Below are 55,084 nucleotides of genomic sequence, written 5' to 3' on the forward strand. Positions count from 1 at the left end.
GGCCATGCCTCGCCGGTCTGCGGATGCCGGGGCACCAGGGCGATCTCGGTGCCGGCGGTGGGCAGGCCGGGGCCGGCGAGGGCAAGGTGTCGTTTCGGTGGCCCTGGTGGGAGCAGGCTGTCGATCGTCCGCCGGAACGCCTCCGCGACTGGCCCGTTCGGGACGGCCACGCGCTCACCGCCTGAGGCCATCAGCAGGTGTGCCAGTGCCACCGCGATCGCGGCCTCCCATGGGGCACTCCAGCAATCACGCGGGTCGGCGGATGGCGTGCTGGGCAGTTCGTCCCAGTCCATGACCTGCTGGACGGGGCCGGCGACGGCGACGGGGCGTACGGCGTCCGGTTCCAGCCACACCACCTGCCAGAATCCGCAGTCGTCGACGCGCGTCGCCACCGGACAGCCGCACTCCGCGCAGGCGAGGTTGGGGCCGTACTGGCCGTCCCAGCCGCAACAGCAGCCCCCGAGCCGTTCGGGGATGAAGACGGTTCCGCGGACGTCGCCCGGCGTGATGCCGATCCTGTTCGGGGGCCCCGTGATGCGGTACATCAGTTGTCGGACACCGTGTTCTTCCGGCTCTGGTTCCCATGGTTGCCAGGGTCGGCCGTCTCCGGGGTCCACGGCGTAGGTTCCTGGCTCCAGCAGATGGGGGAGTAGGCCATGGCCGTACGTCTGGCCGGAGTGGTCGGGGAGCGCCACCCTCGCTACCTTCGCGGTCAGCACGGCGCCGCATGCCGTACAGGCGAAAACGACCAAGCAGCCTCCTTTGTCGGTCGGTGTGATCATGGTGGCGCAAATCCTGCCTCGCGCGGAAGGGCGGGTTGTATGCGGGCGGGCGCGGCGGGGGAGGAGAGGCTGCGCGAACTTTCGTGGATGGGTGGCGTGTCGAGGGTGGGGAACTGGCCGGCATGGTGGCGGTAGCGCGGCGATGAACGGCACCTCCGGTGGGGGTTTGCGTACGTATTTGGCACGATTCCTCGTGGTGGTCGTCCAATATTTGGTGCGGCCGTAGTGGTTGCCGGAGGCCGGGATGGCGGGGATCTGGGGCCTGAGCTGTGGAAACGCTCGCAAGATCATCCCGTGCATATCCCCTGATCATGGTCGTCCGGCTGCATGCTGGCGCCGTCGGTTGCCTATCAAGGGCGCCAAATAAAAGACCTGCGGCTGAGAAGCCGCAGGTCAGGGGCCTGAAATGCCGATCTAGAGGAGTGCCCCCGGCAGGATTCGAACCTGCGGCACCCGCTTTAGGAGAGCGGTGCTCTATCCCCTGAGCTACGGAGGCGGACTCTCGTAAGCCTAGCGAAAGTTGGACAGTGCGTGGACCTCCGGGCCGGGGTGAGTTTGGTGAGGTTGGTTATGGGTGCTCTGAGCTGCGGTAAAGGCATGACAAGCGGTCAGATTCTTGCGCTTCGTGCATGGATAGCGTCTGCCTGTGACCAGGAGGCGATCCACTCAAGCTCGTAGGCGGCCCGTCGTGTTGTTCGGGGCGTTGCTGGCTCCTGCGATTCTGGCCGGCGGACTGCTGGCGGGGGAGATGCGGGGGTTCGAGGCGGTTGGGGCGCCGGTGGGGATGGAGGGGAGGAGGGCGGTGTGGCTGGCGTTCGAGCCGGTTCTGCTGCCTGCGCCCGCGCATCCTGATCGGCGGTACGAAGGGGTGGTTCCGGCGCGTGTGAGGACGGTCTCCAACACGTCGGAGGCTTCGGAGGTGCGGCCGGAGGTGCCCGAGCCTGAGCCTGATCCGGTTCCTGTGGCTGAGGATGAGCTGTACACGCCTGCGCAGCCTCCGCCGCCCTCGGCCGGGTGTGCGGGTGAGTGGGAGGACACCTGGTTGTGGGACCTGTGCCGGGAACGCGAGGAAGTGGTTCGGGAGACGGGCGATGGCTGGTTGCCCCGGTTGTGAGGCCGGTGGCGGCGGTGCGGGGCCGGCAGCGGCAGTGCCTCTCCTCTGTGGGGAGGGCTGGGCGGTGGGATGCGACTTGGCGTCCTTGTCGCGGGACAGCGGGATTCTCCGTGCTTCAGGCAGTTCCTCCGTCGAGGTCAGTAAGGCTCTGGCCGGCAGGCGAGATGGTCTGAATGGAGATGTAGGGCCCGTGCGGAGGTGCTTGGGGCGTTCTGGAACGGTAGAGATCGCCGTGGGGGCGAACGTGGGGTGCTGCAGGCGACGGTAGGTCCGGCCGGGAAGCGGAGACATGTCCCGACATCGGTGTCGTCTGGACGGTCGAGGACCAAATGACCGGGGCGCTGCCGATGGTGACCCTGAGCAAGCGTCAACGGTAGAGAGGCACCTCTGCCGTGGGAGATCCGGCCCGCGGCATCCGTGTACGGGCATAGATGGGGCCGCACCTGTGGGGGCGCAATGCCTCGTAAGAAAGGCAGCAGGATGCCGCACAAAGCGGTAGAGGGAAGCGCGTCGGGGCCGGCCGGATCGATGGAGCTTCAGGTCACCAGATCGGTTGAGAAGCCGGTGGGATGGCCGTTGGTGTGCCGACAGGGACGTGTACGTCGAAGCCGCCGGTGAAGGTTCGGACGGCGCCTCGATCCGCTCCGCCGCAGGTCCCACGGCCCTGCGGAACAGGCCCGAGGCGGGGCGGAGCTGCGAAGGTGCGGGGCCGTTCGGAGGCGGAGGGGAGAGGGACGTGGCTGGTGGTGAGGGGGGAGCCGTACATAGTGCGCTTTTTGTCTCATAGCAGCTCTTCGGAGTTCGGTCCGGACACTCTGGGGGCTGTAGTAACGTGCGTGCCTGACCCGGGTAACGAGTGTGCAAACGGAGGAGTCGAACGTGCCATCCCCTCGATCAGCGGGTCTGATCGCGGTCGTCATGGCGATGGCTTCCCTCTTCGTGCCATCAGCGGCGCAGGCGCACGCGGGAACTCAGCAGACGCGAACCCAGGTGGAACGGCGGGATCCGACGAACCTGTCGGAGCTGCGCAAGGAGGCCGAGCGATCGGCCAAGGAGCTTGAGGACGCCACCAAGGCCCTGGAGAAGCGGCGTGCCACGATCGCGGCCTCCGAGAAGGAACTCAAGGCCAAGCTGACCGGGCTGCAGGATCTGGAGCGGCGGCTCGCGGTGATCCGGCAGCCGGTCTCGGAGCTCGCCGAGCTGCTCTACGAGCAGCCCGTCGGGGCGGACGGCGTGGTGCCGTTCCTGTCGGGTGACGCGGGGGTCGGCACGCTGCGGGCGCTCAGCGACGCGACCCAGATGGTCGCGGTACGGCAGCAGGCCGTGCAGCAGACCAGCACCCTCTACAAGGAGGCCGAACGGCTGGCCGCCGAGTCGCAGGAGTTGCGGGCGGGCAACCTGCTGGCCGAGGCCCAGATGGCCGCCGAGATCGACACGCTCAGGCAGCGTTCGGACAAGATCGTCAAGTCGCTCACCGCGGCGCTGGTGAAGCTCGGCATCAAGATCGACAAGGTCGGACGGGCGGCGCTGGGCTGCAATCCGCTCCAAGCCGCCACGGCCAACAGCTACCCCAACGGGCTCATCCCCAAGAGCATGCTCTGCCCGCTCCAGCAGAAGGGGTTCAGTCTGCGGGCGGATGCCACGATCGCCTTCGTCAGCCTCAACGAGGCCTACCGGAAGCGGTTCGGCAAGGCGATGTGCGTGACGGACGCCTACCGGAGCCTGGCCGAGCAGCAGTCCGTCTACTACCGGCGGCCGGGGTTCGCGGCCGTGCCGGGGCGCAGCAACCACGGCCTCGGGCTCGCTGTCGACCTGTGCGGCGGGGTGGAGAGGTTCCGGTCCGCCGAGTTCGTGTGGATGGAGAACAACTCCAAGAGGTACGGCTGGTTCCATCCCGCCTGGGCCTACAGCAGCCCGTTCGAACCGTGGCACTGGGAGTACGACCCGAAGATCGACTCACTGCTCTAGGCCGGCACCACCTCGGCGCTGCAGAAGGCGCAGCGGGAGGCGGCCTTCGGGATCTCCGACAGGCATTCGGGGCAGTCGCGGGTCGTCGCCTCGACCTTGGCCGCGGCGCGGTCCTTGAAATGCGTGTACGGCTTGACGACCAGGAAGTACACCACCGCCGCGATCATCAGGAACGAGATCACCGCGTTGAGGAAGTTGCCGTACATGAAGTGGGACCTGCCTACGGTGACCTTCAGCGAGGAGAAGTCGGGCAGGCCGCCGAAGGCCGAGATCAGCGGGGTCAGGATGTCGGCGACGAACGACTGCACGATCGAGTTGAAGGCCGCCCCGATGACCACGGCCACGGCCAGGTCGAGGACGTTCCCCTGCATGAGGAACTTCTTGAATCCGTTCATGGCCGAGAATCGTAGCCGAATGATTACTCAGCGTTAAATCTTGAGGGTGATGGAGAGGCGGCCCGAGAGCTGGGCGCCCGCCAGCTGCGCCGCCTGGTCCGGGGTGGCCGCCAGGACCACCAGCGCGCCGCTCGTACGCGTGTCGTCGGCGGGCCGGGGGACGGTGAGCACCCGGATGTCGTCGGCGATGAGCCGGGCCGGCTGGCCGCCCTCCCAGGCCGCCAGGACGCCGATGGTGGCACCCGGGGAGATGAGGGTGACGGCGTCGGGGTCGGCGATGCGCACCGGGGCGGCGACCGTGCCCGGCGGCAGGGTCAACGAGTGGAGCAGGCGGGCGTCCGTCAGGGGTTCGCCGCGCCGCATAGGGCCGGCGAGGTAGCGGCCCGCCGCGTACGAGCGGACGGCCCCGTCGGGCGGATGGGCGAGCGGGACCGGGCGCAGGTCGCCCGGGCGCAGCGGGCCGGGGGTGAGGTCGCGGGCGGCCACGAGGACCTCAGGATCGGCCGCTGGACGGATGGCGACAAAAGCCGACAGGACGCCGAGCGCGGCCAGGGCCGCCGCGATCAGGCGGCGGCGCCGGGCCCGCGGGCGCAGCCAGGCGGGCTGCCTGTTCACGGCAGCTCGAAGGGCAGCTTGATGCCGTCGAGGGCCGAGCCGCAGGGGCACGTGGGATCGGCGGGCAGGGCCTTGACGGTCTCGGCGACCAGTGTGCGCATGCGGGTGACGTTGCGGGTGAAGAACTCCAGCACCTCGTCGTGGGTCACGCCCTGGCCGGCCTCGACCCCGGCGTCATGGTCGGTCACCAGGGAGAGCGAGGTGTAACACAGGGCCAGCTCGCGGGCCAGCACCGACTCGGGGTAGCCGGTCATGCCCACGATCGACCAGCCGTTGGCCGCGAACCACTGGGACTCGGCCCGGCTGGAGAAGCGGGGGCCCTCGATGACCACCAGGGTGCCGCCGTCGACCACGTCGTCCCAGCCGGTGGAGCGGGCCGTGGCCACGGCGGCGGCTCTGCCCGACGGGCAGTAGGGATCGGCGAAGGAGACGTGGACGGCCCCCGAGTCGTCGTAGTACGTCTGCGGCCGGCCCGAGGTGCGGTCGACGATCTGGTCGGGCACGACGATGGCACCCGGACCGTACTCCAGCTTGAGTGAACCCACGGCGCTCGGGGCGAGCACCTGGCGCACGCCGAGCGAGCGCAGCGCCCACAGGTTGGCGCGGTAGGGGATGCGGTGGGGCGGGAAGCGGTGGTCCCGGCCGTGGCGGGGGATGAACGCCACCGAACGCGAGCCGATGCGGCCGACGGTGACGACGTCGCTGGGGGGCCCGTAAGGGGTGGAGAGCTGGATCTCCTCCGCGTCGTCGAGGAGGGAGTAGAAGCCCGAACCGCCGAGGACGCCGATGTCTGCGCGAGTGACCATGGCGCCGAGATTAGCCGGGCGGCCGGAGGCCACGAGAACGCCGAACGCCGTTCTGTGGATAACTCCGAACGCGGAGCGTACGCACACCAGTACGAAGAGTAGGATCGCTGCATGCGGCAGAAAGGGCTCGGCCTCATCATCATCGCGCTGATGCTCGGTCTGCTGCTGGCCTCGCTCGACCAGACCATCGTCTCCACGGCCCTGCCGACGATCGTGAGCGACCTTGGCGGGCTGGAGCAGCTCTCATGGGTCGTGACCGGCTACATGCTCGCCTCGACCGTCTCCACGCCGCTGTGGGGCAAACTGGGCGACCAGTACGGCCGCAAAAGGCTCTTCATCGCCGCGATCATCATCTTCCTCCTCGGATCGGCCCTGTGCGGGCTGAGCCGGAACATGGGGGAGCTGATCGGCTTCCGGTCGCTCCAGGGGCTGGGCGGCGGCGGGCTGATGGTGCTCACCCAGGCGATCGTGGGCGACGTGGTCTCGGCCCGCGAACGTGGGCGCTACCAGGGCTTCTTCGGCGCCGTCTTCGCCGTCAGCAGCATCGTCGGGCCGCTGCTCGGCGGGCTGTTCGTCGACCATCTGTCCTGGCACTGGGTGTTCTACATCAACCTGCCCCTGGGCGCGATCGCGCTGGTCGTGATCGCGTCCGCGCTGCCGCGCGACGACACCGGCACCAGACATCGCATCGACTACGCGGGGGTGGTGCTGCTGGGCAGCGCGACCTCGTGCCTGGTGCTCATCGCGACCTGGGGCGGCACCACCTATCCCTGGGCGAGCCCGGTCATCGTCGGCCTGGCGCTGGCCGCGGCCGGGCTGGTCGTGGCGTGGATCGCGGTCGAGCGGCGGGCCGCCGAGCCGGTCCTGCCCCTGGAGCTGTTCGGGGTGCGGGCGTTCGCGATGTCGTCCGCGGTGGGGTTCGTGGTGGGGTTCGCGATGTTCGGGGCGCTCACGTACCTGCCGCTGTTCTTGCAGGTCGTGCACGGGGTGAGCTCGACGTTGTCCGGGGTGCATCTGCTGCCGATGATGGTCGGGATGCTCGCCATGTCGGTCAACAGCGGGCTGATCATCTCCAAGACCGGCAAGTACCGGTTCCTGCCCATCGTGGGCACGGCCGTGGCGACGGTCGGGCTGTTCCTGCTGTCCGGGCTCACCGAGCACAGCAGCCTGATCACCATGGGCGCGTGCCTGCTGGTGCTCGGCATCGGGCTGGGGATGACCATGCAGGTGCTGGTGGTCGTCGTGCAGAACGCCGTCGACTTCAAGGATCTGGGTGTGGCCACGTCCGGGGCGACGTTCTTCCGTTCGATCGGAGGGGCGTTCGGGGTCGCCACGCTGGGGTCGGTGTTCACCGGCACGCTCAACGACGACCTGCGCCAGGTGCTCGCCAGGGTCCGGCTGCCGCCGGGGTTCGACCCGGCCCAGGTCCAGCGGGACCCGACCGTCATCCGGCGGCTGCCGCCCGCGCTGACCGCTCAGTTCCTCCATGTGTACGCCGACGCGATCGCCACCGTCTTCCGGGTGTCGGCGCCGGTGATGCTGGGGGCGTTCGCGCTGAGCTGGTTCATCCCGCAGACGCGGCTCAGGGAGACCACCAAGGCATCCGACCTGGGCGAGGGGCTGGGCGCCACGGCCACCGAACGGTCGTCGCTGGCGGAGGTCGAGCGCGGGCTCATGCGGCTCGCCGACGCCGACCTGCGCAAGGGCTACTACGAACGGCTCGGCGCGCTGGCCGGGCTGAGCGGCATCCCGCCACAAGGCGTGTGGGTGCTCGCCAGGCTCAACGGCAAGGGCTGGGTCGGGGCCGGTGAGCTGGCCGAGCGCGCCAAGGTCAGCAGGGCACGCGGAAAGCCCCACGTCGACCGGCTGGTGGACGAGGGGCTGGTGGAGCGTTCTGAGGACGGCGAGCGGCTGCGGCTCACGCCAAAGGGGGACCGGGCGGCCCTGGGGCTGGTCCGCTGCTCACGCGAGGGGCTGAGCAGGCTGGTGGCCGACTGGGGTCCCGATCCACAGCTGAAACGGCTCGTCGATCGCGTCGCGCCGGAACTGCTCGGCGCGTACGCCGACCGGCCTCCGTGAAGCCCCCGCCCGTGCGGGCGGGGTGACGTGCCTAGTTGGAAGCCGCAGCGGGCGCCGGCGCCGGGGTGGACGACGACGAGGACTCACTCGACTTGCTCTCGCTCGACTTGCTCTCGGCCGGCTTCGACGGGGTGGTCGAAGAGGCGGAGGTCGAGGACGAACGGTTGTCCGTGCGGTAGAAGCCCGAACCCTTGAACACGATGCCGACGGCGGAGAACACCTTCCGCAGGTTGCCCTGGCAGTTGGGGCACACCGTCAGCGCATCGTCGGTGAACTTCTGCACGACTTCGAGCTGCTCACCGCAGTCGTTGCAGGCGTACTGGTAGGTCGGCACGCGCTCCTCCTTACACGTTCTGGCACTCGAGCGATGCGACTGCTAATGCTAACCGATTGGGCCAAACACCTATTCCAACCCCCGCTCGCCGTACCAGCCGGCCAGCTTGCCGCTGCGGCTCACGGCGCGCAGGCGGCGTTCGACCTGGTCACGGCAGGCAGCCGTGGTGACCAGCAGCAGCTGGTCGTCGGCGCGGACGCGGGTGCTGTTGTCCGGGACGAACGATCTGCCGTCGCGGACCACCAGCGTGACGGCCGCTCCGGCGGGCAGGCGGAGCTCGAAGATCTCCACGCCGTGCAGGAGCGACCCGACGGGCACCTTGACCTGCAACAGGTCCGCCTTGAGCTCCTCCAAGGGCGCGGACTCCACCTCCAGGTCGTGCGCCTCGCCTGGCGCGCCGACCCCGAGCACCCGGGCGGCGTACGGCAGCGTCGGCCCCTGCAGCAGCGTGAAGACGATCACGATCACGAAGACCTGGTTGAAGATCTCCTTCGACCCCTGCACGCCGGACGCCCACGGGATGGTCGCCAGCACGATGGGGATCGCGCCGCGAAGTCCGGCCCACGACAGGAACGCCTGATCCCGCCAGCTCACCCGGTCCAGCCGCAACACCCGGGCCACCGTGGAGCTGGCCAGCACCGACAGCGGGCGGGCCACCATCACCAGCACGGACCCGGCGATCACGCCCGGCACGATGGCCGACGGCAGCTCTTTGGGCGTGGCCAGGAGGCCCAGCATGACGAAGAGCCCGATCTGCGCCAGCCAGGCCGCGCCCTCCGCGAACCCCCTGGTCGCGGCCCGGTGCGGCAGGCGCGAGTTGCCGAGGATGAGGGCCGTGAGGTAGACGGCCAGGAATCCCGAGCCGTGGAGCAGCACCGCGCCGCCGTACGAGACGAAGGTGAGGGCGAGCACGGCGAACCGGTAGAGGCCCGAGGCGGGAAGCGCGACGCGGCGCAGCGCGTACGCGCCCGCCGGGCCGACCGCCAGGCCCACGGCCGCGCCGATGACCAGCTCGATCGCGGTTTCGAGCAGGAACGTTCCCACGGACGCCGGCCGTTGCGAGGCCCCGCTGAGCAGGACGACGGCGATGACCGTGGGCGCGTCGTTGAAACCGGACTCGGCCTCCAGTACGCCCGCCAACCGGGTCGGGAGCGGCAATCGTCGCAGTACGGAGAAGACGGCGGCCGCGTCCGTCGAGGCCAGTACGGCGCCCAGGACCAGTGCCGCGGTCGGATCCATGCCGAGCAGCCCCTGGACGGCCAGTGCCACGACCACGATGCTCACCGTCACGCCCACGGTGGCCAGGATCAGGGCGAGCGGCACCGACTTGCGGATGTGCGACCAGGTCGTGGTCAGACCGCCCTCGGCCAGGATCACCGGCAGCGCGGTCAGGCCGATCTGCTGGACGGCCTGCGGGCTTTCGAGCTTCGCGCCGAACCCCGAAGCGCCCAGAATCAGACCGAGCCCCAGGAAGAGGAGAAGACTGGGCAGACCGCTGCGATGCGCGACACGTACAGACGCGATGGCCGCGATGACGATCCCGGCACCGATCAGGAGCCAGACATCAAGCGTCATCCGGCTCCCTCCCGTCTCTTCGGTCACATAAGCCTAGTGAGTCCCTCGGGCGTCATCGCAAAACGGACCCGGAGGTCGTGCGGTTCGGCCGGCACACCGTCGATCAGCTCCCCGCCGTGCAGCAGGGCCACCGTGGGGACGTTCGGCCCCACCCTGGCCAGCGCGCGGTCGTACGAACCGCCGCCGCGTCCGAGGCGCACCCCCGAGGTCCGGTCGACCGCGAGGGCGGGCACGATCACCAGCGCGGCCGTGCGGACGGCGTCGACGCCGCGGCGGGTGTCGACGGGTTCCATGATGCCGAAGCGGCCAGGGGCGAGTGTGTCCGGGCCGTCATAGACCGCCCAATCCAGATCATTGTCCTCTTTGAGCACCGGAAGGATCACCGTCGCGCCATGTTTCCAGAGAGCGAACACGAGACCGTGCGTCTCCGGCTCCGACCCCGCCGACCAGTAGCAGGCCACCAGACCGGCCATCTGGACCCACGGCTGTTCGAGCAGCGTCTCGCGGACCTTGGTGGCGTTTGCCCGCAGTTGTTCGGGGGACAGAGCGGTACGCGCCGCGAGTAGTTGGCGACGCAGGTTCAGCTTGTCCACAGGTACCTCCACTAGGGTCTACTCATGGCTGACTTCGACCCTGTGACGAAAGCCGTCGTGCCCGCCGCGGGTCTGGGCACCCGGTTCCTCCCGGCGACCAAGGCGACACCCAAGGAGATGTTGCCCATCGTCGACAAGCCCGCGATCCAGTATGTCGTCGAGGAGGCGGCCTCCGCCGGGCTCCTCGACGTCCTCATGGTCACCGGCAAGAACAAGCGGTCCATCGAAGACCACTTCGACCGCGCGTTCGAGCTGGAAGAGGCCCTGGAGGCCAAGGGCGACGAGCAACGGTTGTCCCAGGTCCGCGAGCCCGCCTCGCTCGCCACGCTGCACTACGTGCGGCAGGGCGAGCCGAAGGGGCTGGGGCACGCGGTGCTGTGCGCCAAGCAGCACGTCGGCGACCACCCGTTCGCGTGCCTGCTCGGTGACGACCTGATCGACTATCGCGACGCCCTGCTCAAGCGCATGATCGAGGTCCGTGACACGTTCGGGGGCAGTGTGGTCGCGCTGATGGAGGTGCCCAGGGAGCAGGTCTCGCTCTACGGCGTCGCCACCATCGCCGGCACCGTCGAGGACGACGTCGTGCGCGTGACCGACCTGGTGGAGAAGCCGCCGGTGGACGAGGCGCCGTCCACATGGGCAGTCATCGGGCGATACGTGCTCGATCCCGCCGTTTTCGAGGTTCTGGAGAGCACGCCGCCGGGGCGCGGCAACGAGATCCAGCTCACCGACGCGCTGCGCACGCTGGCCGGCCGCGGTACCGAGGAGGGCGGGCCGGTCCACGGCGTGCTGTTCCGCGGGCGGCGGTACGACACCGGCGACAAGCTCGACTATCTGCGGACGGTCGTGAAGTTCGCCGCGGATCGTGAGGATCTCGCGCCGGAGTTCGTCCCATGGCTGCGGGAGTTCCTCGATGAGATCGGTTGACGCGCATCTGGCCGACATCCTGGCCACTGTGCGTCCGCTCGCGCCCCTGGAGCTGGAGCTTGAGCGGGCGCTCGGCACGACGCTGGCCGAGGACGTGTCCTCGCCGGTGCCGCTGCCGCCCTTCGACAACTCCGCGATGGACGGCTACGCGGTCAGGGCCGAGGACGTCCCGGGCACCCTGCCGGTGATCGACGACGTGGCCGCCGGCTCCGACGAGCTGCGGGCCGTGGGCCCGGGGCATGCCGTACGGATCATGACCGGGGCGCCCATGCCCGCCGGGGCGGACTCCGTCGTCCCGGTGGAGTGGACGGACGGGGGCACGGTCTCCGTCCAGATAAATCGTGACGTGCCAGTGGGTAACGCGATTCGCCGGGCGGGTGAAGACGTCCAGGCGGGCGAGGTGGTGCTCAAGGCCGGCACGGTGATCGGGCCGGCCCAGCTCGGGATCATCGCCGGTGTGGGGCGGCGCCGTGTCTGGGTGCGTCCGCAGCCGCGCGTCGTCGTCATCTCGACCGGCGCCGAGCTGGTCGAGCCTGGGGCGCCGCTGGCCCGCGGGCAGATCTGGGACTCCAACAGCTACACCCTGACGGCCGCGGTGCGCGAGGCCGGCGCCGAGGGGTTCCGCGCGGGGTCCGTCGGCGACGATCCCGCCGTACTGCTCGACCAGCTCGACACCCACCTGGTGCGCGCCGACGCGATCATCACCAGCGGCGGGGTCTCCATGGGGGCGTACGAGCCCGTCAAGGAGGCGCTGGCGCCGCTCGGCACGGTCAGGTTCGAGAAGGTCGCGATGCAGCCCGGCATGCCCCAGGGCTTCGGCGTGCTGGGTGACGACCGGGTGCCGATCTTCGCCCTGCCGGGCAACCCGGTGTCCTCCTTCGTGTCGTTCATGCTGTTCGTACGTCCCGCGCTCGACAAGATGCGCGGCCTGCCGACCGACACGTCGCGCACGGTGACCGCCTACGTCACCGGGTCGCTGCGCTCGCCCGCGGGCAGGCGCTCGTACCTGCGCGGCGTGCTGGCCTCCGACGGCACGGTCTCGCCGGTCCACGGACAGGGCTCCCACCAGCTCGCCGCCCTGGCCTCGGCGAACGCGCTGATCGTGGTGCCCGAGGACGTGACCGAGGTCCCCGGTGGGTCGAGCGTGGAGGTGATCCGGCTGTGAGCGAACTCACGCACATCGACGAGACCGGCGCGGCGCGCATGGTCGACGTCTCGGCCAAGGACGTCTCGGCCCGTACGGCGACGGCGACCGGACGGGTGTTGTTGTCGGCCGAGGTCGTGGCGCTGCTGCGGTCCGGCGAGGTGCCCAAGGGCGACGCGCTGGGGGTGGCGCGGATCGCCGGGATCATGGGGGCGAAGCGTACGCCCGACCTGGTCCCGCTCTGCCACCCGATCGCGTTGCACGGCGTGAAGGTCGTGCTCGACGTCGAGGACTGGGGGGTGGCGATCACCTGCCGGACGAAGACGGCCGACCGTACCGGGGTGGAGATGGAGGCGCTGACCGCCGTCTCCGTGGCCGCGCTGGCGCTGGTCGACATGGTGAAGGCGGTCGATCCGGCCGCTGTGATCACCGACATCCGGGTGGAGGAGAAGGTGGGCGGGAAGACCGGCCTGTGGACCCGGGAAGCCACGTGATCCGGGCACTTGTGGTGACCGTGTCGAACCGCGCCTCCGCTGGGATTTATGCCGATAAATCGGGGCCGTTGCTGGTGGAACTGCTGGCGTCCGACGCCGGCTGCGAGGTCTCGGGCCCCCTGGTGGTGCCCGACGGCGAGGCGGTCGAAGCGGCGTTGCGGGACGGCGTCGCCCAGGGTTACGACGTGATCGTCACCACCGGCGGCACCGGGCTCACACCCCTCGACCTGACGCCGGAGATGACCGCCCGCGTGATCACCAGGGAAATTCCTGGTATAGCGGAGGCCATTCGCCTGGCTGATCGCGACAAGGTGCCTACGTCGGTTCTGTCCCGAGGGCTGGCCGGTCAGGCGGGGGACACACTGATCGTGAATCTGCCCGGCTCGTCCGGTGGCGTCCGGGATGGGGTGGCCGTGCTCGCTCCCGTCCTGCGGCACGCGGTCGAGCAGATCAGGGGCGGCGATCACCCTCGCTGACCAGGGTTTCGTTCTGCCGATCGAGATCCGTGGCGACATCGAGCCCGATAGGGGGATGATGAGAGGTGTGGATCGACTTCGTGGCTGGCCGGCGACCCTGAACGAAGGCCCGGTAGGCCTCCGGCCGCTGCGGCTGAGCGACGTACGCGTTTGGCGCGAGACCAGGTTGCGCAACGCCGACTGGCTGCGTCCCTGGGAACCGAGCAACCCCGAGACCCCGCTGTTCAGAACGGGCCTCGGGCCGTACATCTCCATGGTCGGCACCCTGCGCCGCGAGGCGAGACAGGGGCTGGCGCTGCCGTGGGTGGTCACCTACGACGGCCGGTTCGCGGGGCAGCTGACCGTGGGGGCCATCGTGTGGGGGTCTGCCCGTTCTGCCCAGGTCGGTTACTGGGTGGACGGCGCGCTGGCCGGGCGGGCCATCATCCCCACCGCACTCGCCCTGGCCGTCGATCATTGCTTTTTCACCACCGGATTGCATCGGCTAGAAGCGAACATCCGTCCTGAGAACCAGGCCAGCCGTAGGGTGGTGGAGAAGCTCGGGTTCAGGGAAGAGGGCATTCGGCGTCGCCAACTCCACATCGACGGGGCCTGGCGTGACCACATCTGCTACGCGCTGACCGTCGAGGACGTCCCCGGCGGCCTGCTCGTACAGTGGCGGCGCGCCCGTGAGTCGGCCGCTCACGGCGGATCTCCAGTCGAAGAGGTTTGACGATCTCGCGACACACCGCACCGAATGCTCGTCAATCAGTGACACACGGTCTTACGGTGCGTGACGTGAGCACAATGAAGGCGCGACGAGCACGTACGCGCTTTCGTGCTGTCCGGAGGTGGTCGTGAGCAGCGCCTTCCTCTATGTCGCCATCGTCGTGATGTGGCTGTGCGTCCTGATTCCGATGTGGTTGCGGCGGGACAAGACGAACCTCCAGGAGCTGGCCGAGCTCGAAGAGCACTACACGGGCGAGCACGCGCTGCCCGACCTGGACAACCTCGACGCCGCCGACGGCGACGAGGACGCTTCCGAGGTCGAGAAGGTCGATGTCCGGCAATTCCGGCTGCGGCGCAGAGCGATCATCGTAGCGCGCCGCCGGAGGCTGTTGTTCTTCACCGCGTTGCTGGTGCTGGCCTCGGTGGTCACCGCGGCGGTCGAGATGATCCCGTGGTGGGGCGTAGCGCCCTCTGTGGTGGTCATGCTGGGGTACATGGCTTTTCTGCGGATCGCCGTACAGGTGGATCGGGAGCGCCGCCAGAGGGCCCTCCAGGCGCGCGCCGAGCGGCAACGCCGGGCCCGCGAGCCGCGCCGGGCGGCGGCGGAGGTGGAGGCCGAGGTCATCGACCTGGCCGCCATGCATGTCGACGTTCTCTTCGACCAGTACGCCGAACCGCCCAGGCGGGCGGTGGGGGACTGAAAGGGTGGCGCGAGGACCCCTGGGAGTTTGCTAATCTGGTCGAGTCCTTGGGGATGTAGCGCAGTCCGGTAGCGCACTTCGTTCGCATCGAAGGGGTCAGGGGTTCGAATCCCCTCATCTCCACCCAGAGCCGTTCTTGAAACGGCTGGACTGAAGTTGACGGGATCCCGTCTGATCTTGATGATCGGGCGGGATCTTGTCGTTTCAGGGGTGCCCGATTCGCATTCGCGTGGTTTCGGGGCCTGTGGAGCGAGCGTGGTGGAAGGCTCGGGTGCTGTCGCGCGGCTGTCGGGACGCGGTGGACTGGCCGGTGGGCATGGCGAAGCCCTCGGCTGGCGGGGTGCTGGGTCTTGATGAGGCGGATTGTGGCTTAAGTCCGAGGTGGGGATGTCCCGTTCGGTGTGGGTGGCTCGCTGGGACGTTGATCAGGGAGATCTGCGGTGATGTCCGGCGGCTGGATTGCGATGTGCTCGGGCTGGTGGGTGTGGCGCCACTGGTCGAGGAAGTCGTCGTTGGCGACCGTGACGATCAAGGCGGCCAGGATGGACTGGGCGACGCGTCCGTGGGCAAGTCGGTTCTTTGGCTCACCAAGATCCAGGGCGAAGCCCTTCAAACGGCCGTTCAAGCCCTCTGTCTGCGCCCTCGCAGATCCATATGTCCGTTTCCATGTCGGGCTGAGGTAGGGCAGGTCCTGGCGGAACTTGTCGAGGTGACCCAGGTCGGCCGGGTGCAGGGTGATGCTCTGCTGGCGGCAGATCTTCGGCTGCTGATCGGCGGGAAGGTCGGGGAAGGGTGTCAGGACGCGAGGTTTGGCCGAGGGGTGAGCGGCTCGTCGCCGGGCGTCGGACAGGTCGACAGCGGCTGGCCGTCCGGGTTCGCGCTGGTGGAGACGGTCGAATCGCGCGCAGCTGACCGATGGAGAGGTGCCGGCGGCCGGGCACTGGAGGCGGACGGCACCGCTGGCGTTCGGGCTCTGTTTGAGCTGCAGGAAGTACGGCTCGCGCGCGGCGATCGCCGTGGCCAACTCCTCGGACGGGGCGCGGATGGCGTCATCGTCCAGGCCGGTGGTGGCGTGGGCGAGGCGGTCAGGCATCAACGGGCAGGCCAGGGTGCCGTCGACGAGCAGGGTGCCGTGGACGCTGCCCTGCACTCCTCGGTTGAGGAGTTTGTAGTCCAGGGCGAGTTTGTAGCCGAGAGCGCGGACGGGGCGGGCGAAGTGGTCGGGCTGCTGATCGGTGTAGGCGCGGTCGACCACGGCGAAGCGTGCGGGCAGATCGAGTCGGGTCAACGGGTGCAGGGTGGCCAGAGCGGTCTGGCCGATGCGTTTGTGCGGGGTGTCGAGGACCAGGCCGAGCGCGAGCTGGGGGAACGTGGCGGTGACGGCGGCGGTCGCGACGGCGGTGGTGGTGCGGGCGGCGACGGTGAGCGTGGCGCTGTAGCCGAACTCCGGCTCGGTCTTTCCGGCCGAATGGTGCCAGCCTGCGGTGATCTCGGTGGAAGCCACCAATTCACCGGTAGAGCGGCGGACGCGTGGCGGTCGTGCGAAGACGGGCACTGCGGTGGTGTCGATCCCGACGTCGCCTTGGAAGCCGGCCAGGTAGCCGCGGCCTTTGGCCCACTTGACCGGGGTGAGCACGAGCGCGGTGACGATGTTTTGCAGCAGGTCCCGCAGCCGTGTGTGCTCGGGATCGGTGTCCTCCCAGGTGGTGGCCAGTTGGTCGGCATCTGGCTGGGGGAGGCGGGCGCGGCGGTCGTGCCGGGCTGGGTCGAGCAGGCTGGTGAGCCGGTCAAATGCTCGATAGAAGCGCCGGGAGCTGGCCAGACAGGCATGCGGGTCGTCGGCGTCGACCGGGTCGGCCTCAAGCTCGAGATGGTCACGCGCGGTCGCCGTCAGGGAGAAGGCAGCCAGTCGCCAGGCTTCGGACAGGGTGGCCTTGCCGGTGTAGTGGATGGAGACCAGCAGGCAGATCAGCACCGCGCGGATCGGCAGCCCGGCCGGGCCCGGTCGGCGCCCGAGCTCGGCGTTGATCAACGTCATGATGCCGGAGGCGTCCAGCAGGCGGGCGTAGTGGTCGACGACGGCGTCGGGGACCTGCAACGCCTGTTTGGCGGGTGGTCGGGGGCGGGCTGCTCGTGCTCGGGTGGTGCGCGGAGGCCAGGCGGGTGGCGCTGCCGTACTCAACCTGCCCGTTCATCGGTGCGGCCGCGCAGCAGGGCGACCGCGCTCTGCTCATCCAGAGCGGGGACGAAATGCTGGTAGCGGGCCAGCGCCGCCACGCTCATCCCGGCCGCGGCGGCCACCACGCCGGGGTCGATGCGGGCAGTGAGCAGTTCCACCAGCCAGGAGGCACGCAACCGGCGCGCCGACAGGGCGGGCAGTCCGCCGGTGGGCCGGTGTCGGGCGGACCAGCCGCTGAACAGATTCTTGAAGTGCGGCACGAGGCGGCGGGGCCGGAACAGGAAGCTGTCCCCGACGGCGGTCGCGGTCTCGGCGAGCACCTGTTCCCACGCGGCCCGGCAGACGATCAACCTGCTGGTGTCGGGGACAGCGATCACGACCGCGCCGGAGTCCAGGTGGCGCAGGTGGGTGCCGCGGACGGCGGCGAGCTGGCCGGGGGTCAGGCCGCAACCGAAGCCGAGCGCCATCAGGGCGAGGGCGTCGTGGCGGGCCTGACCACGCAGATGGTCCGCCCAGGCGCGCAGTTGCCCGAGTTGGGCGGCCGAGTACGGCTGACTGACGGCAGTGGGCGCTTTCATCGGCGGCGGCACCTGTTCGCCGCGTTCCAGCCAGGCCAGCGTGGCGCGCATGTGCCGCAGCCAGCTGCGGTAGGTCTGCGCCGAACCCGGCGCCAGATCGGTGCAGCCGGTCAGGACGAACGCGTCGATCGTTTCGTGCCGCAACCACACTTCCGGGTCATCCGGCAGGCCGGTGCGGTGGCACCACACGGCCAACCGGGTGGTCACTGTCAGCAGGCGCTGGACCCGGTAGGGGGAGGTGCGGGCGCTCGCGGCCACCAGCATCCGCACGGTGTCGGCGATCAGGTCCCACTCGGGTGGGGCGTGCTGGGGCCGGTAGGTGGTGATCGCTTGGGAGGTGTCCGGGTCAAGGGTCACACCCCACTCATATCGGCAGGACAACCTGCCGTTACGCAGCGCGATGACTTCGACCGATAGGAGAACATTGTCATGGTCGGCGGACGAGCCCGCTCCACCGCGCCCCGGGACCTGGCCGACAACCCGCAGGCCTGGCCCCACGCGGACCTGGCCGGGCACCCGGCTGCCGTCGTCGTTCAGGCGATCGCCGCCACCCTCACCGCTGAACTCGCCGCGCGCAAGCTGAGTCGGCGCGGCCTGGCCACTCTGTCCGGGGTCAACCGGCAATCCATCAATGACCTGCTCGCCGGGACCTCGTGGCCCGACGTGGCCACCATCGCCCTGCTGGAGAGCGCCCTCGGTCAGCCGCTGTGGCCCACCACCCGGTAAGGCAGCAGGTGGCGCGATTGGTGATCGACCATCGCTTTGGGGTCGGCTATCGACAGGTGTGACAGGCATCATCGTCCTCTTTCCGCTCTGCCGGACATCGGGCAGGGCAGGCGAAATAGGCTCGACGGCCCCCAAGCGACCGCATCGCGCGTTACGCTCAGAAGCGCGCGAGCCACCGTCAGTTAGACCTGCAGGGCGCTCACGCAACCCGGGTGCCGCCGAGCTGAACTCTCGGCGGCACCCTCTCATCGTCGACCCGGGCCACTCGGCTCAACCCCTCGCAGCCCAAGGGTGACGGCAAACTCATCAATGGTCAGCGGCGGCCCCGTTCAGCGCGACGCCGTCGAGGCCCTCAGCGATCGAGAACTGCCCGCGCTGGTGCTCGGCCAGCCACCCTTTGTCGATCAGACGCTTGAGACGAGTCCGGACGACTTCCACCCGCTTGTGAATATCCGGCTCGCCCAACGCCATCGCGACCTCTCTAGCGCGCATCGGACGACCTGCTGAGGCCAACATGATGACGACCTGCCGGTTGACACCGGTCAACGAGGGCCACGCGGCAGCAAGAGTGTCCGGAGCTCCCATGGACGGCACCGGTTGAAGGTGGCGAGACTCGGCGGGACTTTGACGGCCGGCCTCACCGGTGACCGGCTCGTGCGAGCCCGGGGCGTTCTGGTCGAGCACTTCAACGGGATCGCGACCGTCACTCGCCGCGTTCTTCGCCCGAAGATCCTCCACGGGGTTCCGGCTCGACACCTCGTCCTTGGCCTGCAACCTGGCCAAGGTGCGCCGAACCGCCGCCAGTTGCTCCAGTCGCTCCTCGGCCTCGGCGATTTTCTCGCGCCACGCCACGACCTCTTGCCGCGCCTGGGCTTCCTCGTCGTCCAGTCGCTCAACAAGCTGAGCGACACTCATCTGCTCAAACCGTGATGGCACCATCGCCCCCTCAGGCTTGATGACCCCAGCGCCTCACCGCACTCCGGCTTACTCACTCACCGAATAGTTGCAACTCCACACTGTAGGCACGAAAGCCACGCGAGTGCAGACACATCACAAGATCTTCCTTGCTTTCAAGCCGCAACTTCCGCAACGAAGCCAGAGTCGTTTCCGGGTTCACGCCCGAGCCGCCTTGCACCGGATCTCCACATTAACTACGCATCAGGCACATACCGGCCTGCTTTGATGGCGCCGTGATCAATCGAAGAAGCCGCTCGACGGAAGCTGGCGACATTCGCTGGGTCTTCGGCTGCGGATTCCCCGTGATCATCGCCCTGGCGTTCGCGACCGTCGGAACCTTCCTCGAGCTTCACCTGGTAGCTCGTGCGCACGTCTACTGCGCTGGCCACCTGAGTGCGGGAGAGAACTTCGCCGGGTCCATCTGGATGGTGAGCCGCCTTGTTCTCTTCCCGGTCGTCTCGGTGCTGTCGGCACTCATCTCGCTGGCCTTCCAGCTACTCGCCCGACTGCCACGCCTGGCCGGCCGCATGTGGCTGGAACTCCTCCTGCTGGCGCTCACCATCACCGTCTCGGCCGCCGGGCCGGTAGCCCTGACCCTGTACGACCTGGCCACCCAAGGCACGCCAGGCAACTGTGTCCTGCCCTGGTGGCCCTCCTGGCTGCCCTCCTAGAACGACGAACCTCCCTCCTCCCTCCAGGGAAACGATCACAAGGATCCTGGGAAGCGATCTTCCGAGCCTCCACTCAGTTCCAGGTCAGACCAACTCGTGAACCCCACCAGGGGCCGTTCTTGAAACGGCTGGACTGAAGTTGACGGGATCCCGTCTGATCACCGCGATCAGGCGGGATCTTGTTGTTTCAGGGGTTTCCGAATCGGGTTCGTCCTGGTTTGGGGTGTCGCGGAGCGGGTGTCTGGGAAGGCCCGGGTGGTGTCAGACCGCTGGTGGAGGACCGAGATCCGGCCGTTGGGCATGGCGAAGCCGACGGTGGGCTGGGCGCTGCGGTGGGGTGGCGGGTTTTGCGGCTTATGGGGCGGGTGGTGGTCTGCTCTGGCCTGCGGGTGGCGTGCCGTTGAAGGGCTCGGCTGGAGTCTGCGGGGTGTCGGCGGGTGTGATCGGCTCGTTTTGGAGCTGGTGGGTGTGGTGCCACTGGTCGAGGAAGTGGTCGTTGGCGACCGTGACGAGCAATGCGACCAGGATGGTCTGGGCGACGCGGCCGTGGGCGAGCCGGTTCTTGGGATCGCCGAGGTCGAGGTCGTGTCCCTTGAGCCGGCCGTTGATGCCTTCGGTGTTGGCGCGGACAGACTTGTAGGTCCCGATCCAGGCGGGACTCAGGTAGGCCAGGTCCTGGCGGAATTTGTCGAGGTGGCCGAGGTCGTCCTTGCGGACGGTGATGGTGTGCTGGTGGCAGATCTTCGGCAGTTCGCCGGTCTTCAGGTCGGGCTGCGGTGGCAGGACGCGGGGTTTGGCCGCTGGGTGGGCGGCTCGTTGCCGGGCGTCGGTCAGGTCGACTGCGGTGGGCCGGCTGAGTTCATGCTGGTGGAGGCGGTCGAAGCGGGGGCAGGTGACCGACGGGGAGGTGCCCGCTGCCGGGCACTGGAAGCGGACGGCGCCGTCTGCGTTCGCGCTCTGTTTGAGACGCAGCAAGTACGGCTCTCGCGCGGCGATCGGTCGTTGTTGGTCAGCCAGACGTACTCGCCGAGCACCTCCGCGGCGCACGCGGCACGAACGCCGAGGTCCGCATGCCGGTACTGCTGTTCGGTCAGGGCGCGGCGCGGGTCGGTCGTCCGGGTCAGCAGACGTGCGGTATCTGGCCAGCGTCCAGCCTTGTGAAGCGGGGGGAAGGACGCAGCGGAAGCCACCGACAACCGGAAGGTCTCGCCGCCCAGGCCGCGACCAAGCAGATGCACCTCGTCACTGAGCACAGGACCGTCTGGGCGGGCAGCCACCGTCACGCGCACCCAGTCGTCCATGAACGAATGCACGAACATCTTCCTGACTAACTCGGCGAGGAGTTCTCTGGCGGGTTCACCCAACTTTCCAGGAACGGCGTTCAGTTGGCTCGTCAGCAGCAAACCGGCCTCGTGGGCGACCTGTTCCGGCGGCCGGGCCGCCCTCCAGCCCCCTTCCCGCCAGCCCCGGTTCAGCGCGTGATTCAGCGACTGAACAGCCACCGGATGCCGGTGCCCGGCGTGCCCCGCGCCAGTGAACGTCTGCGGGAAACCCCCACATCGGGCGACTTCGGTCGGCTCCGGTGTGGTCATCCAGGGACGCACTTCAGGAGGTACCGCCGTCCCGCTGATCGCGGCGAACCGGAAGGCGGCCAGCCCGGTCTCGGCGTCCACAGGTCCCCACCGCTGGAGGAGATGCGCCGCAGCGGCCAGCCACCTGTGCTTCCAGTGCACCATCGACATACCTGCTATCACCAGCCCATGCCTCACCAGCCACGAAAGATCACGCACGGACCCTAACAAACCGGGAGAAACAAGCGAGGCCAGTGCCGCATTCACGTCACATAACCATCGTCACACCCACCGTATCGACACCAGCAGCCCCTCCAACCTGGGAAACGATCACGCCGCCCTCGGGAAGCGATCTTCAAGCCTCCCTCTACATCCCAGGTCAGACCCACTCGTGAACACCCTACCCAGGTCAAAGGCCCTTTCGGATGATCCGAAGGGGCCTTTGTGATCTTCTGAGTGACATGTTGCAGGGCTAGGCATCCCTGCCGTCGAAGATTCGGTCCATGGCCAGCGTGGGCCGCACAGCTTGGCGATCTCGTCGATGGAGAGACCATTCCAGGTCCTCACCGAACGCGAAGAGAAGAGCAGCGTCGCCATCGCCAGCAACGAGTCCTTCTCTCGCTGGACCCGCACCTTTACCGACCCGCGCCTCTGCGCCGCGATCGTCGAGCGGCTCACCGTCGCCGGCAACATCATCGAGACCGGCACCGACTCCTACCGCCTTGCCCAGACCCGAGCCAGAGCCGAACAAGCCGGCTGACCACACTTGTCGGCGTACACCTCCATGCGCAAAGGCGCGTACAGATAGACGCGCACAGCATGATGGTGTTGTGGTGCCTCTGCCAGGAACGGCGAGGTGAGCTCGACTGTGAGGCTTCTGATCTGCGAGGGATTCAGCGGCGAGGGATGGCGCTGGGGCTGGAAGCCCTCGTGAAGCTCATGTCCATCCAGTGCCGCCAGTTCGAGCCGTTGTCAGTGCGCTCCCATTCAGCCGTCATGGAGTCGCCGTCTTCGGCGATCACCAGCGTCGCCCGCTCCGTCTCACCGGCGAACGTCCAGACGCCCTCGTCGTCGACGCTTGCCCGCATGGTGACGAAGTTGCCGTGATTGTCGAAGGAGCGCATGGGGTAGGTCCGGCTCGCTGGATCGTAGGGCCCGATCATCTCGATGACCTCGACGTGCTCCTCATTCATGCGCACGTCCACACGGTGAATGAGGAAGTGCTCGCCCGCCAGCCACTCGTAGGTGTCCGACCCGGCGATGCGGATCGCCGGGTCGATCGCGGTGGCCGCTATACGCCCCTGCGAACGCCAACGGCCAACCAGCGCATTCAGGCGCTGGTTCTCCCGTCGCGGGGCATGGGTGCTGTCGTCTCCTGACATGGGGGATCCTCGCCATCGATAGAGTGTAAGATGTTGCTTAAACACTTACATGCTGTCCCGGCAGTGCGCAAACGAAGGCGGTGGCCCATGGACGACGCGCTTCGCGCTGTGGCGGACCCGACCCGCCGCGCCATCCTCGTCCTGGTGCGGGATCGCGAGGTATCGGCAGGCGAGATCGCCGAGCGCTTTCCCGAAATCAGTCGCCCTGCGGTATCCCAGCATCTGCGAACGCTGGCAGCAGCCCGTCTCGTCGACGTCCGCCGCGCAGGCAATCGCCGCTTCTATCGGCTACGTCCGGAGGGGCTGGCCGAGGCGGTGACGTTCCTGGAGACAATGTGGTCCACCTCGCTCAGCCGCCTCCAGCACGAAGCCGAGCGAGAAGAACGCGCGCACACTGGTGACCAGGACGTGAAGGGATCGTTGTGAGCAGGACGATTGAGCAGACGTTGCACATCCGTGCGCGTCCCGAGACGGTCTGGCGGTTCTTCACCGACCCGGCACGCCTGGCCCAATGGTGGGGAACGGCCGAGCTGGACGCCCGCCCCGGTGGCACCTTGCAGGTTGCGATGCACGAGGGCCCACGCCCGGTGATGCGCGGACGGTTCGTGGAGCTCGTGCCGTACGAACGTCTCGTCTTCACCTTCGGCTGGGAGGCCACACCGGGAGCGCCCGACATGGCACCAGAGGCATCCCGAGTCGAAGTCACCCTGACCCCGGACGGTGATGGCACCGAGCTCACCCTGCGCCACAGTGGTCTGCCGACCGTACTCGAAGAGGAGACCAACGATGGCTGGGCGCACCTGCTCCATCGTCTGGGCGAAACAGCAGAACGCCCGGAACTCCGCTGAACCTGGTCGAACATACGCGTACGTCGCACCCGTGCTGCCGCCTCACGAACCCTGGCCGCCGTCAAGGCCACATCACCGCCACCGGCCAACCGTCCTCGGGCTGTGCACGTTTACGCGTGCTTGCCTCCGCAGCGGGAGGTGTACGCCGACAACACACACAGCGTCACGAGAGCCATGTCCCAGACCCACGGGCATGGCTCTCATTTTCACTGACACTCCAAAGCAGTTGATCAGCAAGTGGCTCTCAAACCGACCGACACATGGCTCTCGGGTCCACCTTCATAGCCATGCGCATCCGGCGCATACCGGCCGGCGTCGATGACGCCGTGATCAAGCAGAGAAGGCACTCGACGGAAGCCGTCGTCATTCGCTGGGCCTTTGGTTGCGGATTGCCCGTGATCATCGCCCTGGGGTTCGTGACCGTCGAGCTTCACCTGGTAGCTCGTGCGGACGTCTATTGCGCCGGTGATTGCAGTCGCGTCGTCCGGTAGGCATCTTCTCGCCCTGGCAGCCTCGCCACCACCGCTGATGCCCGGCCATGCTCCTGAGCCGGTTACCGCATGGCACGATCACGCACTGTCATCGGACGTCGTCATAAACGGCCACTGTCAGCGTTCCGGGGCGCCGCAGGTATTCGGGGATGGACGTCTCCAGCCGGACCCTGATCGTTGTCGTCTTCTCACTGCGCGGCCGTTTGCCCAGGTAAAGGTACCCGCCTCCGGGTGGCGGGAGGGAGCAGTCGCCGAAGTCCTTCAGGCGCCCGTTCACCCACAGCTTCCGGCTGAGCCGCTCGGCGAGGCCGTCCCCGCAGGAGGTGACGATGGCCAGGCCGTGGCCCCTGTTCGGCACGGTGAGCGTCACCTCACGGGTGCCGGGCCAGGTGGCGCTGCCCTTGGCGACCAGGCTGAGGTCCTTCCCGATCTTCGCGAGCGGCTCGACCGGAGGCGAGGCGGTCCTCATCGTGGCCGGCGGCGTCCACTCGTACACGCCGAACCGCCATTTCCCCGGAAGCGTCATCCCAGGGTAGGTCGTGACGGAGAATCTCACCGTCCGAGTCCCGGCGGGGAAGAGCTGCGTGTCGACCGCTTTGCCCTGCTCGCACGAGTTCATCAGTGACAGCGTGAAGTCCTTGTTCAGGCCCGGCACCCGCACGCTGACGCGCGGTGGCCCCGCTTTGGGATGCGGGCAGTCAGGCAGGATGGCCACCGGCTTGCCGCTCACCTTCACCTGGAATGTCGTCGATTCCTCGCGTGATGGGTCGAAGGCCGCAGTGGCGAGCCTGCGGTAGACAGTGCCGTCGGACTCCTCGTACTGGATCGGGAACTTCTCGGTCACTGTCGCGGTGGTCGGATGATCGACTTGCTCCGGCCCGCGCAGGTTGACGATCGTTCCCACGGTGACGACCGCGACGGCGAAAGTGACAGCGACGGCCGACAACCGGCGCCGCCGCGCGCCGCGCGTCCTGGCCCGCAGTGAGTGCCACGGGATCGAGCGGTCGAGCGCAGGGCTGCTGCGCTCGACCAGCAGGTCGCGGAGTTCTCCCTGGTCGATATGCATGGCGCTACCCCCTCCTGTCGTACGCGAATGACTCGTCCACCCGAAGCTTGGCCAGCGCCCTGCTTGCCTGACTTTTGACCGTCCCGACGCTGCAGCCGAGCGTCGAAGCGGTCTGGACCTCGGTCAGGTCCTCGAAGAACCGAAGCACGACGACGGCCCGTTGCCGGGCAGGCAAGCGGCCGAGCGCCTGCCAGACCAGTTCGCGATCGTCGGCCTGTCCCATGTGGTCGGCCGCCTGCGCCTGGTCGGGCGGCGACTCGCTGGTCAGCTCGGCCCGTCTCCAGCGGCGCCGCCACCAGGAGACGTGCAGGTTCACAATGATCTTGCGGACGTACGCCTCACGCTCGTCGCCCAGGCGCGGCCAGGCCTGCCACGCCTTCAGCAGCGCCGTCTGCACCAGGTCCTCGGCCGCTCCCCAGTCACGGGCGAGCAGGTAGGCGGTGCGGAGCAGCCGGTGCCACGACGCCTCGACGAACGCGTCGTACTCCGATCTATCCGCCATGTACGGTCCTTCCTCAGGCGACAGTCACCCGTCCTTACGCCGCCGGAAGAACTGAAGGTTGCTCGGGCTCAAGAACCTGTCTTCTTTCACACTTCTGCAGTTGGTGATCGTTCTCAGCACCAACGGTTGTCCGCCGGCTGGAACAGGCACATCCATACATAACGGTCCGCATGCCCGACGCAGCACGCTGAACCCTGGAAGCTCCACCTGTGGGCGGCAATGGCATCGCCGGCCCCGAAGACTGCAAGAGCCCTTCAGGGCCTCGGCGTCGACGGTGATCAACCAGTGGCGGATGCCCGTGAACACTCGAGCCTCTTGTGACAAGACACAGATGACATTCGAAGGGGGTCCAGTGCCGAAAATAGATCATCTATGGTGACGCACACGTCACCGCTGGTGGTGGACTCCGAGATCATCACAAGTTCCCTCGATGATCCGGAGCAATTCGCCGCCCTGTTCGACCGCTACGCCGCGACGCTCTACAGGTACATCTCCTTCCGCCTCGGCCCAGTACTCGCCGAGGACCTCGTCGGAGAGACGTTCCTGATCGCTTTCCGCAGGCGCGACGCGTACGACATCTCCTATCGCGATGCCCGGCCCTGGCTGCTGGGCATCGCGACCAAGCTCATCACCGGCCACCGCCGGACCGAGGTCAGCCGCTACCGTGCGCTGAAGCGGCAGAGCCCGGCCCAGCCCGTCGAGGGACCGGAAGAGGCGATCACTCGTGATCTGACCGCCCAAGGGTCGCGGACCGTCCTGCTGAACGCGCTTGCAGTGCTGTCGCGAGGCGACCGGGACGTGCTGCTCCTGGTCGCCTGGAGCGACATGACGTACGAGGAAGCGGCGCGCGCGCTCGGCATCCCGGTCGGCACGGTCAAGTCGCGGCTCAATCGGGCCCGGCGCAAGGTCCGCCACACCCTGGGTGGAGTCAACCCGTTGGAGGCGCAAGATCATGGATGAATTGAAGACGCTCATCAAGGAACTGGAGTATGAGCCGCCCCACTCCCTGGCTCGGCAACGCCTCCGGCTCGCTCAGGAGACGACTGCGGCACCGCGCGATCGGCGTTGGAGGAGGCTGCTTCCGTTCGGTCGGCACACTCGGCTGGAACGGCCGCTCCTGAGCGGGCGGCGGCTCGCGATGGGCGCAGCTGTGGCGGCGGCCGTCGCGGTGGGCGTGGCCGTGCCTTCCTTGCTCGGTTCCGCCAAGCCGGCGTACGCGCTGACGAAGAACCAGGACGGGTCGATCAACCTCAAGATCTACGATTTCCGGGACCCCGAGCATCTCGAGAGGGAACTGGCAGATTGGGGTGTGTCGGCTGACATCATCTACCTGCCCCTCGGCAAGCGCTGCGGAAACAACCGGGCCCCCTTCCTCAAGGGCGACAACTTCGGCTTGACTGAGGAGGAGCTGTCGAGCAGTGATGCCGCCGCGCAGGCCAGGCTTCGGGAGAGACTGCAGAAGTCGATCTCTTACCAGGCAATTCGCCCGCAAGATGGCATCACCATCTACCCCCGCCACATCAAGCCGGGCCAGATCGCGATGATCGAGGTCATGGAGAATCCGGTCAAGCCCACGGTGGAGAGTCCCGGGGTTGCCTGGCAGTTCAGTGGACGGCTGACGACCGGGCCCATTGAGCCGTGCAAGGTCGTGGCGGACCCCTCGGCCAACGACATCGGCGACGCCACACCACCACCCGGCAGTTGATCCGCACCTCGCGCCGTGGGGCGGACGACCTGGCCAAACAGGAACTGCACTGACTCCGCCCCACTGGTCAGGCCTGGGTCGGGAAACGATCAGCGGCTGTCCGGGAAGCGATCCTACGGGCCCCGCTTCTACCGTGCCTACTCGTGAACGCCCCTCAGGTGGAAGGCCGCTTCTGAGTGATCGGGAGCGGCCTTCAGCGTTACTGAGTGACTATCCGGTTGAATGCGAAGATGATCAATCGGTCTGAGATCGAGTTCAGCTATGGGCCTCCCAAGAACGGATGGGCCGTCGTCACCGTAGGTCAGGGCGACAGACAAACCCGGATGGTCGTGTCCTACCTGACTGACGCCCTCGGAGACCTCTTACGCAGCCTGGTGGAGGTCACTCAGGGCCATGACAGTCGTTTTTCGTGGGACAGCGAGCCCACGGAATACCGATGGATCTTCACCCGTGAGGATGACGCACTAAAGGTGCGCATCCTGTCCTTCTACAACCGGATGAGGCCTGAGCCGTTGGAATCCTGGCTCAGAGATCACTGACCCAGGTCGAAGATACGATCCATTGCCTTCTGCCACCGTCCAGGGCGGAACGAGCGGCGGGCGTTGCGGGCGTCCCGTTCGGTGCCGACTCTGGAGGAGAACACGAGGTCGTTGTCCTGCCGGTGGTGTGCCGTCGAGGTTGACGTGTGGCCAGGTGAGCGCTCGCAGTTCCTCTGTGCGTACGCCGAGCAAGGGTGACGGGACGATGTACGTGCCCTTGGGGATCTCGCACAGGAGTGGCGTTCCTGGAGGGCCCGGAAGCCGCCCTTTGTAACCAGACGGTTTGTCTGTCTACATCGCCAGGAGTCGGCAGACTTGGGAGCATGGAGATACTTCCTGGGGCAGGTGTGCCCCTGGTCAAGATCGGAGATCGGCGAGCCGAGGTTGAGGGCCGGATCGGTGGCCCGGTGCATGACCGGAGCAGTAAGAACGTCTACGACACCGCCCCCATGCTGATCATCCACTACGCCCCGGACGACAGAGTCGAACTGGTGGAGATCGGCTACTCCGGCTCCGGCGGTGAGGAGGTGTTCTTCGACGGCGTGCAGCTGACCTACCGGTTCATGGATGAGGTGGTTTCCGATCTGGCCGCGAAGGGCTACACGAGCACACCTTCTGACATCGGATTCACCTTCCACGCGGGCTTCTCGGTGTGGTCGATGGGATCTCTGTGGGCTCGTGACCTGGACCCTGAAGCTGACGAGGCGGACGAACGCTCAATCGTCGAAGGGGTGTCGGTCGCCCCGTACTCGTATTGGGACGAGGGCTGAGCGGGCTGTAAGGGCAGGGGTTCGACCAGACGGCGGCAGGCAACTCCCTGCGCGCGGGCACGCACACGGGTGGTTACTCGACCAGCCGTCCCGTTGTCTTCTTTCCGTCCATGGGTACGGCCAGGCAGTACACGGTCCGGTAACGAGGCCAGTCCTCCAAGGCCGGCCCAAGCCACGCGATGCCGATCTCATCCCTTTTCGACTTTTTGATGCGCATTCTGGGAAGACATCCGTTCTCCGCAAGTCGCGTCATGTCCGCACTTGGATACGGCCCCTGGGGGAGGACGTATGTGGTGGCGAACTCGGCCGAGTGCGGCACGCGGCAGGGGACGACGGTCACCAGGGACGTCTGGGGAAGGGGTTCGATGCAGTCGCCGGGTCGTAACTCGGTGGCGTAAAACCGTTGCGTGCCGGGAACGGTGCTCTGCTGCAGTGGAGTCTGCGGGGCGGCGGCGGGTTCCGGCTGAGCGGACTCGGATGACGCCACCGGCACCGGGGTAGCTGCGCAGCCGGCGAGCGAGATGGCTAAGCAGCATGCGATCAGTGATGTGCGAACCATGGCATAAGGGTGGCAGCTTCGGATCACCTCGGATCCCGGACCGGTTAGGAGATGATGATCGGAACTGACGTCGTTCCATGACTCATCCAGCGGCCAGAATCGGCATGAGTTCTGGCACTCTGTCGATGACCCGCAGGAAGGCAAGCCTCACGGGCCGCCGGCATACGCGTGACAGCCGCCAATGAGCTGGTTGGCCACCACCCTCGCCATCGCCCCGTGGACGCCGAAGTCCCCATCCTCTGTCGCAGGAGTGAACTCCTTGTGAAAACCTCACCGGGAAGACGCAGGTGAGAAGGGGCTTCGGAGCAATCCAGAGGCCCTTTTCCCATGTCCGGAAGTCGGACCACCCGGCTCGCAGAAAAGGCGGGATCGAGATGTAAGAAAGCCGTCGTCCGGACCACATGTTCCATGAACGACGTGCGTCCCCGACCGAAGGAACCGGCTTGCCCAACCCCCACGAGCGCTTCACCGCGCTCTACAACACCTGCCAAGCGCGGGTGTACGGCTATGCGGTGACTCGAGCCGGACACCAGCTCGCGGAGGAAGTGGTCAGCGAGACCTTCCTCGTCGCCTGGCGACGACTTGACGACATCCCCGACCACGCGCAGTTGCAGTGGCTCTTCCGCGTCGCCCGGAACATCCTGCGTGACAACTTCCGGCAGGACGCCCGCCGTGCGTCTTTGGAGGCCGACCTGCGCACGTGGGTGGAGAAGGCCGTCGCCGACGTGGGTGAAGACGCCACCGAACGACTCACCGTTCTCCGCGCGCTCGCCACCCTGTCCGACGACGACAAGGAGATTCTGACTCTCACCACGTGGCACGGCCTGTCCGCCGCGCAAGCGGCCGAGGTGCTGGGCTGTACGAAGGCCACCTTCTTCGTCCGGCTGCATCGTGCACGCCGTCGGCTGCAATCGGCGATCGACACCGCGGGTACCAGCCCGTCCCCCAAGCCCGTGATCTTCCCTGGAGGGAAACTTCGATGAGCCGCAAGCCCGACGCGATGCGACTGCTCGCCATGGCCCGTCCGGACTCGTTGGATCGCGGATCCCGCCTTTCCGCCGACGACCTGCTGAGCAAGGCCGCCGACGACCTGCTGAGCGACGCCGGCGACGAGCCGCGAACCAGGCCGGCAGGCAGGCTGTCACGGCCGAGATCGAACATCATGACCGCCATTCGCATCGCCGCCGTCGCGACGGCCGCCACGGTCGTGACGGTCACGCTGACGCGGAGCACGGACACCGGGCCCACGACGTCTCAACCCGTATCCGCCCGTACGGTCCTGCTTGCCGCCGCGGATCGGATCGAGACCGCCGACGCGGCGACGGGCCGCTACTGGCACAGTTCCGGCCAGAGCATGGCAGTGGGAGCGGAAGAGCGCGCACCCACGGGCATGACACCCAAGATGGTCAGATATCAGGTGACCTGTACGCATGAGGTCTGGATGGCCAAGTCGGCGCGGGAGCCGAGCTGGGGCCTGGTCACCGCTCAGTCAGGCAAGCCGCTTTCCCCGGCCGATGAGGTGATCTGGCGAGAACAGGGGGCGTACCGGCTCGGCGCCTGTGAGGGACCAGGCGTTCCCAGCATCGGCGGCATGGCGCCGCGACCGCCGTTCGCCTTCCGGCTGGACGACCAGCAGAATCCCGAAGTCTCCTATCCTGCGGTCGGTCCCGTACACGTCACGATCGAACAGGTCATGGGCTTGCCGGCGGACCCGGTGCGGCTGAAGGAAGTTCTGCAAGGGCGGGCTTGGCGAGGTGGTTACCCGGCCACCGAGGAGCTTCTCTACAGCCAGGCCACCAGCCTGCTCTCCGAACTGCCGACGACTCCTCAGGTACGCGCCGCGCTCTACCGCATGCTCGCGGGTCTGACGAGCGTCAAGAACATCGGGACCACCACCGATCCCCTGGGCCGGGCGGGGAACGGCATCGAACTCGACGGGACCAGGCAGATCATCATCGAGGAGTCCTCAGGCCGGCTGCTGGCCGTACAGGAACGATCTCCCGACCGTACGGGAACGCTCACCTCGTGGACCGCTCTGACCGCATCCGGCTGGACGGACGCACGCCCGAAGCTGCCCACCAGGATCGTGCCTGTCAACTGATGTGCGCGGCGGCCGCCAGGTCGCCGCGCCCCGGAGGAGGACGGGGGTCAGGGGACGGGCTGCCCGTCGTCGCGGGGGAAGAAGGGCAGTTCGATGTGGACGCGGTCGGCGGCGGTGAGGATCTTCTCCGCGTCGTCGACCGGCGGGTGGATCGCCTGGTTGATCCGTATCTTGATCTCCTTGCCCTCAGGGCCCGTGGCCATCACCCTCCGGTCCCAGCCCCGGGTGAAGATCCCGCCGGCGTCGCCCAGGTCCAGGCAGGTGACGTACGGACCAGGGGTGAACTCGCGCAGCGGCACGCCGAGCAGGTCGGCCGCGGCGGTGTCCCCGGCGACGAACACCTCGGGAAGGGCGCGCAGCCACCGATCCACCGGTGTCCGGCCGAGGTGGTCGAGCTCGTCGCTGATCTGCCGGGTGAGCTCGCTGGCCCGCATCCCCACCGACCAGACCCACCGCGTCCGCCTCGACCTTGGTGCCGTCGGACAGGACGGCGTGCCCTTCGCCGACCTCGGTCACCGTCGTGCCGAGCCGGTGTTCGACGCCCAGCTCGTCCAGTGCGGCTTCGATCTCCGCACGCGGGCCCGGGCCGAGCTGGTTCGCGAGCACCCGCGACCGGTCCACCAGCAGCACCCGGCCCCGGGCAGGTCGTGGGGCCGGACGAGCCGGCTGCCGGCCGCCAGCACCAGGCGGTCGTAGCCGATCTCCTCGCCGTCGGCCACCACCGTGCGGCGGTCGGTGTCGATCGTGCTCACCGAGGCCCGCAGGTGCCTGACGCCGATCGGCCCGAGGATCCTGCGCAGCTCCACCTTGGCCAGGTCCGGTTCCGGCTCGTACAGGCGTGGGCGAAGTACCAGGTGGTCGTTCGGCGCGATGAGCGTGATGCGCAGGTCCGTGTCCCCGGCCGCCCGCTCGCGTGCCAGCGCCGCGCCCGCGGCGCTCCACACGCCCGCGAAACCGCCTCCGATGATCACAACGTGTGCCATTGGTTCGTCCTCTCAACCTCCCCTGGGATCAGGGGGCGGCAGGGAGACAAGACAGCGGGCTCAGGTGTGACCGATGTGCGCGAACTTCTCCGGATTGGCCAGTCTCCGCCACGTCGTGATCCGCCCGTCGACGATCTCCAGGGTGTCGAGCCAGACCAGCTGGCCACCGCGGTAGGTCGCCAGGGCCGGCTGCCCGTTCACCTCGATGATCTGGAACGCGTCGGGACGCCTGATCTCGATCTGCCTGACCGCCAGCAGGGCGATCGGCGCGGCGCCGTGGACCGGCCTGCGCGCGGCGGTCACCTTGCCGCCGCCGTCGGCGACATAGACGGCCTCGGGATGCAGCAGTTCGACGAGCTCGGCCAGGTTCCCCGCGTCGGCGGCCGCCTTGAACGCCTTGAGCAGGCGTTCGGTATCGGCCCTGGACGCCCGGTCGTGCAGCACCAGCGCGACGCGCTCGGCCGGGGAGAGCGTCTCCATGACCACCAGCATCGCGGTGCTCACCGACTCGTCCATGAGCACCTGAGCGGCGGCGTCGGGCCCGGTCAGCAGCGGTTCGGGCAGCCAGGGCCCGACGTAGGACTCCCGCCGGACACGCGCCGACTTGAGCACGTTGTACGCCCCCCGCGCGGCCAGGGTCACCAGCCAGGCCCGCAGATCACGTACCTCGGACAGGTCGGCGGCGGCGGCGCGCAACCAGACTTCCTGCACCACGTCCTCGGCCTCGGCCACACTGCCGAGGATCCGGTAGGCCGCCCCGAAGACGGCGGGGCGATGTGCCTGCCAGTCGGCCTCCGCGAACGCGTCGGTCGGCGCCACCCTCGGCCTCCTGCCCTTCTCGGATCAGTGCTCGACCGCCGATCCTAGGCGGCCCGGCGTCACCCGGGCCGCCGCGGCCTGCGCCGGAACTGATTTGACCCTTACGTCGCGTCAGGCAGCACGCTGAACGCATGACCGACTACTACGAGGCGTTCGAGATCAGCCCTGTCCCTCCGCCCGGGCCCGACGCGACGCCACCTGAGATCTACCGCGGCATTTACGGCATGCCGATGTTCGTCACCGTGCCGACGCCGGACCTGGCCGAGTCCGTGAACTTCTGGACCAAGGGGCTCGGCTTCATCGACCTGTTCACGGTACCGGGGCAGGTCACGCATGTTCGACGGTGGGCGTTCCAGGACGCTCTGCTCGTCCCGGTCGATGCCCTGCCGGCTCCCGCGACGGTGACCATCGGCTTCAGTTGTGTGCTGAGCCAGGTCGACGAGATCGCGCGGGCGTGCACCGCGCTGGTGCCCGGATGTACGACGGGACCGCGGAAGACTCCGTGGAACACCGTGGAACTGGAAGTGATCACGCCGGAGAACGCCCGTGTGATCATGACCGCGGCCCGTCCCTTCGACCCCGACAGCGCCGAGGCGCGCCACCTCGAGGAGAACGGCTACCTGCTCCCGCAGGGGGGTGAAACCGCCTAGGTCAGACGTGCATGTAAGACTCGACGGCGTGACCAGCACCGCGATGGACGATGCCGCGGAGCCCGGCGGACTGACCGTCGGGGCCGTGGCGTCGCACGTGGGGGTCACCGTCCGCACCCTCCATCATTGGGACGCGATCGGGCTCGTCCGGCCGTCGGGGCGGACCGCCGGGGGGTACCGGCTCTACTCCGCGGCCGACGTCGCACGTATCCACCGGGTGCTCATCTACCGCGAGCTCGGTCTGCCGCTCGACGACATCGGCGAACTTCTCGATGCTCCGACGGTCGACGTGACCGTACCGCTGAGGCAACAGCGGGCCCAGCTCCTCGATCGCATCTCCCGCCTGCGGTCGATGGTCGACGCGGTCGATCGCATGATCGAAGCCGCCCGCGCCGGCATTCTGCTCTCCGCGGAGGAACAGGTCGAGATCTTCGGGCAGCGCTGGAAGCCGTCACTGGCCGCGGGCGCACGTGACCGCTGGGGCGAGACGGCCCAATGGGCACAGTACGCCGAGCGCGCCGCCGGCATGACCCCCGAGGACTGGAGGCAGGTCGCCCACAACGTCGAGACGCTTGAGCAGGACCTGGCGGCAGCCAAGCGCGCCGGGGGCAGGCCGGGCAGTGCCGGAGCCAACGCCCTGGCGGAACGGCACAGGGCCTCCATCGACGCGTACTTCGACTGCAGCCTTTCCATGCACGTCTGCATGGGGAGGATGCTCGCCGCCGATCCCGGATTCACGGCGTACTACGACGCGATCGAGCCAGGTCTGGCCGTCTGGCTCCGCGACATCATCGACGCCAACGCCCGCGATCGCGGCATCGACCCGGAATCGGCGACCTGGACCTGACGTACTCGCGTTCGTCGTCCCAGCCGTCACGGAAGGCGTGGCGTGTAGGGCTCCAGGGTGGTGAGGTCGATGTCCGCGTCGGGCCAGCGGCGGCGTAGCGCTTCAGCCAGGCGCTGACACAGGACGGCCAGGTGCGGCAGGGCGTGCTGCTCGCGGGCGGTGGACGCGGCGGCCTCCAAGGTGGAGACGAGCTGCGCACGGCTGCCATCACCCGCGGCACGCCCGTCCAACGTCTCCAGACGCCAGAGGCGCGCGTACGGCCGGAGCTCTGGCGCTGGTCGCGTTCGTACGGCTTCAGGCCCGGGTCAAGGGGCCGCTGCTTCCGCTGCGGGTCGTGCTGGACCGTGCTCGCGGCGGTTCGTACCTGGCGGTGTTCCTGCTGGCGGATTCCTCCCGCTGACCGCCGGTCTCGTGATCGGCGTACGGGCGTGAGCCCGAACACCGCCGGGGACGCCTCCCGCAGACCTCGCCGCCGCACGCCAAGGACTGTGCCGCAGTCACTCGGCAGACGGCTCGCCGAGGCGGCACAGCTCTTCGTGGACCATCCGGCGTACCGCTTGGGGCGTGAAGTTGTCCGGGTAGGCCGCTGTCTGGAGCGTCAGGCCGTCCATGAACACGTGCAGTCGCACGGCCTGTCCCTCCAGCCCGGCGTCGCCGAACTCCTGCCCTATACGGGTGGGGAGCGGCAGGCTGTGGCGGAAGGCGACCGCCAGGCGGCAGATGTGGCGTTCGCCCGCCCAGCCCGCGCGGCGTTGCTCCGCCATCGACTCATCCATGCGTGAACGCACCAGGCACGCCAGCCATACGTCCACCTCGACGCGGCGGTCGTCGTCGAGCGGAAGCATCTCTTCGAGGATGAGCTGGGCACGCCGCATGCCCGGCAGCTCCGCGTCGAGGTGGCCGGTGATGCGCTTGGTGACACTTCTGGCGACCGCCTCGGCCGCGAAGCTGAGCAGGCCGCGCTGATTGTCGAAGTAGTGGCGCAGTCCGCCGACCGAGATGCCCGCCGCTTCGGCGACCCTGCGGACCGTGGCCCCTTCGATCCCCTCCCGGCTGATGATCTCCCACACGACCCGGACCAGTTCCTCGCGCCGCTGCTCATGGTCCACGACTTTGGGCATGAGGGTTATTACAGCACACTTGTACGGTTTCCTATACAGTACAAGCGTGCGAAATAAACCAGGTAGTCCAGCCTTAGGTCTGAGCGTCCTGCTCGCCGGCCTGGCCCTGATCGCCGCATCGGTACTGTGGCTGGTACTGAACGGCGCCACCGACATCCGCTACTCGGCCGATCACGCCGGCACCATCCCCATGTGGCACCGCTGGATCCCGGCCCTCGCCGGGCTGGTGCTCATCCGGCTGCTGCCGCCCAGGGCGACACCTGTCGACGCCACACCGGCAGGCCGTGGGGTTCGCCTCCAGGCCGTCGTCCTCCTGGGGTCGGCCGTGGTCTTCGCCGTGGCGCTACGGTTGGCGGGCGGCGGCGAACCGGCCCACACGCTGCTGAAACTCGGCCTGCTGCTCGCCGTGCCCGTACTGCTGTTCTGGTGGTCACGGCGCGATTCCGCAGCACGGGACCTTTTCCGCGAACGGCCCGCGGCCTGGCGTCACTACGGCCCCATCGCACCGGTGGCCCTCTGGCTGGCTCTCACCTTCGCGGGCCCGCTGGCCGAGCCGCCCAGCGACTACGCCGCGAGCGTCGATCCCGTCACGCTCCTGGTCACCGTCGTCGTGGTGTTCCTCGTCAACAGCCTGCTCGAAGAGGTCTTCTACCGGCGTTGGTTGCAGACCCGATGGGAGCGCGTCCTCGGCCGGTGGCCCGCCATCGTGTTGGCCTCCCTGCTCTGGGCGGCCTGGCACATCGGCATCCAGGGCACGGGGAGCCTTCCCGCGGATCTCGCCTCGGCATTCGCCAACCAGGGCGTGCAGGGGTTGTTCCTCGGCTACCTGTGGAGCCGGTACCGGCAGATGTGGCCCATCCTCGTGGTCCACGGCGCCATGAACGCCGCCCCCATCCTGCTGGGGATGTTCTGACGCCGGCCGCCGCAATCCGTACATCGTGGGTCCCGATATCGGGCAAGATCACCCCATGCGCCTGACTCGCCAGCCCCTCGCGCTGTCCTTCAGCGGAGCCGTCGGACTCGCCTCGCTCCTGACGCTCTTCGAGGCGAGCACTCCGGGCCTGTCCTTCTGGGTATTGGGGTTGGCGCTGTACTGGCTGGTGCTGGCCGTCGCCTGGGCGTGGCTGTCGGGCCGGTGGGCGGGGTCGTCCTGGAGGTTCGTCCCGCTTGCCCTGGTGGTGGGGACCGTGCTGCTGGTGGCGGTCGATGCGCCCCTTCATGCACGTTTCGCCCTGTCGGAGCCGAGCATGGAGCGGTACGCCCGGTCGGTGCGCAGCGACCACGCCGGCCATCGATGGTGGGGCCTTTACCGGGTGGACGACGTGGAGAAGATCCACGGGGGAGCGCGGTTCATGGTCACATCGCTCACGTTGGACTGGAAGAGCTACGGCTTCGCCTACAGCCCGGGTCGGGCGCCGGACCCCGCAGAAGGAAGGTACGAACACTTCACGGGCCCTTGGTACATCTGGACCGACGGCCCCTGAACCCCGCACTCGCTCCCATCCCCACTCGAACCTTAGGAAGCGTCCGTGTCACGTCGTCACCGTTCGGCCCTGCCCGCCCTGCTCGTCACCGGCCTGTACGGCGCCGCGCTGACCGTCGCCCTCCTCGTCACCCTGATCTCCGGGGACCTCGGCCCGCTGTGGTGGCTGACGCTGTTCACGACCGTGAGCGAAGGCGTCGCGGTGACCGGGCTGAACCTGCTCCTCCTGGTCCTGGCCGGGCTGTCGTGGGCGTGGGGGATCTGGCAGGTCCTGCGCGGGCCGCTGACGGGGCCGCCGCCTGAGCAGGACCGGGACACCCGGCGGTTGCGCGTGGCGCTCTACGCCGCGACGGCCACGACATGGCTGCTCCACGTCACCGAGTCGTGGGTCCCGGCGGACACGACCGTGTTCGACTCCGCGGTGATGTGCGTGGTCGTCCTGCTGTTCATGCGGGTGCTGGGCCGCGACCGGCAGTACATGCGGGGCGCGGGCGTGCTGGGGTACGGCGGATTCACCGTCATCGGCGTGCTCGACCTCGCCGGCTGGACCGTCCCGGACGGGGTGGAGCTGATCTGCGGCCTGGCCGGACTGGCCTGGACGGCGCTGGTCCTGCGCGCCCAGTGGGACGACGACCGCTGGGGTACGGCGACCGTCGCGTACGGCATCGCCGCCCTGGTGGTGCCGATCCTGCTGATGCTGGCGGCATTGCCGTTCGTGGACGAGGGGTGGGCCGTCGAGGCGCTCGGTGTGGTCTCAAGCGTCCTGATCATGATCTGGCTGGCCCGCACCGCGCACGACCTCGCCGCCCCGAGTGACCGACCCGCCGTCCGGACCACGTCGGCGGCATGAGCCGCCGAGCGGCAGCGCGCGTCGTTTTGGCAAGGTACGCACGGGTACGCACGTCATGAAATCGCAGCTCATCCCGGGGGTGTGAACGACGGATCAGTGCTCATCGCGGTCCACGAAGGAACCCGTTGCCTGCCCGGCCTTCGCGGCCGTCCGGAGCTGACCGTCATCTCCGCCGAACGAGCCAAGGAGCACCGCGTGGGAGAGCAGCCGTACCTGCAGATCGAGATCCTGGACCCGCCGGCCATCGAGGACCTGATCGGCAAGGTGGAGAACGTCGCCGCCCAGCCCGGCGCCGCCGACCGCGTCAGGGAGTGGCGCAACGAGCACGGCACCGAGCGCGCCACGCCGCTGGCCCGGTCGTTCGTCGTCGTCGGTCCGACGCTGATGTTCCTGCACCCGTGTCCGGACGGTGTCGTCCTGCCGTTCGCGGCTTACCCCGACGGGACGGTGAAGGTCTACACCGACCCGGAACACGCCGGTCTGAGCTTCTACCGGGACGGTGATCCCGCGTAGCCGCCCCGACGCCGCCCCTCCTGCCTCGGGGTGTTAGTTCGGTGCCACCTTTTCGGAGGCTCGGCCTTACTTCGGCGCTATAGCTACGCTGAGTAACTGATCGCTACTTTCAGTAATCGGCGGTCGACGGGCGGTGAGCCCGCTCGGCCGCCCGTTCCCCCCGATGCGATCAGGAGGCATTCGTATGCGCAAGATGACCACTGTGGTGCTGGCCGGCCTCGCGACCGGCGTCCTCGGCATGGGCGGGGCCGTCGCCGCCTATGCCGCCCTGGGTGGCGCCCAGGGCCCCGGCGTCCGTGCCGCCGCCGTCGTCAACGCCAATGGCAGCGTGGTCCGTTCGAAGGGGGTCACCGGCGTCCGGAAGCTCTCCACCGGCCAGTACTGCATCGAGCTCGACTCCGACTACGACGCCGCGCGCAGCGTGCCGGTCGCCACCAAGCGCTGGGGCGCCCCTTGGGGCTCGACCGTGTTCGTCGACGCCGACACCACCGCCTGCGGCAGCGCCGACCGCCACGTCTTCGTCGCCGGCGGCAACAACGGCGCCAACGCCGACCTGCCCTTCCACGTGATCGTGCCCTGAGCCCACGAGTTCCAGCCGACGTCAGGAGTACCGCATGCGATCTCGTCCCAGCTCCGCCGCCGCCCTGCTCATCATGGGGATGGCCGTCGCGCTGATGGCCGCCGCCCTCCCCGTACAGGCCGCCACCGGCCAGGTGGTCGTCTTCTCGACCGAGTTCCAGCCGCTGGACGTCTACGACAACCCCACCCGCTGCACCAAGCTGCCCCTGGCCGCGCACACGCTGAACAACCAGACCGACGGCGACGTCACGCTGTACGGCGACCCCCTGTGCATGAGGGCGGTCGTCACCGTCCGGCCCGGTCACGGCTCACACGTCCCGCCCATGTCCGGCAGCTTCCGCGCCTGACAACCCGTCCGGCCGCGTTCCGAAAGCCACGCCTCCCGGGGAGGGGCGTGGCGGGATCCGGACGGGAGGAGGTATGGTCGGGGACATGCCGATCTCCGCTCGCCTCGCCGCCGGGTGCCGCCCGCGTGGCTGCCGGGCGCCCGCGCGGCGGGTCCACGGCCGGCGGGTCCGCTACACGATCGGCTCCGACCCCGGTCAGGTCAACGGCATGCGATGGCTTCGCGCGCCGCGTACGGCACAGGGCCTCTAGCAACAGCTCACGTTTCCGCCTCTGTGACCCGGGCGTTCTCCGGCACCGTTCCACGATCGGCCTCAGGCCGTCCGGACGCGTGCCGTCGTCCGGACACAAGGAGCGCGGGAGGGCGGCCCGGCCGGTTGCGCGGCAGACGCGACCCTGACCACCACTAGCCGGACGCCCGGGGCGCTCGCCCCCGGCGCAGGAGCTGTCGCATGCCCACCCAACACTTCATCCCGGCCCCTCGGGGCCACGCACCCGATCCCGAAGGCTACTTCGGCGCGTACGGCGGCGCCTTCGTCCCCGAGGCCCTCGTCGCCGCCGTGGACGAGGTAGCCGCCGCATACGCCCAGGCCGGCGTGGACCCCCGGTTCATCGACGAACTCGGGACCCTGCTCGCCCACTACACCGGCCGGCCGACCCCGCTCACCGAAGTGCCGCGGTTCGCCCGGCACGCCGGTGACGCCCGGGTGCTGCTCAAACGAGAAGACCTCAACCACACCGGCTCGCACAAGATCACGAACGCGCTCGGCCAGGCCCTCCTCGCCCGGCGCATGGGCAAGACGCGCGTGATCGCCGAGACGGGCGCCGGTTCGCACGGTGTCGCCACCGCCACCGCGTGCGCCCTGTTCGGCCTCGAATGCGTCATCTACATGGGCGAGGTCGACATGCGGCGTCAGGCGCCCAACGTCGCCCGTATGCGGATGCTCGGCGCGCGGATCATTCCCGTCACCACGGGCGCCCGTACCCTCAAGGACGCCATCAACGAGGCGTTCCGCGACTGGGTCGCCAACACCGGGACCACCCACTACCTGTTCGGCACCGCCGCGGGCCCGCACCCCTTCCCGGCGATGGTCCGCGACTTCCAGCGCGTCATCGGCGTCGAGGCCCGCCGCCAGACACTGGAACGCACCGGCCGCCTGCCCGACGCCGCCGTCGCCTGCGTCGGCGGGGGATCCAACGCCCTGGGCCTGTTCCACGCCTTTCTCCCGGACACCGGCGTACGGCTCATCGGCTGCGAAGCCGCCGGGCACGGCATCGGGACGGGCAAGCACGCCGCCACCCTGTCCGGCGGCGAACCCGGCATCCTGCACGGCTCCCGCTCCTTCGTTTTGCAGGACGAAGAAGGCCAGATCACCGAACCTCACTCCATCTCCGCCGGACTCGACTATCCAGGCATCGGCCCCGAGCACGCCCACCTGCACGACCTCGGCCGCGCCGAATACCTGCCCGTCGCCGACGACGAGGCCATGCAGGCGTTCCTGCTGCTGACCCGTACGGAAGGCATCATCCCGGCCATCGAGAGCGCCCACGCCCTGGCCGGAGCTCTCCAGCTCGGCCGCCGGCTCGGCCCGGACGCCCTGATCCTGGTCAACCTCTCCGGCCGCGGCGACAAGGACATGGACACCGCCGCCCGCTACTTCGACCTGTACGACGAGGAGTCACGATGAGCGGCGCCGTCCACCTGCTGGCCGACACCTTCGCCCGCGTCAGCGCCGAGAACCGGGCCGCCCTCGTCGCCTACCTCCCCGCGGGGTTCCCCACGGTCGAGGCCGGCATCGAGGCGGCCGTCACCGTCCTGCGGTCCGGGGCCGACATCCTTGAGATCGGTCTGCCGCACAGCGACCCCGTCCTGGACGGTCCCGTCATCCAGACCGCCGACGACATCGCCCTGCGCGGCGGCCTGAAGATCGCCGACGTCATCCGGACCGTCGAACGGGCCCATGCCGCGACGGGCAAACCCATCCTGGTCATGACGTACTGGAATCCCGTCGCCCGTTACGGCGTCGAACGGTTCGCCGTCGAGCTCGCCGCGGCCGGTGGCGCCGGTTGCATCCTGCCCGACGTGCCCGTCCAGGAGTCGGCGGCCTGGCGCGAACAGGCCGCCGCACACGACCTGGCCACCGTTTTCGTCGTCGCCCCCAGCACCACGGACGAACGGCTCGCGCGCATCACCGCCGCCACCACCGGGTTCGTCTACGCGGCCGCCCTCATGGGCGTCACGGGCACCCGCGACACGGTCGACTCGGCCGCGGCCGGGCTGGTCGGGCGTACCAGGGCGGTCACCGGGCTGCCCGTCTGCGTGGGGATCGGCGTGTCGGGGCCCGACCGGGCCGCGGAGGTCGCCGGTTTCGCCGATGGCGTGATCGTCGGCACGGCCCTCGTCAAGACCCTCCTCGACGCCCCCGACCACACCGCCGGGCTCACGGCCCTGGTCGCTCTCACCACGGAGCTCGCCCGTAGCGTCCGCAGGGAAGGGTAGGCCCGCGCCGCGGCACCCCGGTCCGTAGGGACTGGTGGTGCCGCGGTCGCGCCGGATGCGGGCGATCGCTTGCGCGCACCTCGCTGTTACGGATAGTTATTTGCCATCCACTTACAGTAAGGATGCGTGTTGAAGCCCACTGCACCCCCCGCGCGTCGCCGTACGCGCCGAGCCCTCGTCACGGTGGCGGGAACCGTCGCCGCGATGCTCACGTTCTCCCTGGTCACGGCAGCTCCCGCGACCTCCGCCGCGCACGACGGCGTACGCACGCGCGTGCACCACGCCAGTAGCGCGCCCTGCGTCCGCCAGGGACAGGCCGACTACCCGGTCGAGTACTACTGGAAGAACGCCCTCGGCATGCGCCTCGGCCACGGGACGATCTCCGTCGTCACCTCCCCGCCCCTGTGGGGCGGTCAGATCGCGCCGGGCAGCACCTTCACCCTCACCATGACCCACCGCACGGCGCAGTGGCCGCTGCTGGTACGCACCTACACCACCACCTGGGACGTGTCGTCGCTGGTGGCCAACGCCGACGTCGTCGCCCAGTCGGGGGCCGGCAGCATCAGCGGCAACACCCTGACGATCCCCTCGACCGGCAACAAGACCGACCCCGCGCCCAAGGTCATCACGTTCCGGGTGAAGCAGGGCACCGTCGGGCGCGGCATGACCATCCGGCCGAGCGGCATCAGCAGCGTCGTCGCGTTCCCGGGGCAGCTCGGCAACAACACCGCGGCCCCGCCGATTCAGATCGTCAGCGGGAACTCCATCTCGCCCACCAACGCCGTCGACGACACCGCCACCACCACCCAGGACACGCCCGTCACGGTGCCCGTCCTGGCCAACGACACTGGGACGGCGCCGCTGATCAGCGGGGTCACCCAGCCCGCCAACGGCACGGTCACCGTCTCCGGCGACAAGCTGATCTACACCCCGGACAAGGACCGCGCCGGCACCGACACCTTCACGTACACCATCGAGACCGCCTGCGGCACCAGCACCGCGACGGTCACCGTCACCGTCGAGTGCACCCGCGAGCCCGTCAATCTGGTCAACGGCAGCTTCGAGGCGCCTCCCGTGGCCCGCTACGACTGGGACATCCCCGACGCCTCCACCAACCCCGCCGTCGGCTGGCACACCACCGCCTCCGACCGCAAGCTGGAGTTCTGGAACAGTACGAGCGGGGTCCCGGCGGCCGACGGCCAGCAGTTCGCCGAGCTCAACGCCAGCGAGGTCTCCACGCTCTACCAGGACGTCCCCACCGTCCCCGGCACCGTGATGACCTGGTCGCTCTACCATCGCGGCCGGGCCGGGACCGACGTGATGCGGGTGCTCATCGGCACCCCGGGCGCCACGGCCCCCCAGAACCCCGACGGGGCCGGCTCGCCCGACCTCTCCGACGGCAACACAGCCTGGGGTCACTACACCGGCACCTACGTCGTCCCCGCCGGGCAGACCGTCACCCGCTTCGCCTTCGAGTCGGTGTCGGCCGCCGGAGGCAACCCGGCGATCGGCAACTTCCTCGACGGCGTCGTCTTCCAGACCCCGCCGTGCCTGCCCATGACCGCCAGGCTCATCAGGAACGACCGCCCCTGACCGGGACGTTCCGCGCGACGACCGGCGGCCCGGTCTCGCGCGGAACGGCCGCTCACCCGGGGGAGATGTGCCGGCGCAGGAGCCATTGCAGCGGGCTGAGGCCGGTCTCGTCGTGGAAGCGCCGGGTCAGGGTGCGGACGCTCGTACGGGCGTGGGCGGCCAGGTCGGCGCGGGTGAGGGGTTCGTTCAGCCGTTCCAGGGCCCACGCCCTGGTGGCGGCGAGCGAGGTGCCGGTCTCGGGCGTCCGCCGACGCCGGCGACGTCGCCCGGCTGGCGGAACTGGCCGAAGGGGCCGCCGTGCTGTTCAACTGCGCGATGCCGCCCTACGACCGCTGGCCGGCCGAATGGCCGCCGCTGGCGGCCGCGTTGCCGGCCGCGGCCGGACGTAGCGGGGCCGACTACGTGATGCTCGGCAACACCTACGCGTACGGCCCCGTCGACGGGCCAGGAACGCCGCTCGCGGGGCGGCTCACCGGCGCGGGGCACCGGCCTTGTCGCAGGTGGTGTCGCCGCCGGGCAGGACGCCGTCCACCAGGTACCGGCCGACCGTGGTGTCGACGCAGGTGTCGCCCGCCGCGAGGTAGGCGCCGTGGCGGAAGGCGCCGCGCAGGGTCACCAGGCGGGAGCCGGTCAGCGCCCGGTGCATGGCCCGCTGGCCCGCGTAGGGGGTGACGGTGTCGCCGTCGGCGGCGACGATCAGCATCGGGGCGTGGTTGCCGATCGTGGTGGGCGCCTCCACCGGCGTGACCGGCCAGAAGGCGCACGGGCTCAGGTTCCGGGTCATCGGCCCGAACAACGGCTCGTCGGCCCGGTGGGCCTGGATGTCGCGGAAGTACCTCTCCGGGTCGCGGGAGGTGGCCCGGTCGGCGCAGAGGATCGGGGTGCCCGCCCGGTCCTCGGCCGGCCCCGAGCCGGTGAACAGCCCGTCGAGGGTCTCCTTCAGCGACGCCGGGACGGTGACCGCGTCGCCGCGGGCCGCGTCGGCCAGCACCCGCACCTCGGCGGCGAGGCCGGCGTACGCCTCCTCGCGGTCGTCGTACAGGCGGATGAACAGCAGGTAGGGCACGTGCTGGGCGCCGATCCGGTACGCGCCCACCCGCAGCGGGCGCTCGGCGGCGGCCCGGTCGACGCCTTCCACGGTGGCCAGGACCTCGGCCTCGGTGGCGCCCAGGCCGTACTCCTTGTCGCGGGCGGCGGCCCACGAGGCCCAGTGCCTCAGCGCGGCGGTGATCGCCGGGTCGTTCCTGGACAGCAGATCGGGGCCGTAGACGTCCGGGTCGACCGCGCTGTCCAGCACGACCCGGTCGGCCCGGGCGCCGAACATCTGCGTGTAGACCGCGCCCAGGTAGGTGCCGTAGGAGTAGCCGAGGTAGGACAGCCTGGACTCGCCGAGGGCGGCCCGGATGACGTCCATGTCGCGGGCGGTGTTGCGGGTGGAGGCGTACGGCAGCAGGGCCCGATCGCCCCGGGCGCACCCGGCCGCCAGTTCCCTCATGAGGGCCACGCTCTCGTCGAAGGTACGGCGGGTCGGGCCGGCCGACCGGGTCGGGGTGTCGGTCGTCCACCGGCAGCGGATCGGCGTGCTGCGGCCCACGAACCGCGGATCCATGCCGATCAGGTCGTAGCGGGCCGCGACGGCGGGCATGAGCCGGCCGAGGAGCACCCGTGGCAGCCCGCTCCCGCCCGGACCGCCGGGATTGATCAGCAGGACGCCCCGGCGCCTTCCGGGGTCGGTCGCCTTGACCCGCGAGATCGCCACCGAGATCGTCCGTCCCCGCGGCCTGCGGTAGTCCAGCGGGACGGTGACCTCGGCGCACTGCGCGCCCGCCTTGTCCAGGGCCGCGCCGGTCTCGTCGTCCGGTCCGGTCCGGCAGCCGTGCCAGTCGATCGTCTGACGGTGGAACCGGGCGTCGGCCCCGGCGTCACCCGTGACGCTCGCCGACGCCTGGCCGGTGACCGCCATCCCCGCCAGCAGAGTCGCGCCCGTGGCGACGGCCGTGGCGATCTTTCGTACCCGCACAGAGAGCCCCCTTGTCTGATGCTGTCGGCACCGACGCTAGGGTTCCGGGCGGTCGACCTTGATCGGCCATATGGACGATGGAGATCGACCGTATGGACATTCCCGCGGGGGGTCAGGGGGCGGGGCGCAGGCCGTCCAGCAGGACGGTGAGGTAGGCGTCCGTGAGGGCCTGCGACGGCGGCCGGGCACGCGCGACGGCCAGGGCGGTCTGCCCGATGAGCGTCGTGACGACGGCGGGGTCGAGGTCGGTACGGATCGCGCCCGCGCGCCGCGCGCCCTCGGTCATCTCCTCGACGGCGGCGACCAGGTCGGCGCGCAGCGCGGTGGTGGCGGGCAGGTCCAGGCCGTTCAGCTGGTCGTTGACGGCGTGGTGGGCGGTCTGGAAGGCGATCAGCTCGCGCAGGAAGGTGTGCAGCGCCCGGTACGGCGTGGTCTCGGCGAGCAGGTCGCGGGCACGCCGGACGACGGGTTCGAGCAGGCGGGACACGGCGGCGTCCAGCAGGGCGTCCTTGCCGCCGAACGCGCGTACGACGGTCGCGGCGCCCAGGCCCGCCCGCCTGGCGATGGCCTCGACGGTGAGGGTCGCGCCTGGTTCGGCCAGCAGCGTCATGGCGGCGTCGAGGGCGAGCCGGCGATTGCGTACGGCGTCGGCGCGGCGCCTGGGCTCGGCGGGCGTTGACAAGTGGAATGCCCCTTCCACATAATTAACTGGAACGGTTATTTCAGTTAACTGTAGCGCGAGGAGCCCCCATGAACGAGCGGATCCTGATCTCCGGCGCGAGCATCGCCGGGCTGACCCTGGCTCACTGGCTGACCCGGTACGGCTTCCGGCCCACCGTCGTCGAACGTGCTCCGCGCCCGCGCGCCGGCGGCAACGGGGTGGACGTACGCGACAACGCCGTCGAGGTGGCCGAGAGGATGGGCATCATGCCGCGGGTGCGCGCGCTGGCCACCGACGTGCACGGCATGAAGTTCGTCGACGCCGCGGACCGGCCCGTCGCCCGCGTCGACATCAGGGACCCGCGCGCGGTGGAGATCATGCGCGGCGACCTGGTGGCGCTGCTGGGCGAGGCGACCGACGCGGAGATCGTGTCCGGCGACTCGATCCGCGAGCTGGAGCAGGACGACGACGGCGTGCGGGTCACCTTCGAGCACGCGCCCGCCCGCACCTTCGACCTGGTCGTCGGCGCCGACGGCATGCACTCCCACGTACGGCGGCTGGCCTTCGGGCCGGAGGAGGAGTTCGTCCGGCACAAGGACCACTACTTCGCCTTCGCCGACGCCGACGCCGCGCTTGGGGAGGACCGCTGGGTCACGATGTTCAACACGCCGGGCCGCATGGCCGGGATCTACCGGTCGGGCAACCACGCCCAGGCCAAGGCGTACTTCATCTTCCGCTCGGCGCCGCTGGACTACGACCACCGGGACGTCGCCGAGCACAAGCGGCTGGTGAGCCGGGTGTTCGGGGGCGAGACGTCCTGGCGTACCCGGGAGCTGCTCGACTCGGCCCTGGCCGACCCCGACTTCTACTTCGACGCCCTGGGCCAGGTGCACATGGACTCGTGGTCGAAGGGCCGGGTCGTGCTCGTCGGCGACGCCGCCTGGTGCGCCTCCCCGGCCTCGGGTGCGGGGGCGGAACTGGCCCTGGTCGGGGCGTACCGGCTGGCGGGGGAGCTCGCCGCCGCCGGCGGTGACCACCGGATCGCCTTCGCCCGGTACGACGCCGTCCACCGCCCGCTGGTCGAGAAGAAGCAGCAGATCGGCCCGAACGTCCGGCTCATGGTGCCCAAGACCGAGGGCGGGCGGTGTGTCCGTGACGCCCTGGTACGCCTGCCGCTGATGAAGGCCGTCGGCGCGGTGGAACGCCGGGTCCAGGGCAGGAACGCCCGTCCCCTCCCGGAGTACGCCCCGGCCCGGTAGACCGATCCGGCGGTCAGCGGCGTACCGCGCCCCCGGTGTCACCGGCGGGCAGGATGCCGGCGACCAGGGTGCGCAGCGCGGCCAGGGCCGCGGCGGCGTCGACCCGGTCGGGCGCGAGCAGCCACTGCTGGTGGATGCCGATGCCGGCGCCGACGATCGCGACGGACAACGACTCGACCGGCAGGTCCGGCGGCAGCGGCAGGCGTTCCAGCCAGCTCCGGCAGTGGTCGCGCAGCGTGTTGTGGATCTCGACGTAGCGGTCGCGGATGGGCGAGCCGGGCTCCAGCGCCTCGACCAGGAGCGTGACGAACAACTTGGTGGTCGGGAGGGCGAGCAGCGCGCCCACGCCCAGGTCGATCTGCTCGAAGTCCGGTTCGCCGGCCTGCGGGGCGGCGGCGAGGTTGTCGCGGACCATCGCCACCGAACGTTCGAGCACGGCCAGCAGCAGGCCCTCCTTGCTGCCGAAATGCCACGGGATCGACCCCCGGCTGATGCCGGAGCGGTTCGCCACGTCGATGAAGGTCGTCTGCCGGTAGCCCTTCTCGGCGAACAACTCGGCCGCCGCGTTGAGGATCAGCTCGCGGCTCTCGTTGCTGGTCTGCTCTCGTCGCGTCGCCACGCCACCTCCTCTGTGGCGTCGATCCTATTCGATGCCCGCCGACATAGGCTTGTGCGTGATCTCCACGTCAACCGCGTGAGCCGGGGGCCGTCGCGCGCAAACTTCTTCAAGACCCGGCGGGTACGGGTGGCCGAGGGTGGGGGCGTGATCGCTCTCGTTCCGCCGCCTACGGGCGTGCGCCGCGCCCCGATGCTCGCCGTACTGCTCACCGGTCAGGTCATGGCCTCCATGGACGGCTCGATCGTGTCGGTGGCCGCCGAGACCATCCGCGCCGACCTGCACGCCGGTGGCACGGCGATCCAGCTCATCGTGTCGGGCTATCTCCTGACCGTCGGCGTGCTCCTCGTCACCTGCGCGCGCCTCGGCGACGTCGTCGGGCAACGACGGGCGTTCCTGATCGGGCTGGGCTGGTTCACCGGCGCGTCGCTGCTGTGCGGGCTGGCCCCCGACGTCACCGTGCTGGTGGGCGCGCGCGTCGCGCAGGCCATGGGGGCGGCGCTGCTCACCCCGCAGATCTTCTCGCTCATCCAGACGCACTGGGAGGGCACGGCACGCCGCCGGGCGATCGGCCTCTACAGCATGGTGCTCGCCCTGGGGGTCGCGCTGGGCCAGGTCGTCGGCGGGCTGGTCGTCAGCGCCGACCTGTTCGGGCTGTCCTGGCGCCCCGTCTTCCTGATCAACATCCCGATCGGCGTGATCTCGCTGGCCGTGGGCCCGCGCCTGCTGCCGGTCTCCCGCGTGGACGGCCGGGCACGCCTCGACCCGGGTGGGGTGGCGATCCTGACCGCCGCCATGGCCGCGATCACGGTCCCGCTCATCTTCGGCCGCGACCTCGGCTGGCCCCTCTGGGTGTGGATCTCGCTGGCGTGCGGGGTCGCGCTGGCGGCGGCGTTCGTCCGCCACGAGACCCGGGCGCCGCATCCGCTGCTGGACCTGGCCTCGGTACGGCCGAGCGGCGTGAAGCCCGGACTCGCGGCCTGCTGGACCGTCATGGGCTGCTACACCGTCTTCCTGCTCACCCTCACCCTGCACCTCCAGACCGCGCTCGGCCGTTCGCCGCTGGAGGCGGGGCTGGCGTTCGTCCCGTACGCCCTGGGGTTCGGCGCGCTCAGCCTGACCTGGACCCGGTATCCGCAGCGGTTGCAGCGGGTCCTGCCGATCGCGGGCCCGATCGCCTTCGCGGCCGGGGCGTGCCTGCTGGTGCTCCTCTGCCGGGACCGGTGGCAGCCGGTCGTGTCCGTGCCGCTGCTGCTTCTGGCCGGGGCCGGGCACGCCGCCGGGTACAGCCCGCTGATCGCGCGGATCACCTCGCTGGTCGAGCCGCGGCTGGCGTCGGCGATCTCGGCGCTGAACTCCACCGGCCCGGTGCTCGCCGGGGTGACCGGCGTCGCCGGGCTCGGGAGCGTCTACTTCGCCGCGCCCACCTCCGCCGACGGTCTCGTACGGGTCGTCGGGGTGGTCGCCGTCCTGCTCGTGGGCGGGGTGGCGGGGGCCGTACGGGCTACTTCGGGCCGGTCAGGCGGCGTTCGCCCGCCGTGGTGAGGACGAAGACCTGCCAGTTGTAGTAGGCGTAGTAGGCACGCGGGTCGCGTTCGATCTGGCGGGCGTGCAGGAGGACCGCGTCCACGTATGCTTGCGACGGGTTGTAGGCGTGCAGGGCCCGCCGGTAGTCGCGGGGCGCGCCGGAGGCGTGGAGGTAGTTGGCCGCCCCCATGACGGCGTCCCGGGGATTCTGGACGTCGCCGCCCAGCCCGTACGCCCGCCAGGTCGCCGGCATGAACTGCATGGGCCCCTGGGCTCCGGCGTGGCTGTCGGCGCGTACCCGGCCGAACTTGGTCTCGGCGAACATCACCGCCGCCAGCACCTCCCATTTCACCCCGAAACGGCGCTCGGCCCGCTTGAAGTGGCCCAGCAGCTCGGCGGCCGGACGCGCCGGCTGGACCTTGAAGACGGCGGACGGCTTGATCGGGCGGGTCAGCGCGAGCAGTTCGCGCAGGGCGGCGACGTTGTCCTTGGCCTGGGCGGCGAGGGCGGCGGCCAGGCCGGCGAAGGCACGGTCGGCCAGGGCGCGGTTGCGGGCGGCGTGACGGTAGAGGCGCTGCTGGTAGAGGGCCAGGAGCTGGACGTCCTGCGGCGGGGCCGCCTTGGCCGGACGCCAGCGGTCGATGGCGGCGTTCAGGGCGGTGGTCGTCTCGCGGAGAGCGGTCGCCAGGCGCGCCGGGTCGGTGGGGAGCGGCGCGCCCGGGGCCGGCAACGTCCGGCCGGAGGAGGCGGGGGTGCTCGCCGCCGGCGGCGCGGCGGACGTCGGACTGAGGGTCCCGGAGGCGTCACCCGTCGTTCCTGAGGCGGCCGCGCCGCCGCATCCGCCCACCCCGGCGAGGGCCGCGCCCACCAGCACGAGGACGGCGAGCGTACGGCCGCGGGAGGCGCGGGGCTTCGGCGGGCGGGGGCGGAACGGGCGTCGGAAGTCGTCCATGGTCGGCCAACCTACCTGGATCACGGTCGCGGGCCGCCCCCGGACGCGTACGCTTCCCCGAGCGGCGGCGGGTAGGAGAGAAGTCACCGGGAGGTGAACGGCATCGACGACGAATCGCACGAGACGAGCTGGCGGGGGCCCCGGTTGCGGGCGGAGACGAGACAGGTTGACGGGTGCCTGGTCATGGGGTTGAGCGGGGAGCTCGACTTCACGCAGAAGCCCGAGTTCCGGCGATGGGCGCTCGAAGTGGTGGCCGGCGAGGGCGGGACCGAGAACGGCCACGAGAACGGTCACGGCGGCCGGACGGCGGCGCGGATGGTCGTGCTCGACCTCGGGGGGATCGAGTTCTTCGACTCCTCGGGGCTGGCCGTCGTCATCGCACTGTGGAAGCAGGCGCGGGAGGCGGGCAACGACCTTGCGGTGGCCGGCCCGCCGCCGGTCTGCGCCAGCATGATGCGCCGTACGGGCATGGCCGACCACATCGCGATGAGTGACACCGTGGACGCCGCGCTGGCCGGTGCGGCCCGGGGGACGGGCCGCGTGGCCGGACAGGCCGAAGCGGGCTGAACCCGGCGGCCGCCGTCAGTCCTGCGTGAAGGAGTGCGAGGCGGCGGCGGCCGCGGCGCCGGTGAGGTATTCGTGGGTGCCGCTGACGTCCAGCAGCCGCTCCAGCACGGGTGGGCGCTGCTCCAGGTGCAGCCGCGCTCCGGCCGCCGCGGCGTGGTGGTGGATCCGCAGCAGGGCGGACAACCCGCTGGAGTCGCAGAAGTGCAGACCGCCGAAGTCGAGGTGCAGGTCGGTCACGCCACCGCCGTCGAGCGCGGCGACGGCGGTGTTCAGGAGCTCTTCCGCGGTGTTGTAGTCCAGGTCGCCGGTGACGGAGACGCGCGGCGCCCCCGGGCGGGGCGTGGCCAGGACGAGGGTCAGCGGATTGGGGACGAAGGCGGTCATGCGATCTTTCCGTGGCCGGTGAGCGGGACGTCGTCGTCCGTGGAGGAGGACGGGGAGTGGGCGGACACGGCGCGTACGGCGTCGCGCCCGTGGGCGAGCAGGGCCGAGGCGCGCGGGAAGTCCTCCAGCCGCCCGCCCAGCAGGTCGAGGGCCGGCAGCAGCGTGCCGGCCGGTACGCCGCGAGCGGTCAGCACGCCGGCCGTCCAGGTGAGGAAACGGCCGAACAGCTCGGGGTCGTCCACGTAGAGCGCGGCGGCCAGGAACTCGACGATGTGCGCGACGTCCTCGGCGGTGTGCCGGCGCTGCCGCGGGGTGTAGTCGGCCACGGCGGGGATACGTTCCTCCAGGCCGCCCATGACGTCCCTGACCAGGCGCCGGGCCGACCGGCTGACCATGGTGTACTCCTGGTCGTCCAGGTGGGGCAGGTCGTCCACGGCCTGGCGGGGGGCGACCGGGCGGGGCAGCGGACCGGCGGCGAGCCGGTCGGCGGCGGCGCGGCCGTCCGCGGCCCAGGCGTCGGCGCCGAGGAGGCGGGCGTAGCGGCCGTCCGGCCCGAACGCGGCGCCGCCGGCCATCACCGGCGTGCCGGTCGCCTGGCAGGCGGTGACGGCGGTGTGGGCGGTGGGCAGCCGGGTCGCGGGCATGGCGTGCCACTCGCCGTCGATGCAGGCGACGGCGACGCGCCCGGCGGCCGGGCCGTTCGTGGCGGCGGCGCGGGCGGTGGGGTGGTGGGCGAGCGCGGCCAGCACCCGTTCGTTGACGGCGGTCGCGGTGTGCTCCTGCGCGACCGTGATCCGGTTGGCCTCCCACTCGCGGCCGACCCGGGCCTGTACGGGGGCGACGACCTCCAGCAGCAGGCTTTCCAGCGGGATGTCCTGATCGAGCGCGGCGAGCGCGGCGTCCGTGGCGGCGTATTCGTCGCCGGCCACGGCTGCGGTCCAGAGTTTTTCGCGCCAGGCGGAGAATCCGTCTGCGTGCGTCATGCGGTGAACCTTCCCCGTCCGTGTCCTCCCACCGCGCTCAGATGTGCCCCGCGCGGTGCCGTGATGGCGATGACGGCCATGTCATCGTGATCGCCACCCCCTACCCACTCGGAGGACAACATCTCCACACGTTCCGTGATCGCCTCGGGGGGCATGCCGCCGCACTGCCGCAACTCCTCCAGCAGCCGCTCGTCGCCGTACATCTCGTCGCCCAGCGGGCCGCCCACCGCCTCGGTGATGCCGTCGGTGTAGAGCAGGCAGGTCTCGCCGGGTTCGAGGTCCACGGTGTCGGTGACGCTGGTGACACGGTCGAGCATGCCGATGAGGGTGCCCTTGGTGCTGGACACGTCCACGCGCCCGTCACCCCGTACGATCAGCGGCGGCGCGTGCCCGGCGCTGGTGAGCCGCAGTCGTACGCAGTTGCCGGTGCGCCGGATCGAGGCCAGGACGAGCGTGACGAACCGGGTACGGTCGCCGCTCTTGAGCAGCACGCCGTTGAGCAGTTCGAGCACACGCTGATGGTCGCCGGCCAGCGGCGTCAGCGCCTGGAGGGTGTGCCGGATCTTGCCCGTGAGCACGGCGGCCTCCAGGCCCTTGCCGGCCACGTCGCCGAGCACCACCAGCGACTCCCCGTCGGGCTCGGCGGGCGGGTGGAGGTCGTAGAAGTCGCCGCCGATGCGGGCGGCCTGCTCGGAGGGACGGTAGCGGGCGGCGATCTCGACGCCGTGCAGGCTCCGTACGCGGGGTGGCAGGAGCTCGCGCATGAGGGTCTCGGTGATGTCGGCCTGCTCGGCGTACAGGCGGGCCGCGGACATGGCGGCGCCCGCGCGGGCCGCGAACAGCCGGGCGAAGACCTCCTCGCCGTCGGAGAAGCAGGCGTGGCCGCTGGCGCGCAGCAGTACGAGCGCCCCGGCCGGGACGCCCGCGCCGGGCAGGGCGCTGACCACCATCGAGCCGACCTGGCCGAGCCCGTCGCGGGCCAGCCAGCCGGGGGCGGCGGCGGGGTCGATCCAGCGGGAGGGCAGGGGCGGGTAGCCCTGCAGCGCCTCGGCCAGGCCGGGCACGCCCTCGGGATCGACGGCCAGCTCCTCGCGGACGACGACGCCGTCCGGGCCGCAGTACGCGATCGGGTGCCTGCGCCGGTACGGCGGCAGGATGACCAGCGCGGCGTCGGCCAGGTGGCGGGCGGCCAGCCGGGCGGTCACCTCCATGCAGCGGTCGAGGTTGAGGGAGGACAGCAGCTCGCCGGAGGCCCGGTCGAGGAACGCCGTGCGCTCGCGTTCGACGCGCAAGGCCTCGGTGGCGTGGGCGAGATCGGTGGCGTCGGCGAGCCACCACACGACCAGGTCGCCCTCACGGACCGGCCGCGCCTCGAACGTGGCCTGCCCGATGAGCCCGCGCGTGGCCGCGCCCACGTCGTCCGGCAGCACGGCGGGGTCGAGGGTGTCGTCGTGGGCTCGGGACAGCCAGGCGGGGGCGGCGTCCGCCAGCGCCGCGCCGGGGACCGCCCCGGGCAGCAGCCGCAACGCCGCGTCGTTGGCCTGGGCGATGACACCCACGGCGTCCACCACCAGGACCGGGTAGGGGGCACTGCGCCACACCGCCCCGGTCTCGTCCTGCCTCAGGTTGCTCCTCGGACCTGTCACGACAGCGAGCCCGCCGCGACGGGCTCTGCCTCCCTAAGTCATCGACGATTTCACACGATCTCCTTCCACTGTAGCTGAGGCCCTTTGCGGGGAAAGTGCCCGCCTTGACCGTCCGTCTCCAGTGGTTTCCAGCCGATTCCAAGGTCCCGGCGTCAGGGTGATGCCTTTCTGGCCAGTCAGGGCAGCGGAGTCCGGGGACGGGGAGAAGATGGGCGTGAACGAGACGAGGACCCGCTGGGTCCTGGGCAGGACGGGGGCGACGCTCGCCCTGAGCGCGTTGCTCGGCTGCGCGCCGGGCACCGCCGACGCGGCCGACCTGAGCGCCGCCGCGGCGGGTTACGTCGTGCAGGGCAGGGTGGTGAACTCGGCGGGCCAACCGGTCGAGGGCGCCAAGGTCGTGGTGAAGGACCGGCGCTACTACAACAGCGACATCGTGCTGCACAGCGACCGCAACGGCGTCTACCGGTCGCGACTGCCGCGCGAGCCGTCGTCCTGGGTGGTCAGCGCCTCGGTGACGCGGCAGTTCCACGGCAAGCAGTACACCTTCGACCTCGAGCCCTCCTCGACCGCCTCCTTCCGGGCGAGCGCCGGCGGCGTACGGAACTTCACCTGGCGCGTCACCGGCAGGCGGCCGGGCGCCGACGGCCGCTACTACGGCGGCCTGGTCGCCACGAACCTCTGGTTCGAGAACCTGCCCGAAAACGTCGACCAGGACAACGTACGGCTGACGATGACCCCGGTCGGCCCGCTGATCGACGGCAGCAAGGGCAAGGTCGTCTCCGGTCGCGAGCCGGTCTACACCGACAGCGGCTGGGCGGTGGTCGACGTGC

Annotated in this window: 63 protein-coding genes and 2 tRNA genes (2 of these 65 only partly in view); 37 read left to right on the forward strand and 28 right to left on the reverse strand. The window is 69.7% G+C overall.

From position 1 onward, the window contains the following. Together DMB42_RS20040 and DMB42_RS20045 are read right to left on the reverse strand one after the other, a co-directional pair. On the reverse strand, positions 1-545 hold the 5' portion of the coding sequence (locus DMB42_RS20040) for a hypothetical protein (RefSeq protein WP_260477804.1). 268 nt of this gene lie to the left of the window's left edge; 545 of the gene's 813 nt are visible here — the first part of the coding sequence; the start codon lies at positions 543-545; the stop codon falls past the left edge of the window. 660 nt (positions 546-1,205) lie between these two features. Further along, positions 1,206-1,278, reverse strand: a tRNA-Arg gene (locus tag DMB42_RS20045). Positions 1,279-2,886: 1,608 nt separating this feature from the next. Here DMB42_RS20045 and DMB42_RS20050 point away from each other — a divergent pair. Then, the gene (locus DMB42_RS20050; RefSeq protein ID WP_260477805.1) at positions 2,887-3,864 is read left to right on the forward strand and encodes a M15 family metallopeptidase; all 978 of its coding nucleotides are present in this window, start codon (positions 2,887-2,889) and stop codon (positions 3,862-3,864) included. Here the strand turns inward: DMB42_RS20050 and mscL are convergent. From mscL to DMB42_RS20065, 3 genes are read right to left on the reverse strand one after another with little or no spacing between them, the layout of a single operon-like run. Continuing rightward, positions 3,861-4,259 (reverse strand): large conductance mechanosensitive channel protein MscL, encoded by a 399-nt coding sequence (gene mscL / locus DMB42_RS20055; RefSeq protein WP_125636512.1) that lies wholly within the window; start codon positions 4,257-4,259, stop codon positions 3,861-3,863. The two genes, DMB42_RS20050 and mscL, sit on opposite strands and share 4 nt — an antisense overlap. A 33-nt stretch (positions 4,260-4,292) precedes the next feature. Beyond that, a complete protein-coding gene (locus DMB42_RS20060) occupies positions 4,293-4,874 on the reverse strand; it encodes an RcpC/CpaB family pilus assembly protein (protein WP_125636513.1) in 582 nt (193 codons plus the stop codon). Next, the gene (locus DMB42_RS20065) at positions 4,871-5,680 is read right to left on the reverse strand and encodes an S-methyl-5'-thioadenosine phosphorylase (protein WP_125636514.1); all 810 of its coding nucleotides are present in this window, start codon (positions 5,678-5,680) and stop codon (positions 4,871-4,873) included. The genes DMB42_RS20060 and DMB42_RS20065 overlap by 4 nt, the downstream gene beginning before the upstream one ends. A gap of 111 nt (positions 5,681-5,791) precedes the next feature. On the opposite strand from DMB42_RS20065, the gene DMB42_RS20070 reads away from it, so the two are divergent. Further along, on the forward strand, positions 5,792-7,759 hold the full coding sequence (locus tag DMB42_RS20070) for an MFS transporter (RefSeq protein WP_125636515.1): 1,968 nt from the start codon (positions 5,792-5,794) through the stop codon (positions 7,757-7,759). A gap of 31 nt (positions 7,760-7,790) precedes the next feature. Here the strand turns inward: DMB42_RS20070 and DMB42_RS20075 are convergent, their stop codons facing one another. From DMB42_RS20075 to DMB42_RS20085, 3 genes are all read right to left on the reverse strand, one after another. Continuing rightward, positions 7,791-8,093, reverse strand: a complete 303-nt coding sequence (locus DMB42_RS20075; RefSeq protein ID WP_125636516.1) for an FmdB family zinc ribbon protein — start codon at positions 8,091-8,093, stop codon at positions 7,791-7,793. A gap of 69 nt (positions 8,094-8,162) precedes the next feature. Then, on the reverse strand, positions 8,163-9,668 hold the full coding sequence (locus DMB42_RS20080) for a potassium/proton antiporter (RefSeq protein ID WP_125636517.1): 1,506 nt from the start codon (positions 9,666-9,668) through the stop codon (positions 8,163-8,165). Between the two features lie 23 nt (positions 9,669-9,691). Then, complete coding sequence (locus tag DMB42_RS20085) at positions 9,692-10,261, reverse strand: 5-formyltetrahydrofolate cyclo-ligase (RefSeq protein WP_185844760.1); 570 nt, start codon at positions 10,259-10,261, stop codon at positions 9,692-9,694. A 24-nt stretch (positions 10,262-10,285) separates the two neighbouring features. On the opposite strand from DMB42_RS20085, the gene galU reads away from it, so the two are divergent. The 7 genes from galU to DMB42_RS20120 all read left to right on the forward strand — a co-directional run bounded on the left by galU (position 10,286) and on the right by DMB42_RS20120 (position 14,834). Then, positions 10,286-11,188: a UTP--glucose-1-phosphate uridylyltransferase GalU gene (galU, locus tag DMB42_RS20090; RefSeq protein WP_125636519.1), complete on the forward strand. Its 903-nt coding sequence runs from the start codon at positions 10,286-10,288 to the stop codon at positions 11,186-11,188. Further along, a complete protein-coding gene (glp, locus tag DMB42_RS20095) occupies positions 11,175-12,353 on the forward strand; it encodes a gephyrin-like molybdotransferase Glp (protein ID WP_125636520.1) in 1,179 nt (392 codons plus the stop codon). The genes galU and glp overlap by 14 nt, the downstream gene beginning before the upstream one ends. Next, positions 12,350-12,826 carry a cyclic pyranopterin monophosphate synthase MoaC gene (moaC, locus tag DMB42_RS20100; RefSeq protein WP_125636521.1) on the forward strand — a complete coding sequence of 159 codons (477 nt, stop codon included), beginning with the start codon at positions 12,350-12,352 and terminating at the stop codon, positions 12,824-12,826. Before glp ends, moaC begins: the two co-directional genes overlap by 4 nt. Next, positions 12,823-13,302, forward strand: a complete 480-nt coding sequence (locus DMB42_RS20105) for a molybdenum cofactor biosynthesis protein B (RefSeq protein ID WP_221762253.1) — start codon at positions 12,823-12,825, stop codon at positions 13,300-13,302. Before moaC ends, DMB42_RS20105 begins: the two co-directional genes overlap by 4 nt. Before the next feature lie 58 nt (positions 13,303-13,360). Next, positions 13,361-14,014, forward strand: coding sequence for a GNAT family N-acetyltransferase (locus tag DMB42_RS20110; RefSeq protein WP_185844799.1), 654 nt, complete (start codon positions 13,361-13,363; stop codon positions 14,012-14,014). 124 nt (positions 14,015-14,138) lie between these two features. Continuing rightward, complete coding sequence (locus DMB42_RS20115; protein ID WP_125636523.1) at positions 14,139-14,711, forward strand: hypothetical protein; 573 nt, start codon at positions 14,139-14,141, stop codon at positions 14,709-14,711. 49 nt (positions 14,712-14,760) lie between these two features. Next, positions 14,761-14,834 (forward strand) — tRNA-Ala (locus DMB42_RS20120). Between the two features lie 247 nt (positions 14,835-15,081). Here the strand turns inward: DMB42_RS20120 and DMB42_RS20125 are convergent. Further along, entirely contained in the window at positions 15,082-16,809 is a 1,728-nt protein-coding gene (locus tag DMB42_RS20125) for a hypothetical protein (protein ID WP_125636524.1), read from the reverse strand. Between the two features lie 80 nt (positions 16,810-16,889). Beyond that, positions 16,890-17,825 (reverse strand): hypothetical protein, encoded by a 936-nt coding sequence (locus DMB42_RS20130; protein WP_221762254.1) that lies wholly within the window; start codon positions 17,823-17,825, stop codon positions 16,890-16,892. Positions 17,826-17,897: 72 nt separating this feature from the next. Here DMB42_RS20130 and DMB42_RS20135 point away from each other — a divergent pair, with 72 nt between their 5' ends. Beyond that, complete coding sequence (locus DMB42_RS20135) at positions 17,898-18,194, forward strand: helix-turn-helix transcriptional regulator (RefSeq protein WP_125636525.1); 297 nt, start codon at positions 17,898-17,900, stop codon at positions 18,192-18,194. A 306-nt stretch (positions 18,195-18,500) separates the two neighbouring features. Here the strand turns inward: DMB42_RS20135 and DMB42_RS20140 are convergent, their stop codons facing one another. Beyond that, on the reverse strand, positions 18,501-19,109 hold the full coding sequence (locus DMB42_RS20140) for a hypothetical protein (RefSeq protein ID WP_125636526.1): 609 nt from the start codon (positions 19,107-19,109) through the stop codon (positions 18,501-18,503). A gap of 275 nt (positions 19,110-19,384) precedes the next feature. On the opposite strand from DMB42_RS20140, the gene DMB42_RS20145 reads away from it, so the two are divergent. Continuing rightward, entirely contained in the window at positions 19,385-19,822 is a 438-nt protein-coding gene (locus DMB42_RS20145) for a hypothetical protein (protein WP_125636527.1), read from the forward strand. A 354-nt stretch (positions 19,823-20,176) separates the two neighbouring features. Here the strand turns inward: DMB42_RS20145 and DMB42_RS53295 are convergent, their stop codons facing one another. Then, positions 20,177-20,797, reverse strand: a complete 621-nt coding sequence (locus DMB42_RS53295; RefSeq protein WP_185844761.1) for a hypothetical protein — start codon at positions 20,795-20,797, stop codon at positions 20,177-20,179. 1,137 nt (positions 20,798-21,934) lie between these two features. On the opposite strand from DMB42_RS53295, the gene DMB42_RS20155 reads away from it, so the two are divergent. Beyond that, entirely contained in the window at positions 21,935-22,153 is a 219-nt protein-coding gene (locus DMB42_RS20155; RefSeq protein WP_312024748.1) for an ATP-binding protein, read from the forward strand. 133 nt (positions 22,154-22,286) lie between these two features. Here the strand turns inward: DMB42_RS20155 and DMB42_RS20160 are convergent, their stop codons facing one another. Beyond that, the gene (locus DMB42_RS20160) at positions 22,287-22,775 is read right to left on the reverse strand and encodes a DUF1579 family protein (RefSeq protein ID WP_125636529.1); all 489 of its coding nucleotides are present in this window, start codon (positions 22,773-22,775) and stop codon (positions 22,287-22,289) included. 87 nt (positions 22,776-22,862) lie between these two features. On the opposite strand from DMB42_RS20160, the gene DMB42_RS20165 reads away from it, so the two are divergent. The 3 genes from DMB42_RS20165 (at position 22,863) to DMB42_RS20175 (ending at position 24,114) form a co-directional block, all read left to right on the forward strand. Then, positions 22,863-23,201, forward strand: coding sequence for a helix-turn-helix transcriptional regulator (locus DMB42_RS20165; RefSeq protein WP_125636530.1), 339 nt, complete (start codon positions 22,863-22,865; stop codon positions 23,199-23,201). Next, positions 23,198-23,623, forward strand: coding sequence for an SRPBCC domain-containing protein (locus DMB42_RS20170; RefSeq protein ID WP_185844762.1), 426 nt, complete (start codon positions 23,198-23,200; stop codon positions 23,621-23,623). Before DMB42_RS20165 ends, DMB42_RS20170 begins: the two co-directional genes overlap by 4 nt. 287 nt (positions 23,624-23,910) lie before the next feature. Next, entirely contained in the window at positions 23,911-24,114 is a 204-nt protein-coding gene (locus DMB42_RS20175; protein WP_125636532.1) for a hypothetical protein, read from the forward strand. An 88-nt stretch (positions 24,115-24,202) separates the two neighbouring features. On the opposite strand, the gene DMB42_RS20180 is transcribed toward DMB42_RS20175, so the two are convergent. After that, positions 24,203-25,180, reverse strand: coding sequence for a hypothetical protein (locus DMB42_RS20180; protein WP_125636533.1), 978 nt, complete (start codon positions 25,178-25,180; stop codon positions 24,203-24,205). A gap of 4 nt (positions 25,181-25,184) precedes the next feature. After that, positions 25,185-25,682: a SigE family RNA polymerase sigma factor gene (locus tag DMB42_RS20185; RefSeq protein ID WP_125636534.1), complete on the reverse strand. Its 498-nt coding sequence runs from the start codon at positions 25,680-25,682 to the stop codon at positions 25,185-25,187. A gap of 372 nt (positions 25,683-26,054) precedes the next feature. Between DMB42_RS20185 and DMB42_RS20190 the strand changes: the two genes are divergently transcribed. The 6 genes from DMB42_RS20190 to DMB42_RS20220 all read left to right on the forward strand — a co-directional run bounded on the left by DMB42_RS20190 (position 26,055) and on the right by DMB42_RS20220 (position 31,356). Then, on the forward strand, positions 26,055-26,642 hold the full coding sequence (locus DMB42_RS20190) for an RNA polymerase sigma factor (RefSeq protein ID WP_125636535.1): 588 nt from the start codon (positions 26,055-26,057) through the stop codon (positions 26,640-26,642). Continuing rightward, the gene (locus tag DMB42_RS20195) at positions 26,635-27,387 is read left to right on the forward strand and encodes a hypothetical protein (protein ID WP_125636536.1); all 753 of its coding nucleotides are present in this window, start codon (positions 26,635-26,637) and stop codon (positions 27,385-27,387) included. Before DMB42_RS20190 ends, DMB42_RS20195 begins: the two co-directional genes overlap by 8 nt. A 206-nt stretch (positions 27,388-27,593) precedes the next feature. Then, positions 27,594-27,926: a hypothetical protein gene (locus DMB42_RS20200; RefSeq protein WP_125636537.1), complete on the forward strand. Its 333-nt coding sequence runs from the start codon at positions 27,594-27,596 to the stop codon at positions 27,924-27,926. 347 nt (positions 27,927-28,273) lie between these two features. Next, a complete protein-coding gene (locus tag DMB42_RS20210; protein WP_221762255.1) occupies positions 28,274-28,696 on the forward strand; it encodes a hypothetical protein in 423 nt (140 codons plus the stop codon). 1,002 nt (positions 28,697-29,698) lie between these two features. After that, positions 29,699-30,238 (forward strand): RNA polymerase sigma factor, encoded by a 540-nt coding sequence (locus DMB42_RS20215; protein ID WP_260477807.1) that lies wholly within the window; start codon positions 29,699-29,701, stop codon positions 30,236-30,238. Continuing rightward, complete coding sequence (locus DMB42_RS20220) at positions 30,235-31,356, forward strand: CU044_5270 family protein (RefSeq protein ID WP_125636540.1); 1,122 nt, start codon at positions 30,235-30,237, stop codon at positions 31,354-31,356. Before DMB42_RS20215 ends, DMB42_RS20220 begins: the two co-directional genes overlap by 4 nt. Positions 31,357-31,403: 47 nt before the next feature. Here DMB42_RS20220 and DMB42_RS54310 read toward each other — a convergent pair whose 3' ends face one another. The 3 genes from DMB42_RS54310 to DMB42_RS20230 form a co-directional block, all read right to left on the reverse strand. Then, positions 31,404-31,790, reverse strand: a complete 387-nt coding sequence (locus DMB42_RS54310) for a hypothetical protein (RefSeq protein WP_221762256.1) — start codon at positions 31,788-31,790, stop codon at positions 31,404-31,406. Between the two features lie 78 nt (positions 31,791-31,868). Beyond that, on the reverse strand, positions 31,869-32,339 hold the full coding sequence (locus tag DMB42_RS54315) for an FAD-dependent oxidoreductase (RefSeq protein WP_221762257.1): 471 nt from the start codon (positions 32,337-32,339) through the stop codon (positions 31,869-31,871). Between the two features lie 60 nt (positions 32,340-32,399). Continuing rightward, entirely contained in the window at positions 32,400-33,158 is a 759-nt protein-coding gene (locus DMB42_RS20230; protein WP_125636541.1) for a sigma factor, read from the reverse strand. A 131-nt stretch (positions 33,159-33,289) separates the two neighbouring features. On the opposite strand from DMB42_RS20230, the gene DMB42_RS20235 reads away from it, so the two are divergent. Beyond that, complete coding sequence (locus tag DMB42_RS20235; protein ID WP_125636542.1) at positions 33,290-33,808, forward strand: VOC family protein; 519 nt, start codon at positions 33,290-33,292, stop codon at positions 33,806-33,808. Between the two features lie 28 nt (positions 33,809-33,836). Then, positions 33,837-34,655, forward strand: a complete 819-nt coding sequence (locus tag DMB42_RS20240; RefSeq protein ID WP_260477808.1) for a MerR family transcriptional regulator — start codon at positions 33,837-33,839, stop codon at positions 34,653-34,655. A gap of 26 nt (positions 34,656-34,681) precedes the next feature. Here DMB42_RS20240 and DMB42_RS20245 read toward each other — a convergent pair whose 3' ends face one another. Further along, positions 34,682-34,885 carry a hypothetical protein gene (locus DMB42_RS20245; protein WP_125636543.1) on the reverse strand — a complete coding sequence of 68 codons (204 nt, stop codon included), beginning with the start codon at positions 34,883-34,885 and terminating at the stop codon, positions 34,682-34,684. A gap of 267 nt (positions 34,886-35,152) precedes the next feature. Further along, positions 35,153-35,776 carry a TetR/AcrR family transcriptional regulator gene (locus DMB42_RS20250; RefSeq protein ID WP_125636544.1) on the reverse strand — a complete coding sequence of 208 codons (624 nt, stop codon included), beginning with the start codon at positions 35,774-35,776 and terminating at the stop codon, positions 35,153-35,155. A gap of 46 nt (positions 35,777-35,822) precedes the next feature. On the opposite strand from DMB42_RS20250, the gene DMB42_RS53300 reads away from it, so the two are divergent. The 10 genes from DMB42_RS53300 (at position 35,823) to DMB42_RS54320 (ending at position 43,639) form a co-directional block, all read left to right on the forward strand. Beyond that, the gene (locus DMB42_RS53300; RefSeq protein ID WP_260477809.1) at positions 35,823-36,689 is read left to right on the forward strand and encodes a CPBP family intramembrane glutamic endopeptidase; all 867 of its coding nucleotides are present in this window, start codon (positions 35,823-35,825) and stop codon (positions 36,687-36,689) included. A gap of 55 nt (positions 36,690-36,744) precedes the next feature. Continuing rightward, positions 36,745-37,260, forward strand: a complete 516-nt coding sequence (locus tag DMB42_RS20260) for a hypothetical protein (protein WP_125636545.1) — start codon at positions 36,745-36,747, stop codon at positions 37,258-37,260. Positions 37,261-37,305: 45 nt separating this feature from the next. Continuing rightward, positions 37,306-38,109 carry a hypothetical protein gene (locus DMB42_RS20265; protein ID WP_125636546.1) on the forward strand — a complete coding sequence of 268 codons (804 nt, stop codon included), beginning with the start codon at positions 37,306-37,308 and terminating at the stop codon, positions 38,107-38,109. A gap of 81 nt (positions 38,110-38,190) precedes the next feature. Next, on the forward strand, positions 38,191-38,622 hold the full coding sequence (locus DMB42_RS20270) for a hypothetical protein (RefSeq protein WP_125636547.1): 432 nt from the start codon (positions 38,191-38,193) through the stop codon (positions 38,620-38,622). Positions 38,623-38,806: 184 nt separating this feature from the next. Beyond that, complete coding sequence (locus DMB42_RS20275; RefSeq protein WP_125636548.1) at positions 38,807-39,202, forward strand: hypothetical protein; 396 nt, start codon at positions 38,807-38,809, stop codon at positions 39,200-39,202. Positions 39,203-39,236: 34 nt separating this feature from the next. Further along, entirely contained in the window at positions 39,237-39,548 is a 312-nt protein-coding gene (locus tag DMB42_RS20280; RefSeq protein ID WP_221762258.1) for a hypothetical protein, read from the forward strand. 85 nt (positions 39,549-39,633) lie between these two features. Next, positions 39,634-39,798: a tryptophan biosynthesis modulator TrpM gene (gene trpM, locus DMB42_RS53305; RefSeq protein WP_185844764.1), complete on the forward strand. Its 165-nt coding sequence runs from the start codon at positions 39,634-39,636 to the stop codon at positions 39,796-39,798. Positions 39,799-39,998: 200 nt separating this feature from the next. Beyond that, entirely contained in the window at positions 39,999-41,234 is a 1,236-nt protein-coding gene (gene trpB / locus DMB42_RS20285) for a tryptophan synthase subunit beta (protein WP_125636549.1), read from the forward strand. After that, positions 41,231-42,046: a tryptophan synthase subunit alpha gene (gene trpA, locus DMB42_RS20290; protein WP_125636550.1), complete on the forward strand. Its 816-nt coding sequence runs from the start codon at positions 41,231-41,233 to the stop codon at positions 42,044-42,046. Before trpB ends, trpA begins: the two co-directional genes overlap by 4 nt. A gap of 126 nt (positions 42,047-42,172) precedes the next feature. Next, positions 42,173-43,639 carry an Ig-like domain-containing protein gene (locus tag DMB42_RS54320; protein WP_125636551.1) on the forward strand — a complete coding sequence of 489 codons (1,467 nt, stop codon included), beginning with the start codon at positions 42,173-42,175 and terminating at the stop codon, positions 43,637-43,639. 52 nt (positions 43,640-43,691) lie between these two features. Here the strand turns inward: DMB42_RS54320 and DMB42_RS20300 are convergent, their stop codons facing one another. The 3 genes from DMB42_RS20300 to DMB42_RS20315 all read right to left on the reverse strand — a co-directional run bounded on the left by DMB42_RS20300 (position 43,692) and on the right by DMB42_RS20315 (position 46,341). After that, entirely contained in the window at positions 43,692-43,838 is a 147-nt protein-coding gene (locus tag DMB42_RS20300) for an AraC family transcriptional regulator (RefSeq protein WP_221762277.1), read from the reverse strand. Positions 43,839-44,108: 270 nt separating this feature from the next. Beyond that, complete coding sequence (locus DMB42_RS20310; protein WP_221762259.1) at positions 44,109-45,659, reverse strand: alpha/beta hydrolase; 1,551 nt, start codon at positions 45,657-45,659, stop codon at positions 44,109-44,111. Positions 45,660-45,771: 112 nt separating this feature from the next. After that, positions 45,772-46,341: a TetR/AcrR family transcriptional regulator gene (locus DMB42_RS20315; protein WP_125636552.1), complete on the reverse strand. Its 570-nt coding sequence runs from the start codon at positions 46,339-46,341 to the stop codon at positions 45,772-45,774. Positions 46,342-46,409: 68 nt separating this feature from the next. Here DMB42_RS20315 and DMB42_RS20320 point away from each other — a divergent pair, with 68 nt between their 5' ends. After that, positions 46,410-47,579: an FAD-dependent monooxygenase gene (locus tag DMB42_RS20320; protein ID WP_125636553.1), complete on the forward strand. Its 1,170-nt coding sequence runs from the start codon at positions 46,410-46,412 to the stop codon at positions 47,577-47,579. 13 nt (positions 47,580-47,592) lie between these two features. Here the strand turns inward: DMB42_RS20320 and DMB42_RS20325 are convergent, their stop codons facing one another. Next, positions 47,593-48,198: a TetR/AcrR family transcriptional regulator gene (locus tag DMB42_RS20325; protein ID WP_125636554.1), complete on the reverse strand. Its 606-nt coding sequence runs from the start codon at positions 48,196-48,198 to the stop codon at positions 47,593-47,595. Positions 48,199-48,342: 144 nt separating this feature from the next. On the opposite strand from DMB42_RS20325, the gene DMB42_RS20330 reads away from it, so the two are divergent. Beyond that, complete coding sequence (locus DMB42_RS20330) at positions 48,343-49,740, forward strand: MFS transporter (protein ID WP_260477810.1); 1,398 nt, start codon at positions 48,343-48,345, stop codon at positions 49,738-49,740. Here the strand turns inward: DMB42_RS20330 and DMB42_RS20335 are convergent. Then, a complete protein-coding gene (locus DMB42_RS20335; RefSeq protein WP_125636555.1) occupies positions 49,700-50,674 on the reverse strand; it encodes a lytic transglycosylase domain-containing protein in 975 nt (324 codons plus the stop codon). The two genes, DMB42_RS20330 and DMB42_RS20335, sit on opposite strands and share 41 nt — an antisense overlap. Before the next feature lie 93 nt (positions 50,675-50,767). Between DMB42_RS20335 and DMB42_RS20340 the strand changes: the two genes are divergently transcribed. Then, a complete protein-coding gene (locus DMB42_RS20340; protein WP_221762260.1) occupies positions 50,768-51,241 on the forward strand; it encodes an STAS domain-containing protein in 474 nt (157 codons plus the stop codon). Between the two features lie 15 nt (positions 51,242-51,256). Here the strand turns inward: DMB42_RS20340 and DMB42_RS20345 are convergent, their stop codons facing one another. Genes DMB42_RS20345 through DMB42_RS20355 form a run of 3 tightly spaced genes read right to left on the reverse strand, consistent with a single transcriptional unit; the run spans position 51,257 to position 54,254 of the window. Then, positions 51,257-51,625, reverse strand: a complete 369-nt coding sequence (locus DMB42_RS20345) for an STAS domain-containing protein (protein ID WP_125636556.1) — start codon at positions 51,623-51,625, stop codon at positions 51,257-51,259. After that, positions 51,622-52,608, reverse strand: a complete 987-nt coding sequence (locus DMB42_RS20350) for a B12-binding domain-containing protein (RefSeq protein WP_125636557.1) — start codon at positions 52,606-52,608, stop codon at positions 51,622-51,624. Before DMB42_RS20350 ends, DMB42_RS20345 begins: the two co-directional genes overlap by 4 nt. After that, positions 52,605-54,254, reverse strand: coding sequence for a PP2C family protein-serine/threonine phosphatase (locus DMB42_RS20355; protein WP_260477811.1), 1,650 nt, complete (start codon positions 54,252-54,254; stop codon positions 52,605-52,607). Before DMB42_RS20355 ends, DMB42_RS20350 begins: the two co-directional genes overlap by 4 nt. Positions 54,255-54,468: 214 nt before the next feature. On the opposite strand from DMB42_RS20355, the gene DMB42_RS20360 reads away from it, so the two are divergent. Continuing rightward, on the forward strand, positions 54,469-55,084 hold the 5' portion of the coding sequence (locus DMB42_RS20360) for a hypothetical protein (RefSeq protein ID WP_125636558.1). 170 nt of this gene lie beyond the right edge of the window; only the first 616 of its 786 coding nucleotides appear in the window; it begins with the start codon at positions 54,469-54,471; its stop codon lies beyond the right edge, outside the window.

Origin of the sequence: Nonomuraea sp. WAC 01424 (genome assembly GCF_003947315.1) — a bacterium.
GTDB classification, from domain to species: domain Bacteria; phylum Actinomycetota; class Actinomycetes; order Streptosporangiales; family Streptosporangiaceae; genus Nonomuraea; species Nonomuraea spiralis.

Bases quoted from the DNA above. Each gene is read 5' to 3' on its own strand.
- trpM (WP_185844764.1), top strand. From the start codon at position 39,634: ATGCCGATCTCCGCTCGCCTCGCCGCCGGGTGCCGCCCGCGTGGCTGC.
- DMB42_RS20275 (WP_125636548.1), top strand. From the start codon at position 38,807: ATGCGCAAGATGACCACTGTGGTGCTGGCCGGCCTCGCGACCGGCGTC.
- galU (WP_125636519.1), top strand. From the start codon at position 10,286: ATGGCTGACTTCGACCCTGTGACGAAAGCCGTCGTGCCCGCCGCGGGT.
- DMB42_RS20080 (WP_125636517.1), bottom strand. From the start codon at position 9,668: ATGACGCTTGATGTCTGGCTCCTGATCGGTGCCGGGATCGTCATCGCG.
- DMB42_RS54315 (WP_221762257.1), bottom strand. From the start codon at position 32,339: ATGGCACACGTTGTGATCATCGGAGGCGGTTTCGCGGGCGTGTGGAGC.
- DMB42_RS20220 (WP_125636540.1), top strand. From the start codon at position 30,235: ATGAGCCGCAAGCCCGACGCGATGCGACTGCTCGCCATGGCCCGTCCG.
- DMB42_RS20250 (WP_125636544.1), bottom strand. From the start codon at position 35,776: ATGCCCAAAGTCGTGGACCATGAGCAGCGGCGCGAGGAACTGGTCCGG.
- trpB (WP_125636549.1), top strand. From the start codon at position 39,999: ATGCCCACCCAACACTTCATCCCGGCCCCTCGGGGCCACGCACCCGAT.
- DMB42_RS20165 (WP_125636530.1), top strand. From the start codon at position 22,863: ATGGACGACGCGCTTCGCGCTGTGGCGGACCCGACCCGCCGCGCCATC.
- DMB42_RS20065 (WP_125636514.1), bottom strand. From the start codon at position 5,680: ATGGTCACTCGCGCAGACATCGGCGTCCTCGGCGGTTCGGGCTTCTAC.
- DMB42_RS20350 (WP_125636557.1), bottom strand. From the start codon at position 52,608: ATGACGCACGCAGACGGATTCTCCGCCTGGCGCGAAAAACTCTGGACC.
- DMB42_RS20070 (WP_125636515.1), top strand. From the start codon at position 5,792: ATGCGGCAGAAAGGGCTCGGCCTCATCATCATCGCGCTGATGCTCGGT.
- DMB42_RS20235 (WP_125636542.1), top strand. From the start codon at position 33,290: ATGACCGACTACTACGAGGCGTTCGAGATCAGCCCTGTCCCTCCGCCC.
- mscL (WP_125636512.1), bottom strand. From the start codon at position 4,259: ATGAACGGATTCAAGAAGTTCCTCATGCAGGGGAACGTCCTCGACCTG.
- DMB42_RS54310 (WP_221762256.1), bottom strand. From the start codon at position 31,790: ATGCGGGCCAGCGAGCTCACCCGGCAGATCAGCGACGAGCTCGACCAC.
- DMB42_RS20260 (WP_125636545.1), top strand. From the start codon at position 36,745: ATGCGCCTGACTCGCCAGCCCCTCGCGCTGTCCTTCAGCGGAGCCGTC.
- DMB42_RS20155 (WP_312024748.1), top strand. From the start codon at position 21,935: ATGGAGAGACCATTCCAGGTCCTCACCGAACGCGAAGAGAAGAGCAGC.
- DMB42_RS20190 (WP_125636535.1), top strand. From the start codon at position 26,055: ATGGTGACGCACACGTCACCGCTGGTGGTGGACTCCGAGATCATCACA.
- DMB42_RS20345 (WP_125636556.1), bottom strand. From the start codon at position 51,625: ATGACCGCCTTCGTCCCCAATCCGCTGACCCTCGTCCTGGCCACGCCC.
- DMB42_RS20160 (WP_125636529.1), bottom strand. From the start codon at position 22,775: ATGTCAGGAGACGACAGCACCCATGCCCCGCGACGGGAGAACCAGCGC.
- DMB42_RS20195 (WP_125636536.1), top strand. From the start codon at position 26,635: ATGGATGAATTGAAGACGCTCATCAAGGAACTGGAGTATGAGCCGCCC.
- trpA (WP_125636550.1), top strand. From the start codon at position 41,231: ATGAGCGGCGCCGTCCACCTGCTGGCCGACACCTTCGCCCGCGTCAGC.
- DMB42_RS20320 (WP_125636553.1), top strand. From the start codon at position 46,410: ATGAACGAGCGGATCCTGATCTCCGGCGCGAGCATCGCCGGGCTGACC.
- DMB42_RS20135 (WP_125636525.1), top strand. From the start codon at position 17,898: ATGGTCGGCGGACGAGCCCGCTCCACCGCGCCCCGGGACCTGGCCGAC.
- DMB42_RS20185 (WP_125636534.1), bottom strand. From the start codon at position 25,682: ATGGCGGATAGATCGGAGTACGACGCGTTCGTCGAGGCGTCGTGGCAC.
- DMB42_RS20140 (WP_125636526.1), bottom strand. From the start codon at position 19,109: ATGAGTGTCGCTCAGCTTGTTGAGCGACTGGACGACGAGGAAGCCCAG.
- DMB42_RS20180 (WP_125636533.1), bottom strand. From the start codon at position 25,180: ATGCATATCGACCAGGGAGAACTCCGCGACCTGCTGGTCGAGCGCAGC.
- DMB42_RS20110 (WP_185844799.1), top strand. From the start codon at position 13,361: ATGAGAGGTGTGGATCGACTTCGTGGCTGGCCGGCGACCCTGAACGAA.
- glp (WP_125636520.1), top strand. From the start codon at position 11,175: ATGAGATCGGTTGACGCGCATCTGGCCGACATCCTGGCCACTGTGCGT.
- DMB42_RS20175 (WP_125636532.1), top strand. From the start codon at position 23,911: ATGCGCATCCGGCGCATACCGGCCGGCGTCGATGACGCCGTGATCAAG.
- DMB42_RS20335 (WP_125636555.1), bottom strand. From the start codon at position 50,674: ATGGACGACTTCCGACGCCCGTTCCGCCCCCGCCCGCCGAAGCCCCGC.
- DMB42_RS20280 (WP_221762258.1), top strand. From the start codon at position 39,237: ATGCGATCTCGTCCCAGCTCCGCCGCCGCCCTGCTCATCATGGGGATG.